Here is a 56,036-nt window from a genome sequence, read left to right as displayed (position 1 = left end):
CGTATTAAAAGAGGAGGGCGCGCCGATCGACTCAGCATGATCATAAGTCATCGAGACGCCACCAAGGCCGTTGGGTGAAGACATGCAGCTACTACTTGCTCAGCGGGAGATCGAATACGTCTTGTAAGGCGACAGGGAGGCCAACAGCTCCGGTACACCACAGCCACTGTCTATCGCCATGCCCAGGCGAATGCCATCGATGACGCGGTCCAGCTTTTTCGGCGTGTGCAGTTGCTCTTTGGTAATCAGACGACGAGCCTTGGTGCCGGTATCGTCCGAAAGGGTCAGCGTGACGCTTCCATCCATGCGCTCAATACGGAAATTGACGCGGTAATCAGCTTCGAAAGCCGCAGCGATAACTTGAAAAGGATTATCCATATGCCTCACCTGATAGCCACACCAACGTTACGGTTTCATTGACATAGGTCAGGTCCGCAAAGTTCTACGTTTTTTTTCTGTCTGCGACAGATGCGCATGGGTATACAGTTTGGCTGTGATCTCTGCCTGCCGTGGAGGCCGCGGCATTAGTCACTGATGGGCTCAGGAATCAGTAACATACAGAAACATCTATTCAGGCTGACTCTAGGGTCAGTATCTGTTCGACGACTGCCGTCAGGTCAGAACCCTGAACTGTAGGTGGCGCCAATGGGCTGGGTACCTGTTGAGCAGTGCGTGAAACCAGTGCGGTCTTGAAGCCTGCACGTTGGGCGCCGGCGATGTCCCAGGCATGCACGGCAATCAGCCACAGCTGTTTCGGGTCTGTATTCAGGGTTTTGGCAGCCTGGAGATACGCAGGCGCATCCGGCTTTAGAGTCTGAGCATCTTCTGCCGAAAGCACTTCATCAAAATAGCCACGCAATCCAGCGGCGGATAATTGGGCATCAACCAGCTCGCGTGCATTATTGGACAGGGCGACTATTAGAGCCCCTGACTTGCGCAACTGCTCAAGCGCTGGCTCGACATCGGGGTGCGCTGGCAGCATACGCATGGCGGTTTTAACGTGGTGGCGATCGGCTTCTGACAGCTGAACCTGTTCACGCTGCGCCAGCATGGTCAGCGCAGCCTGCCCAGCTTCCTCGAATGAAATGCTAGGGCCAGTAATCGTAGCGGTCATGGCGTTCTGCAGCGTCTGGGCAAACCAGGCACTACGCGCTGTGGATGAACCAAAGGTCTGGAAAAAGACCGAATCCAACCCTGCCAGATCCAGCAGTGTTTCATTGATATCGAACAGGCAACAGGTCATGGGCGTTCCTTACGTATGAGTCTAAGGTGGACAGCCTGTTGTTACACCTGGTTGCGCAATCGATCGGTAAAAACGAGCTTTCAGCGAACCTGAACAATCGGGGCGAGTCCTCCTTAGAGCTCTTATTCTCATGGGAGAAACGCCTTGACCCGCTCTACATTGCTATCCCTGGGCAGCATCAATGCAGACTTTCAAATGCGGCTCGATGAGGAGCCAGGTAGTGCCGAAACCTTGCTCGCTCATGACCACGTGCGCCTTTCGGGAGGCAAAGCGGCCAACGTAGCCTACTTGGGTGCGGTATTCGGATGTACGTCTCGGCTGCTGGGCTGCGTGGGAGACGATGATCTGGCAAGACAAGCCCTGTCGCCTCTGCAGGCTGCAGGGGTCGATATAGGTTCGGTTTGCACGGCGCGCGGAGCGACTACCGGGGTTTCCATCATCATGGTCCCACCCAAAGGCAAGAAACAGATCGTTTTGGCAACCAACGCCAACGATCACTGGGATGAGACATCTGCCCAGGCCATGGTTGAGGCGATCAGGCAGACCGCTCCGCCGGCGTTGCTGACAGTGGACTATGAGATACCTGCCTGGGTAGTGCGTAAGGCTGTCGAGGCGGCAGACCAGCGTACCGTTCCTGTCGTAATGGACTTGTCCTTTCCCGACCGCGTTGAAAAGGCATTGCTGAGCAAGGTTCTGGCGGTATCGCCCAATGCCTCCGAAGCCGAGGGAGTCACCGGCATCACGATCGACTCTCCCGAATCGGCCTTGGAAGCGGCTCGAACGCTTCATGAGTGGGGCATCTCGATTGTGTGCATCAAGCTGAAGGATGGCGGTTGTGTGCTGGTAACCGAGGAGGACGCAGCGCTTATTCCGGCAGGAGAGGCTGATGTAGTCGACAGCACGGGGGCCGGTGATGCGTTCACAGGCGTTCTGTCGATTGCCCTGCTGGAAGGCCTCGCACCGCTGGAAGCCGCTTTGCGAGGCGTTGCTGCTGCCAACCTGGCAGTAAGAGGATACGGCTCGCAACCTGCCTATCCTTCGCGCGAGGAGGTGGAGCAGCAGGCGGACCGGCTGAGAGCAGGGGTACGCAATCTCCATGAATGATGCGTTCAACACAACTCGCACCGAGATCATATTCAATGAGTACAAGCCCTCGGACGAACGTCGCCGTGAAGCACTTCTGGCACTGGGCAATGGTGTGCTCAGTATGCGGGCCAGTGTACCGGAACTTAGCGCAAGCCGTCTGAGCCAGGGGGACGACCAGCACTACCCCGGTTTTTATCGTGCGGGTTGGTATGACGATGCGCCACGCAGTGTGAATGGGAAGCGCATCGCCATGTCGGCCTTGGTCAACCTGCCTGATCCGTTCGGACTCACGTTCGCGCTGGATGATGACCTGTGGTTCAACCTAGCCTCTGTCAAGCTTCAGCGTTATCGCCAGGTACTTTCACTGGACTGTGGCACGCTGCGGCGCGACATGACTTTCATGATGGGGCCGACGCGTGAAGTGCGGTTGAGCGAGACGCGTCTGGTCAGCATGGCCGACTCTGATCTGTGCGTACTGCGCTGGGAGGTGTACGTACCCGAGGGAGGCTGCATCCGGGTGCGCTCGACGCTCAACGCCGGGGTCAGAAATGCCGGGGTCAAACGTGATGCAGCCTATGAGGGGCGACGCCTGCAAACCATTGGATTCCATAGCGAAGCTGACGGTGGCGCCGCGGTGTTGGCATCCCTGCATGACCCGTCCCGCGAAGTAGCAGTTGCGGCACATACCCGGCTAAGTATGCCGGCTAGTCCCTGGCAACAGGCCGTGATGGGCGACTGCCTGTGCCTTGAGGCTACCTGTGATCTGTCTGAAGGCAGAACGCTGATCATCGAGAAATATGTAACGGTCAGGGTCGAGGGTGAAATCCCGCGTCATGAGGACAGTGGGGTAACGCTTTCGATTATGCTCGACCAACTCCGTCGGCGCTCCGATTTTGATAGCGTCCTGCAGCGGCACGCCGCCCATTGGCACAGGTTATGGGGCCGCATGGCCATGCAGATGACCGAGCATCATCTCGCCTTGCCCCTGCGCCTGCATCGTTTCCATGTGCTTCAGGCGCTTTCGCCCAACAGTCTTGGTCAGGACATGGGGTGGCCTGCCAGAGGTTGGCAGGAAGGATATTTTGGGCAGATCTTCTGGGATGAGATTTTTGCCATGCCCTTTCTAGCCACTCACTTTCCAGAGCTTGCTCATACGGTAGTGAACTACCGCTATGCCCGCCTCGACATGGCACGGGCGTTGGCGCGCAGGAGCGGGTATCGCGGAGCGATGTTCCCCTGGAGAAGCGGGCGAACCGGAGGGGAGGAAACCCCTCCTTATCAGTGTAATCCATTGTCCCATCACTGGGTGCCCGACCATACCTATCTGCAACGGCACGTAGGTTCAGCCATTGCCTATGATGTCTGGCAGCTGTATCTCGCCACAGGAGATCGCTCCCTGTTGAGCCACAACGGCGGCGAGCTGATTCTGGAAATTGCTCGCTTCTGGGCCAGCATGGTGCGTTTTGATCCAGAGCGGGGGCGCTATGTAATCGAAGGCGTTATTGGTCCCGACGAGTATCACAACGCGTATCCCAATACCGATGTGCCGGGGCTCGATAACAATTCCTATACCAATGTCATGGCGTCCTGGGTGTTGGCCCTGGCTCTGGAATTACTTGATCTACTACCTGACGAGGAAGCCGATGCACTTCAACAGCGGCTTGGTGTTACGCCACAGGAGCAAGTGGATTGGGATCGGATCAGCCGTACGCTGTATGTCCCTGTGCAGGGAGATGGCGTGATCAGCCAGTTTGAAGGCTTTGACCGGCTGGAGTCACCGCCCCCAAAATTTCGTCAAGATGGGCGGCCGCGCCTGGACTGGATGCTGGAGGCTCAAGGTGACAAGACCGATAATTATCAGCTGACCAAGCAAGCCGATGTGCTGATGCTACTTTACCTGTTTCCGCCCCGGGAACTGGAGCGGCTTTTTGCGCGCTTGGGCTATATCGAGCATTTGGCTGAGATTCGGCGAACGGCTGACTATTACCTGGCACGTATCACGCATGAGTCCAGTCTGTCGAAAGTGGTTTGTGCGGGTGCGTTGGCTCGTCTGGATGCGGAGCGCTCCTGGGACTACTTCAGGCAGAGCTTGCGTACCGACCTGGATGCACCTTCTGATAGCGGCATTCAGGAAGGGATTCATCTGGGCGCCATGGCCGGGTCGCTGGATGTCCTGCAGCGGCATTACCTGGGGATAGTGCCCAATGTGGCCTGTTTACAAGTGATGCCTGCGCCTCCTGCTGCGCTGGACAATGTTTCGTTGGATATCGAGTACAAAGGGGTGCGGCTGAGTGTCGCGTTGAAAGACCGGATATTGTCCTTATCTTCTGACCCTCGAAACAGCCACGACGCTTGTATCGAGTACTGGGACAACCGGTTCTCCCTGACACCCGGCCAAGTCATCCATTTGACATGCCGCTAGGTCAAGAATAAGTCGCTACGACTATCAAGAAGTAGTCTTTTAAACCGATACCTAACGACAAGAATTAACGGTTGCAGTCATTTGACTGGTTGATAACCGCTCGTCAGGTATTTTGCCCTATTAGTTAGCTTGCTGCCTTTTGATGTGACCGCTGGATATTAAGCTTGCGTCTTCAGGCCGCTGAATCGATTTTTTAAATATCTTGTGTGGAGGTAATGTGAGAACTAAAGAAGGTGCATCGAAACGTCGTCGAGAGGGCGTATCGATCATGGAATGGCTGGTTATTGGCGTCCTCTCGGCTTATATCGTATTCAGTCTTACCGTTTTCGCACAGAAGCAGTGGAATTCACTGACTGAAGTGCAAAAAGAGCAGATCATCGAAGACATCAGCCGTGCTGCCCAAGAAACGCCGCTGCTGACCTGATCACGCTTCTTTCAAGCCCTGTAGCTTTTACCGCATAAGAATAAAAGCAAAACTACTTCATAGGATCCTGCTTAGCGGATCAGGGGTATTTATTTGCCTTTGAAAAGAGTATTGAACCGTTATTTTAAATGGATTCAATGTTTCTATGCGGTTTGCTCAACAATAAAGTATTTCTGAAACCCTCAAGATAGAGCCTGTCTTGAGGGTTTTATTTATACCAATGTACTTATGTCAATTAAGTTTGATAGTTTGCTCGCGGCTTGCAACATTAATAATAACGCTGGCAAGTTGGCTCAAAGTAAACGGCTTGCTCAATACTGTAAGATTGCCCGCAGAGAGCGCAGCTGAGTCCGCATATCCCGTCATCAGCACAATCCTGAGCTCCGGTTTGATGGCCAGACTCTGCTTGCACAGCTCCATGCCTGTCATGCCGGGCATGGCATAGTCGGTCAGAAGCAGGTCTATCCCGTCTCCATCATGTAACTGCTGTATCGCTTCCTGCCCATTTGCCGCCTCGATGTGTTCATAGCCTAGCTCCGATAGCATGGCGGACGTTGAGTGACGTACCTGCGCGTCGTCATCCACTAGCAGAATTCTTAGCGGGATTGGAGAAGAGAGGTCTACGTTTACCGGCTCGCTCATTGCCTGTACCGGCTCTGAAGTACGGGGCAGGTAAAGAGAAATGCACGTGCCGTGACCTGGCTGGCTTTGTACTTCGACGTCTCCCCCAAACTGACGAACCGTGCCATAGACCTGGGCCAGGCCCAATCCTGTCCCCTTGCCCTGTGCTTTGGTGGTGAAAAAGGGCTCGAACACGTGGCTGAGCACCTCCTGAGACATGCCCTCACCGGTGTCGGTAAGGCTGATACGTATGAACTCGCCTCGTCCCAAGGAGGCCGGGCGACTATCCGAGGCGCCTATGTTCTGTGTCTGAATGGTCAGGCTTCCGCCGCTGGGCATGGCGTCCCGCGCATTCACCGCCAGGTTTACGATAGCCAGCTCAAACTGGTCAGAATCGCTTTGCGCGGGCCAGAGGCCTGCTTGAAGGTTCATCACTAGTTCTACGGTGCCGCCAAGGGTGGCGTGCAACAGGGCCTGCATACCTTGTAGGATCGAGTTGAGGTCAACGGGGCGGGCATTGAGTCGCTGCTTACGCGAGAAGGCAAGCAGCTGCGCGGTCAGCCTGGCGCCTCGATTGGCGGCCTGTTGTGCATTTTTCAGCAAGCGACTCGTACGCTCGTCGTGAGTACGCCGCTCCAGCAAATCCAGCGAGGCGATTACGACGGCAAGCAGGTTGTTGAAGTCGTGAGCCACGCCCGCCGTCAGCTGACCGATCGCATCCATCTTTCGCGACTGGGCCAGCTGCTCCTCGGCTTCCTGGCGCAGGTGCGCCAGCTCAAGGGTAGATTGGACCCTGGCCTTGAGCTCCCGGGCGGAAAAGGGTTTGACAAGGTAGTCATCTGCACCGGCTGCCAACCCATCCACACTGGCCTCTTCACCGGCACGTGCCGAGAGCATAATGATGGGCAGGGTGTTAAGCAGCGGATCTTCCCGTAGCTTGCGTACCAGGCCGAATCCATCCAGTTGGGGCATCATCACGTCGGTCAGTAACAGGTCTGCCCCGTACTGCTGCAGAACCTCAAGCGCGGCGGCTCCGTCTGCGACCGCAACAACGTCATGATCAGGCTCAAGCAGGCGCTGAATGTAGGCGCGCATATCCGCGTTGTCATCGGCTAGCACAATACGGGCACGCCGCTTCATGGGATCCCTTGCTGCGACCATCACCGCTCCAGCCGCCTGGGTTTCCAGCCGCGGAGTCACGGGGTCATCAACCAGCCAGCGCAAGGCCTCCTCTACAAACGGTGCCGCTCCAGGGCTTTCGCTCGCACCGGATGCAGCATCCTGAAGCAATTCGTCCGGGAGATGACGGCTGCCAAAGGGAATTCTCAAGGTGAACGTGGTGCCGTGGTCCAGCTCGCTGTTCACGGATACCGAGCCACCATGCAGTGCAACCAGCTCATTCACCAAGGCCAAGCCAATACCTGAACCTTCATAGGAACGACTCTTGGTGTCTTCGATTCGGTGGAAGCGCTCAAAAAGACGGGGAAGGTGCGCTGCAGCAATGCCGACCCCGGTGTCGGCTACGGTCAGCTGAACATGGGTATCGGTCGAGCTCAGTTCCAGGCGGATCTGGCCGCTGAACGTAAACTTGAACGCATTGGATAATAGATTGAGGATCACCTTTTCCCACATCTCCCGGTCGACAAAGACGGGCTCGGGGAGGGTGGGGCAGAAGACATCGAAACGAAGACCCGCCCGCTCGATAGCCGAGCGAAAACTGCTTGCCAGATCTGCTGTAAAAGATGCCAGATCCGTAGGCACGAACCGGGCTTGCGAGCGGCCTGCTTCGACACGGGAGAAGTCCAGCAATGTATTGACCAGCCGCAGTAGGCGCAGGGCATTGCGGTGCGCTATGGTCAACTCACCCCGAACCTCGGGCGTCAGGGTTTGTGTACCAAGCAGATCCTCGAGAGGACCCAGCATGAGTGTCAGGGGGGTTCTGAACTCATGGGATACGTTGGAGAAGAACTGAGTCTTGGCACGGTCCAGCTCAGCCAGCATCTCGGCTCTCTGCTGTGCCTGTTCATACGCACGGGCATTGCGCAGAGCCGTCGAAACCTGCCCTGCGACGAGTGTGATGAATGTGGCATAGGCATCGTCCAGCGCACGGCTTGGACTGATCCCTACGATCAGGACCCCTAGCGGCTCGGCATCACTTTCGCCAGCGATCGGCATGATATGCGCCGAATCGACAGGGTCCTGCCAGAGGCCACCATGAAGCCCCAGCGCATCTGAAAGCCCGGTAATGGTTTGGGCTTGCCCAGCCAAGACCTGTTTGAAGGGCCACAGCGGCTCAGTTGCGGTATTGCCTAAAGACACGGTAGAGGGCACATGAGCCCCCGGGTCTATGGGCGTCGCGGCAACCAGATTCAGCGTCTCTTCAGGGCCTTTTAGATAAAGCAGTGCAAAAGGCAGATCCAGCGGATCACTGGCCAGTGCGGCTCCAATGTCCCTGCCGGTGGTTTCGACACTTCGAATTTCACCGGCCTGTGTGGAGAGATCGCTCAGCAGCTTCAATCGGCGCTCGCCTACAACCTGCAGAGTGACTTCGCTACACACAGCCAGCATGCCGACAATGCTTCCTTCGTCATTTTCGGCTGGTGCATGGGAGACGCTGAAATAGGCTTCTTCGCGGTAGCCTGCGCGGTCCATCAGCAGAGGAAGGGCTGCGGTCCAGTTCGCCTGTCCACTTTCCATGACCCGTTCGATCATAGGACCAAGCGTATCCCAGTTTTCCGCCATGGTAATGCGGATATCCTCGCCCAGCGCTTGGGGATGTTTATCGCCGATCAGCTTGGCGTAGGCATCATTGTAGATCTGCGTAAATGCAGTACCCCAGGTAAGGATCATGGGGTACTGGGACGAAAGAAGGGTACGGACCGTTGAGCGAAGGCTCTGTGGCCAGGTGGATACGGCGCCTAGTGGTGTTTTCGACCAATCAAGGTCCCTTGCCAGGGCACGTATCTCACCAGGGCCACGAAACAGAGTTAGAGCAGAAGCGTTATGTGAAGTCATGTGACAGGATAACAGGCGGCTCCCGGATTATCCGGGACACAAAGTGTATTAGATCCATGCTTCGCCGATGAACTCAACTGTCCGTTGTTAGGAATCAGTCATTGATCAACAGGCATCCATCCCAGGCGCTGCTCGATGGCGGTGCGATAAGGCGTTCTGATTTCAAGCGGAAGCTGCCTGACATAGTTGCAGGCATGATCTCGAATATCCCCTTTAAGCCCATCGAGATAAGCAATGGCTTCATCAACAGAAGGCATACGGCCCTCTTCGTCCCTCGACTTGGGAGGCAAAGCCGTCCAGACTACAGCATCCAGCTCCCTGTGGTCAGCCCAAGCTCGAATGCGTTCACCATAGGGACCTTCGTATTCGCCTGGAATACTGCCTACGTATTCAGGGCGTTCACGGTTGATCTGCTCGCGATCACGTAGCAATTCACGGGCGATATCAATGTCCTGAACATTCAACAGTGCCCAGAACGTGGGGCTATCCGGTGCGCTTGAAGACAAGGCAACCGCTAACTCTCCACCGTCACAGGTGCGGCAGAGCTCTACCGGCAACTTTGGACCATCGTTCATCCAGGCAGAAGCCAATGGAAGCGGGCCGGGCTTCCAGATCAGGGAGCCCCAGGCAAGACAAGCAATACGCATGCTGAATACTCGCGGTTGGAATCGGAGTGGGATTGGGTTGCGAAGGCAACATACAGGTTTGAAGGTAAGAAACCGTTTCGGTTCAGCACAACCGATCGGGGGCAGTCAGGCGGGCGATCCTATAGAATAGCCGAGCCTGAAACTAGCCGAGTAATCGAATGAACGACTCCAAATCCAAAGTACGCCCATTAACCTGGATCGGCCTAGTGCTGTTCGTAGGCGGAGTAGTGGGGCTGGTAACGGCTCTGGTGCCGCTGATCGGTCCTGAAAGAGCGCCTCGTGACGCGGGTCACCTGACGCCCTTGGTCCTGTCAGCAGTTGTCCAGTTCATCGGTTATGTACTGCTCAATCGCAACCGTTTCCGTGGACGTAAGCAGCCAGGAAAGCGCTGATTTCCCTTGAGGTCATATAGCCATCTCATCTGTTTCTTGGCTCCATCCTGTCTGAGCTTCCAATCGCTGCGAACGAAATCACAGAAAGCGAGTCGGAAGGAATCGTTACGACTGGGTTGAAGTCCTTTAAGGATGACCGGGCCTTGAGCGTAGCGATGTCAATCAGGGTTCGGCATGGCGTGCAGCCGTGAGTGCTGCCGGGCCGGAAAAGGATGAAGATTCATGCGCAAGACAATCGTGATGCTTTCCCTGGCGCTCCTGGCAGCGTGCACCCATGGGAACAAGAATGACCAGACCGCTCAGGATGTGCAGATTGAGCGGTACATGACCGAGCAGCAACTCGTAGGCTCGATGGGTAAACCGGATCATATACAGAAGGAAGGGTCGCTGACCGTCCTTGTTTACAGGGACCGGTTGCTCAGCATGTCAGCCGATCGCTCGGATTATTCCTTTATCTTTGACGGGGGCCACCTCGTCGAATACACCCCTGGAAGGGTCAAGGTGCAGACCCAGAACGGCACGCCAAAGATTACAGTGGAGCCTGCTTGACTGTAGGGAGTAGGGCAGCGGAAAGGGAGGTTTCTTTCCGCTGCCTAACTATCAGGCTTCCTTGGCCTGACAGGCCGCTGCCGTAAAGATCACATCGGTGGAAGAGTTCAGGGCGGTTTCTGCCGAGTCCTGAACCACCCCGATAATGAAGCCTACCGCTACCACTTGCATGGCGATTTCACTGGGAATCCCGAACAGGCTGCAGGCCAGTGGGATCAGCAGCAGCGAACCGCCCGCGACGCCTGACGCACCGCAGGCACAAACCGCGGCCACTATGCTGAGCAGAAGAGCCGTCGGAATATCAACGGAAATACCCAGTGTTTCGACTGCAGCCAGTGTTAGCACAGTAATGGTAATGGCTGCGCCAGCCATATTAATCGTGGCGCCTAGCGGAATCGAAACCGAATAGGTGTCCTCATGCAGGCCCAACCGTTCGCACAAGCCCAGGTTGACCGGTACGTTTGCAGCCGAGCTACGGGTGAAGAACGCTGTGATACCACTCTCACGCAGGCAGGTCAGGACAAGGGGGTAGGGGTTGCGTCGTGTTTTCCAGTACACGATGAGCGGGTTAACCACAAAGGCCACCAGCAGCATGCAACCAATCAATACGACCAAAAGATGCAGGTAACCCGCCAGGGCATCAAACCCGGACGTTGCCAGGGTCGAGGATACAAGACCGAAAATACCGAGCGGCGCAAAGCGAATCACGAAGCGGACAATACTCGAAACGCCATCCGCCAGATCAGTGAACACGGTACGGGTCGTCTCGCTGGCATGACGGAAGGCAATGCCCAGGCCAATGGCCCAGGCCAGAATGCCCATGAAATTGGCATTGATAAGCGCGTTGACCGGGTTATCGACGATGCTCAGCAGCAATGTTTGCAATACGCTGCTGATCCCTTCCGGCGGGCTGATATCGCTGGTATGGGCGACCAGCGTCAAGGTGGATGGGAAGAGAAAGCTGGCTAGTACAGCAATTACCGATGCAGACAGCGTCCCGATTACATATAACCACAGGATGGGTTTGATATGGGTAGGTTGTCCCTGCTTGTGATTGGCAATGGAGGACGCTACCAGAACAAATACCAGGATCGGCGCAACCGCTTTCAGGGCTGTGACGAACACGGAGCCGATGAAACCTGTGGCCTGGGCCGCAGAGGGCGCAACGAGCGCAAGCACGATACCGGCGATGAGTCCGATGAGAATCTGCATCACCAGACTGGAGCGCATCAGCCAGTTCAGAAAGGGGTTTGTAGCTTGGGTCATGGCAAGATCAACTTATAAGGAAGCGGGGCGATGTTGGCAAAGACGGGGTTCGTGCGTTCCCTTCACGCGAGTTGAATACACGCCGTACAGGATCAGTCTGTCCCGCTAAAGGTTCGTTTTTCACGTACGGCCATTGAGCGAAGCGACGGATTTTAAAGGTATTTGCCTGCTTTTGGACACTAAAAGCGCAAAAGCCGATCGCCAGCAAGGCGTAATGGCCTATTGATACAGGGTCGTTGAATGCGTTTGTGGAGCACAACCCTGACAATCTTGCCTTATACGGGCTTATTCAGGCGCCTCGTGATATGAGTCATGCCCTTCGGGAGAGGGGCATGATTCTTAGTCTCTTGACGCGCATCAATCTTGAGCCTTGATCATCTCTTGAATCTTGCTGGCCAAGGCATCCACATTGAACGGCTTGGTAATGATCTCCATGTTTTCGCCCAGGTAGCCTTCGACCTGGGCGCCTTCGGCATAGCCTGTCGCAAAGAGGATCTTCAGCTCCGGTCGCAGGGTTCTGGCTACATCGGCCAGCTGGCGGCCGTTCATTCCCGGCAGCCCCACGTCGGAGATCATCAGATCGATCTGTTGACCATTTTGTAGCAGAGGAATCGCCTGCTGCGCATCGACCGCCTCAAGCGAGCTATAGCCCAGCTCATCGAGCACTTCGACGATCAGCGAGCGGACAATGGTTTCGTCCTCCACCACCAATACAGTCTCTCCGGAGCCTTTAAGCAATTGTCTTTCGGTATTGATCGCGTGCTCATCCAGCGCGCCACGGTATCGAGGTAGATATAGCCTGACGCTTGTACCTTTGCCCTGTGTGGAGAAGATACGGACCTGTCCCTTGGATTGTTTGGCGTAGCCATAAATCATGGACAAGCCAAGGCCGGTACCCTGACCGATGGGTTTGGTGGTGAAAAACGGATCAAAGGCGCGCTCGATAACCTCTGGACTCATGCCCGTCCCGGTATCGTTTACACACAGCACGACATAGTCACCTGGCGCCAATGTCAGGTGTGGATCGTCAGTGTGCTCATCAAAGTGCGCCGAGGAGGTGGCAATAGTGATCGTTCCGCCCTCCGGCATGGCATCACGGGCATTGATCACAAGGTTAAGCAGCGCGCTTTCCAGCTGATTCGTATCGGTAAGCGCCGGCCATAATCCTGCTGTAAGCGTTGTATCGAGGGCTATCTTTTCACCAATGGTGCGTCTGAGCAGCTCCTCCATCGATGCAACCAGGGTGTTCAGGTTGACCGGTTTGAGATCCAAGGCCTGGCGCCGCGAAAAAGCCAGAAGGCGTTGGGTGAGGGCGGCTGCACGCTGCGCCGACGTGACGGCAGCGCTCATATAGCGTTCCAGATCCTGGACGCGCCCCGACTCATAACGGCGCTGCATCAGGTCCAGCGAGCCGATAATGCCCGTCAGCAGATTGTTGAAGTCATGGGCGATACCGCCGGTGAGCTGGCCGACAGCTTCCATTTTCTGGGATTGACGAAGTTGATCCTCAAGCTGGCGCTGCTCGGTAATATCCCGACCAACCGAATAGATCAATCCTTCCTCGGGTACGGCTGTCCAAGAGGTCAACCTATAGTTGCCATTCTGATGGAGCAGGCGTACCTCGTAGGAACGGGCCCGCCGTTCCTGATCGATGATGCTGAGCCCATGCGTGACGCGGTCAACATCATCAGGATGAATGAATTCAAGATAGTTTCTGCCAAGCAGATCGTTTTCCGACCAGCCTAGCGTCTCGTACCAGGCCTCGTTCACCGAAGTGAGTCGGCCATCCAGTTGGCAGACCTTCATCAGATCGTTACTTAAACGCCAGATTCGATCACGCTCGCGCGTGCGTAGCTCAATCTGCTTTTCAAGCTCCTCCCGTGAACGGGAAAGGACCTCGCGAGCATCGATGATGTCCTGAATATCGGTCGATGTACCAAACCAGCCCTCGACCGCACCACGCTCATTACGTACCGGCTGAGCCCGCCCGAGCACCCAGCGGTATTGGCCGGAGCGATGGCGAAGCCGAAACTCTGTACGGTAGGGCTCACCACTTGTGAGGCATTGCTGCCAAGACGCCCAAGTGGTCTCCCGATCATCGGGGTGAACCATCTCAATCCACTTGTCACCATCGGTATGTTCTGGCACCGATCCGGTGAATTCGTACCAGCGCTCGTTGAAGTAGTAATGATGACCATCCGGGCGACTGGCCCAGACCATCTGGTCAATGGAGTTCGTGATGGCCTTGAAGCGTGCTTCGCTTTCCGACAAGGCGGCTTCAGCTTGCTTGCGTGCGGTGACATCCAGAAAGAGCACAACAAAGCGGGTAGGGTCCAGACGCCTTAACCAGGACTCGAACCAACGACCTTCCAACGCCTGCAGCTGCAGTTCAAAATGTACGGGATCGTTATGACGTATGAAGCGTGCATAACTCTCTATCAGCGTGTCATCGATATGAGGTAGTGCTTCGCGGAGGGTCCGGCCTTGCACCTGCTCGGGCGGAAGTCCTGTCAGCTGGCTGAAGGCTGGGTTGACCTCGATAAAACGAAAATCAACCATATGGCCTGTTATGTCTAGGATGGGCTCTGCGACGAAAAAGCCTTCCTGCATCTCCTGGGTAAGGTTGCGCAAGCGAGCATCGCTTTCCAACCGTGCCTGTTCAGCCCGTTCGCGATCGGTGATGTCGTAGCACACGCCAAAATAACGCATGCCTTCACGAGTATTGACCAAGATAGGCTCGCCTCGACGAGCCATCCAGCGTTCCTCTCCATTGTCAGGCCTGCGGATACGATACTCGACGTAATCCAACGCACCCTCTAAAAACTCATGACTGTTGGTGATAACACGTGCGCGATCTTCAGGGTGGATGAGTGCAATCAACTCCTCGATCTGAAAGCTCTCCTGCTCAGGAAGCCCCCAAAGCTGGCACATCTCCCGAGACACGGTTATGCGTCCTTGAGCCGGGTGCAATTCGAACGTTCCGATCTCTCCTACCTGTTGAGCCAGTCGAAGGCGCTCTGCAGCAAGACGCTCGGGTGTACGATCACGCAGGATCTTGGAGTAGCCCATCAGCACGCCATCCCTGCGCAGCGCACTCATCTCGCCGCTGGCCCAGAAGCGTGTGCCGTCGTGCTTGATATGCCACCGCTCGTCCTTGGCGCAGCCACAGCGGGCGGCTTCCGACATCTCGATGTTGGGCCGGTCCTGCGCGCAGTCTTCAGGGGTAAAGAAAATAGATACCGGCTGGCCAATGGCTTCGGCTGCCGTCCAGCCCAGGACCTTTTCCGCGCTGGGGTTCCAGTCCACGATGGTCCCCGATAGGTCGGATACGACCACGGCATAGTCAGAGGTATTGGCCAATACCAGTTGGGCCAGTTCACCAGGGCTCAAGGCGCTGAGGGAGGATCTACCGGATTCCATAAATAATACTTTTTTCTATCGGTTCATGATGTGACAGAAAAAGTAAGGGTTTATCCCATTGATAAGACCAACGCCTCATGAGGCTGAGAACTGCTAGACGGCTTTGTTGTTCGGTAGGACTCAGGAGGAGCTTTAATAGCGAAGCGGTTTACTCTCGAGCCATTCAAGCAGGGCAAGGGCCGGCATGGGGCGAGCCATGAGGTAGCCCTGGCCTTCATCGCATCCCCAGTTTCGCATCAGCTTGTAGATCTCCTCGGTCTCGATGCCTTCAGCCACTACCCGGTAGTCCATCTCCTTGGCCAGTTTGATCATGGCCTTGACGATGCGTTTGTCCTTTTCCTGCCGAAGCGTATTGCGGATGAAGGACTGGTCAAGCTTGACCACAGACGCCGGAATATCCCGCAGATACGACCAGTTGCTGTAGCCCGTACCAAAGTCATCGATAGCGATGACGATCCCAAGATCATGGATGCGCTCCAGTTGGCGCTGCACAACTTCGGTCTGCCGGATCAGGGCGCCCTCGGTAAACTCCACCTCCAGCCGCTGCGCCGGCAGATCATATTCCCTGAGCAGGGCAGTCAGCGTATCGGTAAATACCTCATCGTCCAGATCGGCCGCGGATACGTTGATGGCCACCGTCAGGTTCAACCCCTGTTGTTGCCATGCCTTCGCCTGTTTGACCGCAGCCTTGAGGACCCACAGGCTGACTGAGCGAATCAGGAAGGTCTTTTCAGCCAGCGGTATGAATTCGCCTGGGCTGATATCGCCCAGTGTAGGATGGCGCCAGCGGAGCAAGGCTTCCACAGACGTACACTCACTGGTAGCCAGCTGGATTTTAGGCTGGAAGTAGAGCCTGAGCTGATCGTCCGCTTGAAGCGCTATCGTCAGTGCGCTCAGCAGGCGAAAGGCGCGCTGCTGCGCATGGTCGCGGCGCGGGCTGTACATCTCCCAGCCAGCATTGTTTTCCCGTGCATCGTCTGCTGCGCTGACGAGCGAACGTATCCAGTCCGTTGAGCGTGCCTTTTCCTTGTTAAGGACCAGAATGCCCAGACCTATCTGCGTCTGGATGGGAATGGTGTCGCAAACCAGCGGTGCCTCAAAGGACTCGAGGATATGCCTGTAAAGCGTTTCAGTTGCCTCCGTTTCGATGTTCGCCAACATAAAGGCAATGCGTGTAGGACTGATCCTGTAAAGTGCAAGATCCTTGGGTACAACAGCCTGTAGGCGGTCCCTGATCAGAAGCATGAGCCGTTCTGAAAACGTATAGCCCAACGCTTTGACGATGTCGTTGAGGATACGAGGCGCAATGACATCGACTGCCACCAGCGTGATCGGAAGATCCTGGTCCGAGAAAAAGCTCGAGACATCCCTTTCCAGGCGAGGACGATTGAACAGGCCGGTCGGTAGGTCAATGAAGTTGAGGTTGCGCAGTGTTTCTACACGCGCCATGACCAGCTCGGCGAGCTGGTTCAGCAGCTTTACCTGATGCTTATCCAGAGCGGGCCTTGGCTTCGTGTCAATAATACACAAACTGCCCAGCCCAAGGCCCTGTTGAGTCAGCAGGGGAGCACCTGCGTAAAAGCGGATGTGAGGCTCCCCCGTAACCAGCGGGTTGTCCTTGAAGCGATGGTCCTGAGTAGCATCGCTGACCATGAAAAGCTCATCGCTCAAAATGGCATGGCTACAGAAAGAGTGCTCACGCGGCGTTTCGCTGATGGTAAGCCCGACGCTCGCACTGAACCATTGCCGGTGAGTATCGATAATCGAGATCAGGGCAATCGGGACCTGAAACAACTCAGCAGCCAGCGCAACGATCTTGTCGAAAGCGCGATCCGGCTCCGGATTGATCAGGCATAGCTGCCGAATTTCTGCAATCCGCTCGGACTCATTCGCGGGAGTGGGCACTAAGTTGTTCATGATTATTATCAGACGTGGGCTATTTTTGGATCATATGGTTTTTGTGAGGCATGTCAGATATTAAAAATTCCTACCAGATCTTTAGAAAATCTCTGTTAAAGCAACATCAAGATCGGCCGATAAAGTTGCACACGTTCAATCTGGAATGATCATTCAACGGCACCTGAGGTCCTCAGGAGTGTCATGTGTCTCTATGACTGTATAGGCAATATGACCATGACTTTACCGATTGATTTTGCATCTCCTGCCCATGAAGTGGCGCATCAACTGATTGGCTGGGTTTTTACCGTTAATGGTGTAGGCGGGCGGATCGTCGAGACCGAAGCCTATGATCGCGAAGACCCAGCCTCCCATAGCTTTTCCGGGCTTACGCGGCGTAACGCCACCATGTTTGGTCCGCCAGGCCATCTCTATGTCTATCGCTCCTATGGCATCCACTGGTGCCTGAACATCGTCTGCTGCGACACGGGGCATGGTGCGGGTGTGCTGATCCGCGCATTGGAGCCCCTGGAAGGAATTGACATCATGCGTGAGCGCCGCGGACTCGATACGCTACGCCTGCTATGTGCAGGCCCGGGGCGTGTGTGTCAGGCTCTGGGAATTACCGGAGAGCACGACGGGCTTGTACTGGAGTCGCCAGGCCTCGAATTGGCCGCACCGACAGTGCCTTTTGAGACGATTTCAGGGCCACGGATCGGTATTACCAAGGCGCGCGATGTGCCCTGGCGGTTTGGTTTGAAAGGGTCCCCTTTTCTAAGCCGCAGCTTTCGCTAGTCTGACGGCTGGTCGCTACATACAGCACCTTTGGCGTGTCTGCAGGGTCGATTAAGGCATCACGCGTGCGTTCGCCTGCCCATCGGCAGAGCGTTACGACAATGTGCAAGTCGATCAATTGGAGTGCCGTCGTTTATGTCAGCGATCCCTAAAGACCCCCATCTGGACAGCTCTATCACCTTGCTCAAGGAGGGATACCGCTACATCCCTGAGCGCTGCCGTCGTTACCAGAGCGATGTCTTTCAGGCGCGCCTGCTCATGCAGAACACTATCTGTCTGTCCGGGGAGGAGGGGGCCAGGCTATTTTACGACGAGTCGCTTTTCATGCGGGAAGCGGCCGCCCCCCGTATGTTGAAAAAGACCCTGTTTGGCTTTGGCTCCATTCAAGGGCTAGACGGGCAGGCGCACCGCGTGCGCAAGCAGATGTTCATGTCATTGATGACGCCCGACAATATCCAACGACTGACGGTCCGGTACGCCGAACAATGGCAGCGAGACATTTCCGCCTGGACCGGTAATCACGAAGTCATCCTGCTCTATGCAGCCCAGTTTCAGCTCTGCCGGGTCGTTTGTGAGTGGTCCGGCGTGCCGCTGCCCGAGGGCGACGTAGCCAAGCGCCGTTCGCAGCTCACCGCTCTGATTGATGGCGCGGGTGGGATAGGGCTTCGGCACCTCAATGGCCGAAAGTCTCGCAAAGAAGCTGAAGCCTGGATTGCAGATCTCGTCACGCAGGTGCGTCAGGGTGCGTTGAATCCGGCTCCGCAAACGGCCTTGTACGTCTTCAGCCACCATAAGGACAGTGATGGTAACCGGCTTGACCCTAAAACGGCTGCGGTCGAAATTCTCAATGTGCTGAGGCCTACCGTAGCGGTTGCACGCTTTGTAGTCTTTGCTGCCTGGGCCCTGAACAAGCACCCCGAGTGGCAACAACGGCTGCGCGACGAGCCGAGCATGCTGGAACCCTTTGTACAAGAAGTGCGGCGCGTCTTTTCGTTCTTTCCCTTTACAGTGGCGCGTGTTCGCAAGAACTTCGAGTGGAAAGGCTATCCCTTTACCAAGGGAACTCGCGTTCTGCTGGATCTCTATGGCATCAATCACGATGCGAGAATCTGGAAGAACCCTGAGCGGTTTGATCCTGAGCGTTTTCTGACCTGGGATGAAAACCCGTTCGGTTTTGTCACTCAAGGCGGTGGCGACCATCATCAGAACCATCGCTGCCCCGGTGAGTGGATTACGATCGAGCTGCTAAAGGTGGCAGTCAAGGCGCTTACGCAGTGGATGCGTTATGACGTACCCCCGCAGGATCTTTCGATCGATATCACGCGTATTCCAGCTCTCCCGGAAAGTCGTTTTGTGATCAGCCATGTGCGGTCGGTGGTACGTGAGTCTGCGGAGAGGGCTCAATGAGCGAAGGCTAAGGCTCAGCATTCGTACCTTTAGCGCCTGTGCGCCATTGCAACGGCTGTGGATCAGCAGCGCCTTGGCCTCATAAAAAGAAGCCTCGCATCAAGCGAGGCTTCTTTCAGCTACCAGCGCGGCGGGGGGCCGTAATAGCCAGGTGGCGGGCCATAGTAATAATGTGGCGGCGGAGCAGGAGCTACGCGTACAACCTGGGTCTCGTAATAGACAGGCTGCGCCGGGTAGTAAACCACCTGTGGCGGGGGCGGCGGTGGAGCCGCCTGTACGTAGACAGGCGCTTCAGCTGCGCGTGAGTTAGCCACAATCGCTCCGCCAACGACTGCCCCGACCACGGCCCCGAAAATGGCAGGCCCTGGGCCATGTCCGCCGTGAGCGGAGGCCTGGCCGGCCGCTGCGAGGCAACCTAGCAGAAGCGCAACCTTGGGTATTTGACGAATCATGAACGTCTCCTCCTCAAGAGCCCGGCTATATAAAAGAAACCGGCCATTCAATAAAACAACGAAGCGCTGTAAAGAAAAAGAGGAGGAAGGTAAAGGTTATGTAAGGACCGTTACGAGCAGATGGATGGTGAATTATTAAATGGAAAGCGGCTGCCCCCGATTAGCCAGCCGCCTGGACGTTACGATTACTGGCTAACCGTTGCGGAGTTGCCTGTTCCTGTTTGCTGGATATAGGCCTGGCTCCAGGCGTTGGTCTGGTTGAGCTGAATTTGGTTTACATCGCCGGTTTGGGTGATGGTAGAGAGCAGGAAGTCTCCGCTCTGGGTGGTACTGACGAGGTTGTCATTCCCTATCTGCGTAATATCTACCCCTCCAATCGTACCGTTCTGGGTAATGTTGACTTCGTTGTTGTCTCCCTGGCTGATCAAGGTTGCGCGCTGGTCCATACCGTCCTGGCTGATATTCAATTCGTTGTTGATGCCGGACTGAGTCATGGCCTGCGTATTGTTCCTTCCAGCCTGCTCGCTGGTCATGACGTTATTGTTTTCATCTTGAGCGAGTCGAAGACCGTTACCAAAGCCGGACTGCTCAACCGTTATGGTGTTATTCGCATCATACTGGCCGGTCCAGAGTTCATTATCAAATCCCTGCTGGCTGGCATTCACCACGTTCGAATCACCGCTCTGCCCAAAAAACATCGTTAGATCCGAGCCGTATTGACCGCCCATGAAAGCGCCTTGCTGACTGGCATTCACCGTGTTGTTGCTGCCGTAGGTATAGGCTTCAGCCAGGTTGTTTGAGCCCGCCTGGGTAATGGATGCGGTATGTCCAGTGCCCTCCTGATAGACCGTAACGGTAGAGTCGGTCGTACCGATCTGCTGAACAGCTACCGTGTGGGCATCACCGCCTTGAGTGACAGTAATCGTACTGGTTGAAACGTCATCCTGTCCTGCCAGTACCGTATTGTTGCTGCCGTTCTGGTCAGTGGTGATGCTGCTCTCTTCGGCATAGGCCTGAGTTGCTCGGCTTAGGTTGGCGTTGCCAGCTTGAACCTGCTCTATCGTGCTGTTGTTACTGTTTGTCTGTTCGGCAATAGCCTGATTGTCATCGCCGGTTTGCGTCTGCGTCGCCGTGTTGTAGGTTCCGGCGCTTTGGTTGAGGGTTACTTCGTTGTTATTGCCTTCCTGAGTTAGTGTGGCCGAATCGAATGCTGCCATGGCCGAAAAGCTGGTCAGAGCAGATACCGCCAGTACAAGAGGTTTCAAACTGAACATAGAGACTCTCTCCTTGATCGTTGATAACGTCCATGCACGGATCGCCCGCACTGCCTGCCCCTCGGGACGCCAGCCTGGAGTTTCGCCCTAACGCTCATGGCAATCAGGCAAAACGGGCCAAGTCTCTCTGTCTGGTCGTGAATAGGCTATCGCCCAAAAGATGGTTTATTGGTCGCCAACGTCGTCTATCAGGATTAAATCCTGCTCTATTCTGTTTGATTTATCTGGTTCGATCAGTCTGACTATAGATCTATGATTTACCGTTCGTCAGGCGTACTACTTGAAAAAAGCGAGAAGGTTCCTATATGGAATCCTGCAGGGCGCCGAAGTCGGGCCTTGCGTTGAAACTTGCTGATGACTCAGGAGATTCCCTATATGAACACTGCATTCTCTCTTGCTCCCTTGTTCCGCCATTCCGTTGGTTTCGACCGCTTCAATGACCTGTTCGAATCCGCGCTGCGCAACGAGTCGGGCAGCTCCTACCCACCCTATAACGTAGAAAAGCATGGCGACGATCGCTATCGCATCGTGATTGCGGCTGCCGGCCTTGCCGAAGACGACCTTGAGCTTGAAGTAGAGCGGGGCGTATTAACCGTGAAAAGCGGCCGTCGCGAGAAGAACGCCGACAGCGTGACCTATCTGCACCAGGGCATCGCCCAGCGTGCCTTCAAGCTGTCCTTCCGCCTGGCTGACCACATTGAGGTGAAGGGCGCGAGCTTGAAGAATGGCCTGCTCAACATCGATCTGCTGCGTGAAGTACCGGAAGAGGCTAAGCCCAAGCGCATCGCTATCAACGGCCACTTGAGTGCCAATGAAAAGCCTGCGCTGGAAGGGCAAGCCGCCTAAGCACAGCAGCGATAAGGCACTAGAAAAAGGGGATGTCATGAGCATCCCCTTTTTGTATGAGACGTCTTAAAAAAACCTGTTTCCATTTGGTGCGTCTTTATCGGCATGCTCAGCCGCGATAGACGCAGGCAATAAAAAGCCCCGATTGCTCGGGGCCTAGGGTCGGGCAGAAAGAGAGGGAAACTGCCAGACCCGCCTTATTATCGACCGGAAATATGCAGACTTGAATAGCGGCAGGATGCCAGGGCCTTTAGCTTGCGCTGGCTGCGTTTGCCTTCAAAAATGTAGGTAAAGCCGATAGCCATCAGCAATACACCCTCGATAACGATTTGAAGGTCCTCTGGCGCAAAAAACAGGCAGAAGGATCCAACAACAAAGAGTATCAGGCCGAGACAGTAGAACACTTTTCTATCCTTAGGCAGCGTCTTAGGCTACTCACGAATGAGGCGGCAGGTCACGTCACTGCCTGGTATCTACGGTATCGGCTAACTCCGGTTAGCCTTTAGTCTGAAATGAGCGGTAATTGCATAGTGCGAATAATGCCCAGCTGCCGATGGAAAGGTCAGCCTTCGGTAACATCCAAGAGGCGCTGAAGCCCTTCAAGATCGTCGTCAGACAGCTTGCCTTTAACATCGCAGGCCCTGTATTCCACACGCTGGCCGGACGCAACGTACTCGAGCGCTTCCCGGGTCACGGGCGTCGTGAAGTCTTCGCCGTAGATGTCACGAAAGGTGTTGAGCTTGTATTTGCCTTCCATTTCATAGAAGACCTTGCCGTCAATCGTCCAGCGAGCAAAGCGGCAATCGCCAAAGCGGGCTTCGTTGCCAATGCTGGACAGCTTGGCAATGTATGTTGTGATCTTACCGCCTGAGCTTGTTGTCGCCTGGCTAGCCGATACGGTAAACACCAGATCGTTGGCAGATTTATCACCCGTCCAGATTACGGAGCGCCGCTCTCTGAACTCGTCATTCTCATCCGTCAGCTCACCTGCATGGACGGCCAGGGAAGCCAGGCATCCTGCTATGGCGAGTAACCAAGCCTTGTATTTCATTATCCAACCATGTCGTTAGTAGCGCCTGCCATGGTGCAGACTGTGGAACATTAAAAATATCAAAATGCCATTGTATCGCCTTATTTCTAACAGTAGCTGATTTTAGGCAATAAAAAAGGGCTAGCCGTTTGGCTAGCCCTTGATGCTTGGTGGAGGCGGGGGGATTTGAACCCCCGTCCGCCAGCTCTCCGCTCTTGGCGCTACATGCTTAGCCCAATCTACTAGAGTTAACCCTTAGCGGCCCGATGGGCAGGGCGCTTGGGGCGATCTGTATAAGTTTTAGCCGTTACGTCTACAGCGAACTTGGCGGCGATCCTGTTCTGTCTGACAGTCGTTTCGGGTTTACAGGCATCCCCTAGCGACTGCTAGCCGCGTTAAGCAGCTAGAGCGTAGTTGTCGTCGTTGGCAACTATAAGTTTGCAGCAGCTAATTTACGAGGTCTGCTACCAGCTCGGCATGCTCCTCAAGTTTTGTTACCGGCGTCGAATCCTAATCGCCCCCTTGATGAGTACTGCTCACTGTATAAATGAACAGCCGAGTTGTCAAGTGCCTGATAGTAAAAGGCAGAATCTGAAGAAAGCGGCTTTCCTCTTTCGGCATTTACATAGATGGGGGAGGCGATTCGTTTGTTCAAGGGCAGGTGAAGTTTTATTTTCACCCTATGGTTTAGCGTGGCTACCGACTCGCTGCCAGAACTGTTTTGTAGTGGCGACAGGCTATTTTTATACGGTTGGTTAGGGAGTCGCCCCGGCCTCCAGTAGGTCATAACGCCTATGACCCTTATGGAGTAACCCGCATGACTCAGACGAACAAACCTCTGGCGGTGGTAACAGGTGCCTCGAATGGCATAGGGCTGGAGCTGGCACGGCAATTCGCTCAGAACGGCTTCGACCTGCTTATCGCGTCGCGGGGCAAAGGCCTGGATGAGGCCCAGCAGACATTGCAGGCCCTAGGCGCTCAGGTCGAATGTGCGGCGGTTGACCTCGCAACCTATGAAGGAGTGGAGCAGCTCTATTCGGCGTTTCGTGCATTGAACCGCCCAGTTGATGCGATTGCCATCAATGCGGGTGTAGGCGTTGGCGGCAGTTTCGTACCGGGTACCGAGGCGGAGACGACGCTGGAGAGCGAACTTAACCTCATTCAGATCAATGTGGTGTCTGTAGTACACCTTGCCAAGTTATTCAGTCGGGACATGGTGGCTCAAGGGCGAGGTCGTATGCTTTTAACCTCTTCGATCTCAGGAACCTCACCTGTTCCGTTCGAGGCGGTATACGGAGCGTCCAAGGCCTTTGTGCGGTCGTTTGGGAATGCCATTGGCAATGAGATGAAGGGAACCGGTGTGAGCGTAACGGTATTGATGCCGGGACCGACCGAAACCAACTTTTTCCACCGGGCCGGTGAGGATGATACTCAGGTAGGCTCAGGCAAGAAGAATGATCCTGTATTAGTGGCGCAGCAGGGATTCAATGCCTTGATGGCCGGGCAACCCGAGGTCTACGGGGGCGGGCCGGAAGTTGAGCAGGAAGGCGAAGGCCCCAATCGCACCGAGTCTGAGCAGGAAAAAGCTGAGCGTCATCGCCAGATGTCTGAGCCAGGCTCGGCTTAGCCGTTTAGCTTAGTAGCCGTCCCGCCTTGTCCGAGAACCTCTCCAGGCAGTGCCTGAGCCACACTGCCGTTGCGCAAGGTAATAGCACGAGCGGACGATGAGCAGATAGCATCCTATTAGGTGAGGTCTTTTGGCGCAGATGGCCAAGCCTGAAGACTGCTGGATGATCGATCCGTGTTCTGTCGCCGAGGCTGACCGGATGCGCCCTCTCTTTTGTAAATCCAGAACGACATCAATGTCACAACGATGCAGAGCGGGAGCCATATAGGGTTCTGGGTATAACACCACGTATAGGTACTGCAGGCGTAAAGCCCTTCGTAGGGCAGTGCCAGGGCAACCAAGCCAAGGGAGGTAAGCCAGAGGGCGAGAGTGTTCATAGGATTGCCGCTACTTCCATGTGGGGACGGACACGCTGACAGTGCGTTCTGGTATGACCGTAAACGCAAAATTAGTTCAGGCCGCTAGCGTGAAATGGTTCTGATAGACGTTTTTATGGCTAGAAGCGGCCGAGTGCCGGAAATCAGGCGTTTTTTCAGGCATGGTGCTTGCTATACCAATGTAAGGATGAGCAGGCACTGGCGCTGAAAGAAAAAAGCCTCGACGAGTCGAGGCTTAAAGACCATGGAGACAAGCAGAAGTAGGGGTGAACTGCTTGCTAAAAGGTTATCGGAGCTTTTCCGGCGTGCTTTAAGCCAAGCTGATGGATGGTTTGAAATTCTCGGGAAGTCCTTGAATTTATCAGCTATTACTTGAAAGGTGCAGGCTTTGCCCCGCCCGTTCGCAGTGCTGACAAAGGAGTGTCACTGAGGTTGTGCTGAACGTTCACCTAGATGCTCAAGATGATAGGTAAGTATTCATGACTGACAGGATATTGGTTGTGTATAGCCAGGCCCTGGCCTCTGTGTTTGGAGCAGCCCTGAAGCTAGGTGTTGATACCGACACCATTGCAGAGCAGGCCAAGCTCGATGTCATCAGCTCAGACAAGTGGGTTTCGGCTGATCTTGTCGGGGATGTGCAGATGGCCATCGAGGATGCGTTAGTCGTTGCGAAGGTTGTAGGTCGCAAGCGCTAAACGCTTCTGGTGTGCCTCAGGTGATAGCTGGCTATTTATTAAGGAGTGAACGTTCAAAGCTGCACGGGCAGTTCAAGAGAGTTCTCATGCGCAAAGAGTTTGCAGTTCTATTGCTGGCATCGTCGTTATCCTGGTCTGTTCATGCCGAGCTTACACGCGCGGATCAGTCGCTTTACAACACCCAGCCTCAAAAGGCCAATACGAGCCAGAATCTGAGCAAGGCCGATCTTGCCTGGCATGCTAGCAAGACATTTGGCTTTGATTGCCCTGAAGTCGTCAAACATAAGCCAATGCTGGGCAGCCACCATTCAATCATCACCTGTAGCACCGGCGCTCGGCTCAAGGTCCATCCATTATCGGATAGTCGGCCTGTCATGACTCTGGTAGTCAGCTCGTTCTGATCGGGACTTTTCGGCACTCTTGCCTGGAGCGTGACTCCAACCTTCAGAACGTACTGTTGTTCATACAGGGCGACAGATGTTGGATAGAGGTTGTCCATTGGACAATCCTAATGCTTGGAGGAAACGAGATGGCTGCCGATTACAGTCAAGGGCGCTACCTGGTATTTGGATACGGCGACAAAGCCGTTCAGATTGGTCTGATTGATAATGACGGCTTTGTACGCGCTTCGGATGATCAGGGTAGGTTGATCTACCGCATCGAGGGCGAACAGGTGTATGACATGGACGACAATTACCTGGCAGACATTGACGAAGGCACAGCGGTAACAGCTAAAGGTGAGCGCCTGTTTACCATCCAGGCAGAATGAGGCGGGGCTTTTGTAAACGCCCCGGCAGTGGGTAATCAACCTTTCTTGAAGTGCAGCTCGTAGTCAGGATCGACAAGGGGTTGCAATCCACTGGCTTTGATCAGCTCGAATGAAGCATTGGAGCTGATGTACTTGATGAACTGGCGGGCCTCTTCAGGATGGGGTGTGTCAGGTGCCATGCAGGCGGTGTATAGCGTCATCTTCTGCGCCTGATCGGGTATGAGTCCTACGATATCGACGCCCTGCAAAGGACTCAACTCGCTGACCTGTTCCAGACCGATTTCCGCCTCACCCCGGGCAATGGCGTCGCCCACTGACTCGTTCGTGATTCTTTTCAACTTGGGCGCAATTCGCTCCTTGATACCCATGAGGTTGAACAGAACATTTTCCAGATACAAACCGCTAGCACTCTCGGAGTAGGCAATTGATTTGGCATCCAGCAGAATCTGTTTGAATTCTTCCATGCTTGTCATGGCCGGATGGCTTTGGCCGTGGGGGACAGCAAGCGCAATATAGGATTTTCCGAAATCAGCGCAGCTGTCTGGATCGATATGACCCTGCTGCTGCAGTTTGGAAATGGCCATGCGGTCCAGCAAAAAGACATCGGCCCGCTCACCTTCGGCCAGTCGACTAGGAATGGTGGTGGCATCGTTGCCACGTGCCGGCGCTACATGGCTGACAAGCTTTCTGCCAAAGGTTTCTTCATAAACAGGGCCGATTTTTTCGACAACGTCCAGAGCACCCTTAGCGCAAAACAACTGAAGTGCAGGGGGAGGTTGCGGCACAGGGCGAGCGGCCGCATGCACAGAAAGGCTCGCCGCGGTTAGGGCGAGCAGGAAAGCGGAAAAGATATTTTTCATAAGCCGAGCTGATCCCGCCGAGCACAGGGCAGAATCGCTTCCTTTTACAGGTAAACACAACCGGAGGCGGGATATTACGTGAACAGGGCGCTTATGTGGGAGGCAAAGGACGAGGTGTACGGCAGAATGCTGACAAAAACATTAAGGCCATAAACAACAAAACCCGCACAAGGCGGGCTTTGCTGGTCTAAACAGAGTTAGACCGGGATACTGGTCGGAGCGACTGGATTCGAACCAGCGACCTTCTCGTCCCGAACGAGACGCGCTACCAAGCTGCGCTACGCTCCGAAAGATGGCGCGCATTTTACCTAAAAACATTTTAGAGACAAGGTTTTAGGTGAAATTTTTTGCGTACCCTCTGCAAACCTTTACAGTTCCTTGATGGTGCGGACCTGATCTTTATTGATGCGGGCAGGCTTGCCGTCCAGTTGTTCGAACTCATAGAAGCCCGAGTCATCGTCGTACTTGGGTGTATCTACCGCCTGGATCTCACGCCCGTCGTTCAACGTGATCACTGAAGGCGTAGAGCAACCGGCCAGGACGGTAAAACCAAAAGCCAGTAAGCAGGCAGGTAGAATCCGGGTTCTCATGTGCAGTCTCCTTTTAAACGCACGTTTAACAACATTCTGACCTATCACTTCCCGCCAGGTTCCGATGAAAGGACAAGCAGGCTGTGTTCATCATTTACATTGGCGAGACGCTGATCATGCTCTGCAATCATTAGCGCCCGGGCACCCAATGGAATGAATACACCCCGGGGGCTGCGCTCGCCTGCCTGCCAGGCTTCTTCCACTCGATCTTTCAAGCGGGTAGGAATAAGTGAAAACAAGGGCTCCCAGAAATTTCCCTGACGCACCATGACCGGAGCATCAGGTGCCTCCTGTGCGCAGCGGTGTAGCTGGGCAAGCAGATCACGATCAATGCGCGGAGCATCGCACGGCAGAAGGATCAGCCAGCGATGACGAGCTGCCCTGAGCCCTGCACGGATACCGGCCAGCGGGCCGGGAAAGTCGGGCTCGGCATCATTGACGATCTGATCGGCGTACCGGGCGTAGCGCTCGGCATTACGGTTACAGGAAATAATGAGGTCATCTGTCAGGGGGCGGACCACCTTGTGCATATGCTCGATCAGCGGAAGGCCATGCCATTCCACCAGGCCTTTATCCCTTCCACCCATACGCTGACCACGGCCACCGGCAAGCAGAAGAATGGAGCAGTCGGAAAGGCGTGTGGTCATGGGAACGTCCAGGCTCGAATACGGGCCGTCAGTGTAGCGCGGCTTGGCTCTATGTGGCGGGGCGACGGTTTGTCTCTGTCTGGATCGCTACGTGGTAGTCCTGCCTGTGATATAAAAATGTCTCTTACCTGCCGTTTTGGATGATTGTTATGAGCTCTAAGGCCGATGCGGTCTTTATACCGCTGAATATTGCCGTTCTGACTGTCAGTGATACCCGTACCTTCGAAACCGATACATCGGGACAGTTGCTGGTTGACCGTCTGACCGAGGCGGGACATTTTCTGGCTGCACGCGTACTGCTCAAGGATGATCTCTACAAAATCCGCGCTCAGGTAGCCAACTGGATTGCCGATGATACCGTCCAGGTCGTTGTCATCACCGGGGGCACCGGTTTTACCGGCCGCGACAGCACACCGGAAGCGGTAGCCTGCCTGCTGGACAAGCAGGTCGATGGTTTTGGTGAATATTTCCGTCAGATCTCTGCGACAGACATCGGTACGTCCACGGTTCAGTCCCGTGCGCTGGCAGGTTTGGCCAACGGTACGCTGGTCTGTTGCCTGCCGGGTTCGACGGGTGCCTGCCGTACAGGTTGGGACGGCATTCTGGCTGAGCAGCTGGACAACCGTCATCGTCCCTGCAATTTTGTGCCGCATCTGAAGAAGGCCGAACCCTGCGGACCGCGCGGATGAGTCTGTTACCTATTGAGGAGGCATTGGCCCGTCTCCTGTCGATGGCTGATGCCGACGCGATCACCGAAACGCAACGTGTGACTCTGGCGGAGGCCGAGGGGCGCGTTCTGGCCCGGTCCGTGATAGCGGGGCTCGATCTGCCGCCATGGTCCAACAGTGCCATGGACGGATACGCGCTGCGCTTTGAGGATCTTCAGGGCGAACCGCTGCCTGTCAGTCAGCGTATCTTTGCAGGGCAAAGCCCGCAGCCGCTCACGCCGGGCACCTGTGCACGCATCTTTACCGGGGCGCCCATGCCCGAAGGTGCCGATACGGTGGAGATGCAGGAGAACACCGAGGTCTTGGATGACGGGCGCATTCGCTTTGTAGAGACGCTCAAGGCAGGCAAAAACGTTCGCCTGAAGGGTAACGAGACGCGCCAGGGCGATACGGTACTGGACGCTGGCAAGCGACTGGGACCGATCGAGCTGGGTATTGCGGCGTCGTTGGGTTGCGCGGCTCTTGATGTGTTCAGGCGCCCCCGGGTAGCGATCCTGTCGACCGGCGATGAGCTGGTCGAGCCAGGTAAGCCGTTGGGGCCGGGACAGATTTACAACAGTAACCGTACGGTGCTGGCGTCCTGGCTCAAGCGTCTGGGCTGTGAGGTGATCGATGCGGGCATTCTTCCGGATGATCTGGAGCGTACCCGTGAGCAATTAGCGCAGCTGCACTCGGCGGACCTGATCCTGTCGACCGGCGGCGTGTCGGTAGGCGAGGCGGACTTCCTGGGCCAGGCCTTGCGTGAGGCGGGTGAGCTGACCCTCTGGAAGCTGGCGCTCAAGCCAGGCAAGCCGCTCACTTGTGGTCGTTATAACGGCGTGCCGGTTATCGGGCTGCCAGGCAACCCAGCGTCTACATTGGTGACGTTCGGGCTGCTGGCGCGTCCTTATCTGCTGCGTCGGATGGGCGTTCAGGATGTTGAGCCCCTCAAGCTAGAAGTGGCAGCAGGGTTTAATTGGACGCGCGTGGGCGAGCGACGCGAGTACCAGCGGGCGCGGCTTGAAAATGGCCGGGTCGTGCCTCATCGCGACCAGGGGTCCAATGTCCTGCGTACGGCGGCATGGGCTGACGGGTTGGTAGAGGTACGTGAAGGAAGAACCATCGCCGAAGGTGATCTTGTGGGCTTCATTCCCATGAGTGAGCTGATTGGCTGAAGTCTTGCCGACCTGGGAACGCATCGGCTTTCCCAGGTCGGTTTCAGAGCGGTTGCTTCATCACAAATCAAGTCGCTCCCAAGGAACGTGGACCCGTTGACGTAGTCCTACTGACACTCGACTTTGCTGGGTGCTCTGTTCATGAATGTTCCTGTCACCGTCTCCGATTCCAATGAAAAAACACTGCTGATTCTCAATGGTAATCAGGCCACCAATGACGATGTCCGCGCAGCGGTTGAGGCGCGACGTGCGACCGGCAAAACGGTCGATGTCCGAGTCACCTGGGAAAATGGCGATGCGGCCCGTTTTGTTGAGGAAGCAGTCGCTGCAGGTTATACGCATCTGGTAGCAGGCGGAGGCGACGGTACGCTCAAGCTGGTGGCCGAAGCCTTGGCTCGTACGCGCTCCGATGCGTCGTTGGCCCTGATGCCCCTGGGAACTGCCAATGACTTTGCCCGGGCGGCGGGTATTCCAGCTGATCCTGCCGAGGCACTGGCGCTACTGGATACGCCAGCGCAACCCATCGATCTGATCGAAGCAGACGGCGAGATGTTTCTCAATATGGCCACCGGCGGGTTTGGTTCACAAGTGACGGCGAATACGTCCTCGGAACTCAAGCGCGTACTGGGTGGCACGGCTTATCTGTTGACAGGCCTTACGCGCTTTGCGGAAGTGCGCTCCGCCTATGGTCGTTTCGAAGGGCCGGATTTTGAATGGGAAGGCGAGTTTCTGGCCATGGGGATTGGCAATGGTCGGCAGGCCGGCGGCGGCCATGTGCTGTGCCCGAATGCAGTCGTCAACGATGGCATGCTTGATCTGACTATTCTGCCCACGCCACAGGATCTGATGGGAACGTTGGGCTCCTGGTTTTCAGGCGGGTTCGCCAGCGAGGATCTGTTCATTCGTACCCGGTTACCCTGGGTTGAGATTTCCGCCAGCGAAGGGGTCGATATGAATCTGGACGGCGAACCCATGCACAGTACAAAGGTACGTTTTGTGGTGCGCTCTGCCGCACTGAATGTCCACCTGCCAACGGATTCCGTTCTACTCGGGAATCCGTCGACCCTGCTGGTGACGTCCGACCCGGTTTCCTGATCCAGATCGTGCGCAAATGGGTTTCAGGCAGTAAGGTGGAAGGACGATCCTGGAGCCGAACATGGATATCTTAATCAATACCTCAATCGTGCTGGGCACCGTGGCCTTTATGGAGTGGTTTGCCTGGTACGCACACAAGTACATCATGCACGGCTGGGGATGGGGCTGGCACAAGTCCCATCATGAGCCGCGCACCGGTTGGTTCGAGAAAAACGACCTTTATGCCGTTGTATTCGCCGGCCTTGCTATCGCCCTGATTTATTTCGGCACGTCCGGTTATGGCCGGATCGAGTGGATGGGTGTCGGTATGACGGCGTACGGGCTGTTGTATTTCATCGCTCACGACGGCCTTGTCCATCAGCGCTGGCCTTTCAAATATGTCCCGCGTCGCGGATACCTGAAGCGGCTCTATCAGGCACATCGCATGCATCATGCCGTGGATGGAAAGGAGGGATGTGTCTCGTTTGGCTTCCTGTATGCGCCATCAGTGACCGCGCTCAAGAAGCAGCTGCGTGATCTGCATGACGGCCCGCTCAAGAAGCGGCGGTTCGATCAGGAGTAAAGCACCACGCAAAAGCGCGCCAGAAGGCGCGCTTTTTTTATTCGGTTCAGAGGGTTCAGGCAGACAGGGGTTCGTATGCCGGAAACAACGAGTGGGCGAAGCGACTGTGATCGATTTCAGTGCGAAGCAGGGAAATGAATTCCTGGGCTTGCGTGCCCAGAAGACCGGCTTCGGCATTGCTCAAAACATGCTGCTGCTCTTCGGCTGACAGTGCCGTAAAAAGCTGCTGATGCGTTTGTTGACTGTAGTGATTCAGATCCGCAAGCCCGGCACGTACCAGATCACGTAGCGGCTGACGACCCTGAGGAAGTTTGGCAGGTGCATCGGTGAAAGGGTCTTGCAGACAATCCAGGTCGCCGTGCGCATAAGGCGACAACATATGCTGATCAATGAAAATAGGCAGATCGACCAGGGATTCATTGGTACCTTGATTGGTCGTGGCAGTCAGGCGTTCGCAAGCTGCCTTGAGCAGCGCCCATTCGCTCTCGTTGAAAAATTCCGGTTTGTAGGTATGCGATCTGTCCGGACTGGCCGTAGTGTGTGCACTCGGCACAAGCGGGATGATCGAGAAGAGCGAGGTCGGTGCGTTTTGTAGATCTCTTGGAACAGCCGATTCCGTCTTGTGCATAAATATATCCCGTACTTGACTACTGTAGAGCGACTTAAAGTAGTCGCTTATGTCTGACCTGCTATACCACTGAAAAGTTTAGGTTTAGTGTCGCCGTGCGACGCCTTGTTTGTGACCAATTTCAGCAAAAGACGCAAGTCTTCATTTCGTAACGAGACACTACCGCCCGGTGCGTTCACTTACCGCGGGCGGGTCCATAGATCGGCGGGGCGCGGACTAGAGCGGCCCGCCCGTGAAGCCAGTGCACGTAGGGCGCCTCTTATCACCAGGCGAAGCTTATCAACGGTGCTGGTTGATACCCGACTGTCCCAGGCGCTAGGGCCTCGTGCGTTAACTTTCAGACCAATTTCCCGATAAACGGCACGAGCGGTCGCAATCGACCAGGCTGAGCGCAGAGGCAGGTCGGCAATACCGGTAGCGGCTGAGTCATAGTAGGGTTCAGCCAGCGCGACCAGACGCTGCGCCAGGGTGGCCAGGCGGACACGATGCGCGGGATCAGCCAGTTCGGCGACGGGAATGCCTGCCTCATCGAGCCATTCCCTAGGAAGGTAGATTCGGCCTATGCGGGCGTCTTCCACAATGTCCCGTGCGATATTGGTCAGCTGAAACGCCATGCCTAAATCACAGGCGCGGTCGAGCGTGTCTTCGTCGCGTGCACCCATGAGCATTGCCATCATGACGCCTACCACGCCGGCGACGTGGTAGCAGTATTGGAGGGTATCGTCGAGGCGGTAGTAGACCCGTTCTTCAACATCCATGCGGAAACCCGCCAGATGCTCAAGAGGATAGCGCTCGGGAATGGCATGGCGCTGGATGACCTGCTGGAAGGCGGCAAAAGCCGGCTCGCTCATAGGCTCACCTGCATAGGCACGGCGCGTCAGATCTTCAAGTTCCTGAAGACGGGCTTCGCTTGCCGTCCGGTCGCCTTCAACCTGTCCATGACCGTGGTCCTGGCCGTCCACCACATCGTCACAATGGCGGCACCAGGCGTAAAGCATCACGGCGCTTTGACGGGTTTGTTCGTCGAACAGTTTGGCCGCAGCGGCAAAGCTCTTGGAGCCGACATTGATGGACTGCGTTGCGTGTTCGACGACTGCCGTATTCATATGGCTGCTCCAAGGTCCCCCAGAATCACACTTGCGGTCGCTTTGGCCGAGCCGACTACACCAGGAATGCCTGCTCCCGGGTGGGTGCCGGCACCGACCAGATAAAGGTTGGGAATAGCGGCGTCTCGGTTATGCGGCCGGAACCAGGCGCTCTGGGTCAGGATTGGCTCCAGGGAGAAGGCTGAACCGACATACGCATTGAGTTCAGTGCGGAAATCCTCGGGTGTAAAAATCCGGCTGGTGACCAGGTCGCGATTCAGGTTTGGAATGTAATGCTTTTCCAGGTAGGCCAGAATGCGGTCCCGGTACTTCGGACCCTCTACCGACCAGTCTACCGGTGCATTGCCCAGGTGCGGGACAGGCGACAGCACATAGTGAGCACTGCAGCCCTCTGGTGCCAGGGAGGGGTCGGTCACGCACGGGGAGTGCAGGTAGAGCGAGAAATCCTCAGGAACGCCAGGACCGGAAAATAGCTCCTCGATCAGGCCCTGGTAACGGTTACCAAAACAGATCGTATGATGTTGAAGCTTCTGTTCTTCAGGGCGCTGGCGCAGGCCAAAGTACACCACGAACAGCGACATGCTGTGACGCTTCTTCTTGAGACGGTTCGCCTCGACGATACCGTGCACATGGTGACCCAGCATCTTCTTGTAGGTGTGGATTACGTCGGCATTGGATGCAACCAGGTCAGTATTGATCTGCTTGCCTTGGGCGGTAATGACACCTGTTACACGACAATTGTCGACCAGGATGCGCTCGACAGGCGTGTTAAGTTCCAATGTGCCGCCAATGTCCTGAAACAGCTTGGCCAGACCCTGGACCAGAGCGCCTGTACCGCCACGGGGAAACCACACGCCACCCTGGCGCTCCAGAGCATGAATCAGCGCATAGATGGACGAGGTAGCGAACGGGTTACCACCGACCAGCAGCGTATGAAAGGAGAGTGCCTGACGAAGCTTGTCGTTGCGAACGAATTTGGAGACCTGATCGTACACACTGCGCCAGGCTTGAAGCTTCAGTAGCTGCGGCCCGGCACGAACCATGTCGCGAAAGCTCAGGAACGGCACGCTACCTAGTTTTACATAACCCTCTTCATAGACTGCGCGGGAGTAGGCCAAAAAGCGCTGGTAGCCCTCGACGTCGGCGGGGTCGAGTGACTTGATCTGGGCATCGAGCGTGGCTTGATCGTTGACATAGTCGAAGCGGGTGCCGTCTTCCCAGCACAACTGGTAGAACGGATCGACGGGCAGCAGTTCGACATAGTCCGACAGCTTGCGCCCTGCCACAGTAAAGAGCTCTTCCAGGGCCGAGGGATCGGTAATGACCGTGGGGCCGGCATCGAAGGTAAAGCCTTTGTCCTCATAGACATAGGCGCGCCCGCCGGGTTTGTCCCGCTTTTCGAGTAGCGTGGTACGAATCCCGGAGGCCTGCAGGCGTATAGCCAGGGCCAGCCCGCCGAAACCGGCACCAACGACAACAGCCTGCCTGGAATTGGAAACGACGTCTGTATTCATAAGATGTCCTTAATCGGTCCGCCTGTTTGACCGGTGCGGCTGGCCAGTGCCGCCGTCAGTGCCTCGCGTAATGGAACCGGTGGCTTGCCTGTCAGAATGCGCAGCTTATCGCTGGGCTTCAACTGTCCGGCATAGAAACGCTGAATCAAGGGTTCCGGAAGACCGTAAAAACGACGCATCACTCGATAGCGATGCTCAGGCTTGCCGGCCAGAAATAGCATGCGGTTGAGCAGGCGGAAAAATCCATAGGTTTGCCAGCGTTGCAGCGCATGCCGGCGAACCGTATCAACAAGGGTAGAGGTATCCAGACGGGAGCAGCTAGCGATAAGTTCCGCCAGTCGTACCGCCTCAGGCAACGAGTATCCTGTAGTAGCATGAAAGAGTCCGGCGGCGAGACCAGTAGGTGGGATGTCTCCCGCTTCGGCCCAGAACGCCTCAATGTCACCGCTCAGCGTAATGGGGAGCACGCCATGCTCTTCCCTGATCAGGGACTGGATTGTCCAGCCGTGATCGGCGGCGTAGCGGGCGATGTGGTCACGCAGCCGATCAGGGTCAAGGTTTTGTCCATCGGCATAGTAGGTGTCTTCGATCAGAACCCGGTCCTGAGTAAGCGGCAGGACGTAGATGAAACGGTAACCCTCCGTTTGTGGAACGGTGGCATCCATGATGATCGGACCGGAAAGCCCGTGGGGCTGCGCGAGCTGTAACTCCTGGCCCAGAAACTTTTGAAAACCCAACCCCATGTGCGGGCTGGGGCGATGACCTCGGCCATCCAGAACTGCAGCCGCCTGAAACGCTTCGCCGTTAAGCCTGACCTCTGCAGGGCCGAGTGCGCTGACCGTAGCGTTCAGACGTACCGAATCACCCAGGCGCTCCATCAGAACGTCATGAAAGCGCTCGGCGCTGATAGAGGCGTAGCCACTGCTCAGTGTCCGCTCAAACCCAGGAAAAAATACCTGATACTCCGCCCAGCGATGGGCTACCAGCGGCTCGATCCAGGCGTGCTGCTCCGTTGTCAGGTCCGGCTCATGAAAGGACCAGGTGTGATTACCACCCAGTCGGTCGCCTTGCTCGATGAGCAGAATGCGGAGCTCTGGACGTGTCTGGCGCAGTTTCAGGGCAATCAGCCCGTTGGCCAGTCCACCTCCCGCCAGGATCAGGTCATAGGTATTCATGCGGGTCTCTCCAGGGCAACCTTGCTGAGTACGTCCTCAATAAGGTCAGCGGCTTTTTGTACGCCGCCAGCTGCCTGAACCCGAGGCTGAAAGGCCTGGGCTTTCCAACGAAAATGCGGTTCGGTCAGAAGGCGTTGCAGAGCAAGGGCCAATTTGCCGGAGGTCAGTCGCTTAGGGCTCAGGCGAAGGCCGACGCCGGCATGCTCGATGCGTGCTGCCACGCCGGGTTGATCAAAGGCAATTGGCAACGCCAGCATGGGCGTTCCTGCTTCCAGCGCGTCGAGCACAGTGTTGAGACCGGCATGGGTAATGACCGCATCGGCCCGCGCCAACGTGGCTCGCTGCGGTGCAAAGTCTGTAACCCAGTGAGCGCCAGCCTGCCTCAAGGCATCGCATTGCTGCAGGTTGAGGCCACCGCAGTGGGCGATGAGTAATTGCACATCAAGCGTTTTGCAGGCGCGTGCGATCCGTTCGAACAAGGTGAAACGTCCGCCTTGCAATGTCCCTAGCGATGCGAACACAAACGGTTTGTCGGTGCGGATCGGATAGCTCAGAGTGGGCTCCTGAGCTGCGGGCAGGCGCAGCGGACCGACTTCGTGAAAGTTGGCTGGTAGCTCGGTACGGGGAAAATCGAATCCCGGTACGCACTGGCTGATTTGAGCGTAAGGCGACAGGCAGTCGGCCAATGTTGACCGAGGCTCAAGACCAAAGGTTTTTGCGTATCGCTGGATGACACGGGCATGCTCATGCATCAGGAGGTCATAGACCTGGGCACTGCCCTGATTGAGATGGCGGCCTCGTGGCGATGTGTCGTATCCCCATGGCATGACGGGAAGAGGCACAAGCGGGTCCCGGTTGACCGGCAAGGCACAGGCTACCGAGACGTAGGGCAGGCGCAAATGCTCGGCTATAAGCCCCCCAGCGGCTTCCATCTGATCGGAAATTACGGCATCAACGGCCAGGTCACGCAATACCTTCGGTGCCTCGCGGCAAAACAACTCGGTGCTGCGAGCCATATCATGAATAACGCGCATCAGCCCAAGCGGGCCGCCTGGATTACCGGCCCGGCGAATCATGGCGTCCAGCGAGCCAGGCGGATGAGACTCAAGGCCTATCGGGTAAAAGCGGATGGCGTTGCTACGAAGCCGCTCGCCGACATCCGCCTGATGGAGCAGGCTGACCGTGTGCCCTCGCGCCACCAGGGTTTCGGCAATCGCTTCCATTGCGCGAAGATGGCTAGAAAATGCAGGGGCGATGAGGGCGAAATGAGGCATTCAGGTCTCCGCGAGCGAAACGGGTCTTAACAGGCGGGCCTTGCGCAGCTCGGCCAGATTTGCCGAGCCGGTGCAGAAGCAGGCTACCTTCAGTTGCCGGATCATGACTTCGAAATGGTTCAGAACGGCTTCTGGAGACAGGGTTGCGCTATGCAGCACGGCGGCAGCCTGACCGACCACATCGGCGCCCAGGCGAATGGCTTTGGCCGCATCGACGCCGTTGCGGATACCGCCCGAGGCAATGAGTGGAATGTCCGGGCATTGCTCACGGACCTGAGCAATCGCCTGGGCGGTTGGAATGCCCCAGTTGATAAAGGCCTGAGCAACCTGACGATCAAGGTCGTTATGGGCACGCTCGGCTTCGACCGCTGCCCAGCTGGTTCCTCCTGCGCCGGCTATGTCGATCACGGCGACACCCACCTCTGTCAGTTGCTGGGCGACATCAGCAGAAATGCCTGCGCCTACTTCCTTGATGACGATCGGAACGCCCAAATGTGTTACCAGATGTTCGATGGCAGCCAGGACGCCTTGCCAGTTGCGATCGCCGCCGGACTGTACCGCCTCCTGGAGTGGGTTGAGGTGAATGATCAAGGCGTCGGCCTGGATCATGTCGACTGCCCGACGGGCCTCGGTCACGCTATAACCCGCCACTAATTGAGCTGCGCCAATATTGGCGAGAAGGGGAATGGACGGAGCCAGTTGCCGCAATTGACCGGTCAGCCCCTTGTCTCCACCGTTCTGCAGGGCAATGCGCTGTGAGCCCACTGCCAGCGCCAGGCCTAGCGTTTCCGCCGCTTCGGCAAGGTGTCGGTTGATGGTCTGTGCACGTTCCGGCCCGCCTGTCATGGAACTGATGAGAACAGGTGCCTTGAGCGGCTTGCCCAGCAGCGTGGTGGCAAGATCGATCTGGTTCAGGTGCAGCTCTGGCAGGGCACAGTGCTGGAATTGAATCTGCTCAAACCCGGTCGTGATACTGCTCAAGGCACGTGCAGGATCAAGGACGATATCCAAGTGATCGTTCTTGCGACTTGCCAATTCCCAATCAACCATGAGTTACCTTTTTCCTGTTGCCATCGACCTTTCGTCGGCTATTGTGGTCATGAGTACGTCAAGCGGCTCTGATCTGCAAGATCGGATCAGGGAAATTGTTGAGTCGCTGGTGTCGACCATTCGTCGGCTCGCTTACATGTGCTGGAGTATCTCGACTCATGGCAACGGTATTAGTGCCAAAACTTCCGAAGGAATGCGCTTTCGAGCTTGTAACAGAGCGTGCCCGTATCGATACCCGACTAGAGGAGCTGCTTCCGCCTGTCGAGAATGATGATCTGATCGCAGCCGCCATGCGTGAGGGTGCCCTGGCGCCCGGCAAGCGTATACGGCCATTGCTCATGCTGCTGGCTTCCCGGGATCTGGATGCCTTTTCGCCGGCTATTCTGGATCTGGGCTGCGCGGTCGAGATGGTGCATGCCGCCTCGCTGTTTCTGGACGATATGCCGTGCATGGATAACGCCACGCTCAGGCGCGGTCGGCCTACCATTCATGTGCAGTTTGGTGAGGATGTCGCCGTTCTGGGAGCAGTAGCGCTGCTCAGCCATGCCTTTTGCGTCGTCGCCAGTACATCAGGTGTTGCGCCTGTGCTGCGTAATCAGATGGTATGCATGCTGACATCCGCTGTAGGCTCGCAAGGGCTGGTGCGGGGGCAGTACCGTGACCTGCGCGATGGAGCCAAAAGCCGCAGCGCGGAGGCTATTAACAGTACCAATCACCTCAAGACCGGACTCCTGTTCACGACAGCGCTGGACATGACGACTCTGGCCGTCAGTGCCAAGCCGTCGGTCCGGGAGGGAATGCATCGTTTTGCTACCGAATTGGGGCTGGCTTTCCAACTGCTTGATGACCTGCAGGACGGCCATGGCCTGGGAAAAGATGCCCATCAGGATGACGGCAAGTCCACGCTGGTTGCGCTGCTGGGCCGCGAGTCGGTACAGGCGCAGCTCGAGAACCATCTGGACACAGCGCGTAAGTCGCTGGCAGGCATGGGGCTGACGGGGGGTGGGCTGGATCATATGCTGGACGCGCTGTTCGGGCAACCCATCAGGTAAAGGCGCTTTGTAGAGAACTGCGGCGCAATCCGGCGTCTAAAGATACAGTTCAGTAAGCTACTGGAGTTTGCGCGATGCCAAAGTGGAAAATTACCTATACCAACAATGATGGCAACACGTCCGTCGTGGAAACTGAAGCCGAACAGAAACCGGATATGGAGCAAGCCGCTCAACTGGTACGGGACCAGGCGCTCGACAGTTATGACAGTTCCGATTTGCCCCAGGACTATGAGGCTCCCACGGTAGCGCTGCTGGAACGTTACGGCATTATGATTTCTGGCATTGCCCAAATGGATTGAAGAACCTCTGTTGAACGCTGCAGTAGCAGCGTTCCCAGGATCAGCCCAATGGCCAGATCCTACCATCGCCTACCACAAAGATCCTTCGGCCCGGCAGGGCCTTGATCTCCCATCCGCCGGTAAAGTCACCAAAGGCCGGCAGCAACAGCACATCATTATCCAGACAGAAGCAGGGCAGGCGCAGACGCTGGCGCCCCCGGCCGCTCAGACTGAACGCCGGATGGATATGGCCCGCCAGCACAACGTGGCTGGGGTGCGATTCCGGCTCATGCTGTAACGCCAATGGACCGATCAAAAGCGGCTCGGGCACTACGTTGATCTCGAGCGAGGCAGGCGGGTCTCCGGCGCGCAGATCATGATTGCCTCTTATCAGTGTGATGAGCAGTGATGAGTTTGCGTTACGCCATTGCTCCAACGCATTGAGCGTGGTCGGGGCATGGGATTCCGGTGCATGCAGGAAGTCGCCGAGAAAGTACACATGCTCGGTCGGGTAAGTATTCAGCAGCGCATCCAGGCGAGCCAAGTTGGCAGCGGTGGTTCCATGGGGCACTGGCTGCCCAAGCGCACGAAAGGCAGCTGCCTTGCCAAAATGAATATCGGCAATCAGTAGCGCCTTTTGCTCGGGCCAGTAGACGGCTTTGTCAGCCAGCAACCACACCTCGGTGCCGGCAAGGGATATAGGAATATGGGTACGCATGCACACAGGAACAGCGGAAAGCCTGTCACTTTAACAGCCTCGTCCCAGGGAGCGTAGCCTGAGCAGACAACAGGCTGCCCGGCGTCTACAGGATGCCCAGCGATCTGAGGCAATCCCTACCCAGATCAATGCGCAAGTGCCGTTCCTGAGGGTTGGGCATGTCGATATTGAGCGCAAAGGTATAGACCAGCCCCTGTTTTTCAATCCAGCCGACCCACCAGCCAAGGTCAAGGTCTTGGTTCTGAACCCAACCGGTTTTACCGTACAGCGTCCAGTCTTTTCCCTGGTCCAGACAAATCAGGTCGCGTACCGTCGCCTGTACGGTTTCGGGCAGAGGCAAGCGTTCCTGTGCCAGGCGTGCCAAAAAGCGTACCTGCTCCAGGGCGCTGATCTTGAGCGGTCCGGCCAGCCAGAAATCGTCCACACTGTCGCCTACCTGCGTATTGCCGTATTCGAGCCTGCGCACAAAGTCCTGCATGCGTTCAAGGCCGATACGTCGTGCCAGCTCTTGATAAACCGGTACGCTGGAGACCTTGATTGCATCACGTAGCCCCAGGTCACGCTGCCATTCAGGAAAGGGCTGCGGCTGCCCTCCATAGGGCAGTACCTCACTCACGTTACGAATGGTTGCGGTGGAAAGACCGATCAGGCTGTTGACGATCTTGAAGGTGGAATCGGGAACAAAACGGGTGTCTGCACGTGTCCGGTCATACCCGGTAAACGTATCTGCCGAGACATCGTAAAGCACGAATGTACCCTTGAGGTTGGCTCGCTTGAATAACTGGGCCAACGTGGGACTTTCCTGCCATTCGGGCGCACGCGCCTTGGCCGACAACAATAGCAGTAAGGCACTAAAAAGATTTTTCATATCAACTACTTATGAAGCAGTTGTCAATTTTACCGCGTCAATTAATTGTGTGATATTGCACTCATCCTCTATGCTGATAAAGCGTGAATTGCTACACAGTCTTTTGCTGTTTTGTACGAGGAAGCCCGGTTTTGGTCTGACGTGGAGCACGTCCCTTGCGGCGAGCGGGCAGGTCTGACTCTCCTGCACCTAATCCCATCAGGTCATTCCCTTCGCCGGGCAGTTCGTAATCACCGGGTCCGGCGGCGTTTTCCAGGTCTTGAACCATACGTGCAATCCGGTCCGCCAGTTTCTCCGAACTCATGCTTTCGCGATAACGCTCGACCAGAAGCGGAAAGCTGAAGGGAGTAGGGCGCTCAATGGCGTGCAGGTTGAGTTCAAGTGCCTGCATGCGATTCAGGGCTTTTTCCAGCCTTCGTACATCCAACTCCTGGCGCAGTACCTCTTGCTCAGCCTGGGTAAGCAGCAAGTTCTCGGGGTCGTATTGCTGGAACACCTGGAAAAAAAGGCTGCTGCTGGCCTGTAGCTGCCGGGTACTTTTTTGCGCGCCCGGGTAGCCGGTAAAGATAAGCCCTGAGATGCGGGCGATTTCGCGGAACCGTCGCTGCGCCAGTTCACTGGCGTTCAGGCTGGCAATGACATCGGCAAGAAGCGTCCCGGTGGAAAACAGCTCGGCATTCAGCTCTTCTTCCCAGTTCACCTTGCTAGGCGACAGCAGCTCAAAGCCGTAATCATTGATGGCAATGGAAAAGCTGATCGGTCGTTTCTGGGCGATGCGCCAGGCCAGAAGGCTCGCCAGGCCCAGGTGTGCATGTCGTCCTGCAAACGGATAGAGAAACAGGTGCCAGCCCTCTCGGGATTTCATCGTTTCCCCCAGCAAATGATTGCGGGTCGGCAGGGCAGACCACTGCTTCTGGACCTCCAGCAGCGGTTTGACCAGTTGCATTTCGGGAGAAGCGAACCGCGCCTGATCCGCCTCGGTAAGCTCATCAATGACGGCTTCGGCCATCTCGTCCGACAGCGGCATACGCATTCCGCTCCATCGTGGAATGGCCGCTTTCTTGCTACTTGCCCGCCGCACATACACTGTCATGTTTTCCACACGCACCAGCTCCAGCACGCGGCCAGCGAACAGGAAGTGATCACCGGGTTTCAGGCGGGCAATAAAACCTTCCTCGATACTGCCCAACTTGCCGCCACCGCCGCCCTTGGTCCAGAACTGCACCCGTAGGGCCGACTCGCTGACAATAGTGCCAATACCCATGCGATGCCGGCGGGCCAGTTGGCGGTCCGGTACGCGCCAGATACCGTGTTCATCCGGTTCTACACGGCGGTAGTCGGGATAGGCCGTGAGCGAGTGACCGCCGTGACGAACAAAGGCCAGGGACCATGCCCATTCCTCGTCCGTCAGTTCGCGATAAGCCCAGGCTGTACGGACCTCCTTGAGCAAGGCCTGCGGATCGAAACCGCCGCCCAACGCAATGGTGACGAGGTGTTGTACCAGTACATCCAATGGCTTGGGCGGCGCGCTGCGGGATTCGATTCGCCGGGCGGCCACGGCTTTCTGGGCCGCTGCCGCCTCGACCAGTTCCAGGCTATGTGTAGGCACCAGCGTGACGCGGGAGGGACGTCCCGGGGCATGGCCGCTTCGCCCGGCGCGCTGCAGCAGACGTGCAACGCCTTTGGGCGAGCCCACCTGTAGTACGCGCTCCACTGGCAGAAAATCCACACCCAGGTCCAGGCTGGAGGTGCAGATTACGGCCCGGAGCTTGCCTTCCTTGAGTCCCAGTTCAACCCAGTCACGCACTTCGCGGTCCAGAGAACCATGGTGCAAGGCAATCAGTCCCGCCCACTCGGGACGGGCCTCAAGCAGTGCCTGATACCAGATTTCGGCCTGCGCTCGGGTGTTCGTAAATATAAGCGTGGTTGCGCTGTGCTCGATCTCGTCTGCAACGTGGGGCACCATTCGTACTCCCAGGTGCCCAGCCCAGGGAAAGCGCTCCACACCTCGCTTGGGCAACAGCGTGTCTACCAGAAGGTCTTTGGCTAGCTTGCCCTGAACCAGCCGGCCTGGATGACCGGCCAACAGCACTTCCTGCGCATGGGGAAGATTACCCAGCGTGGCCGACAACCCCCAGATCACCAGTGCAGGGTTCCACTGGCGCAGCCGTGCAAGGGCCAGCTGGACTTGTGTGCCACGTTTGTTGCCCAGCAGCTCATGCCACTCATCAACCACGATCATACGCAGGCTGGAAAAGATCTCGCGGCTGTCTTCACGGCTGAGCATCAACGAGAGACTTTCCGGCGTGGTGACCAGCGCGGTAGGCTGACGGCGGCTCTGCCGGGCCCGCTCAGCACTGCTGGTATCGCCTGTGCGCAGGCCGACCGTCCAGTTGAGTTCCAGATCATTGACCGGGGCTTCCAATGCACGCTTTGTGTCTGCGGCCAGGGCTCGCATGGGGGTCAGCCACAGTACGCTCAGTGGCTCTACCGCCTGCTTGCGTTTGCTGGGTTCGCCCTTGGCCGTTAGCGGTTTGTCCTTGGCAAAGCTGTTGAGTGCCGCGAGCCATACGGCGTAGGTTTTGCCGGATCCGGTGGTCGCATGGAGCAGGCCCGATTCGCCATGCTCGACCGCGCGCCAGACTTCATCCTGAAAGGGGAAGGGCGACCAGCCACGTTGAGCGAACCAGGCGGCACCCAGGCGGGGGGAAGAAATCGTATCGTCAGGCAACTGATGGACTCCGTCATGCTTATGCTTCGGAGTATCAAGCGGTAGGCAGGTTCCCTTTTTGACGTCCTTGAACGGCAGAGAGAAAGCCGCCACTCAAGGACATAGGGTCTATTTCAGATTGCCGCTCAAGAACTGCTTCAGGCGTTCGCTTTGTGGCTTGACCAGTACCTCAGCGGGTGCCCCCGCTTCTTCGACGCGGCCCTGATGCAGGAAAACGACCTGTGAGGACACCTGTCGCGCAAAGCCCATCTCGTGCGTCACCATCAGCATGGTACGGCCTTCCTCGGCCAGCGCCTGGATGACCTTGAGCACTTCGCCTACCAATTCTGGATCGAGTGCAGACGTGGGTTCGTCGAACAGCATGACTTCCGGTTCCATGGCCAGGGCTCGCGCAATGGCTACACGCTGCTGCTGGCCGCCTGAGAGAAACGACGGATACTGATCGGCGGCGCGTTGAGGAAGGCCTACCTTGTCGAGGTAAGCGCGAGCGCGCGCTTCGGCTTCCTGCTTGCCCAGGCCAAGTACGCGGCGAGGTGCCAGGGTAATGTTCTCCAGCACGGTCATATGGCTCCACAGGTTGAAGTGTTGGAACACCATGGCCAGCCGGGTGCGCAAGCGTTGCAGTTGAGCCTGATCCGCTACGCGCAGCCCATTCCCGTGCCGCTCCAGGCGAATGGGATTCCCATCCAGCGTCATGACACCGGCATCCGGCATTTCGAGAAAGTTGAGACACCGCAGAAAGGTACTCTTACCCGAGCCACTGGCACCGATCAGGCTGATCACATCGCCCGTCCGGGCCTGTAGCGAGACACCTTTGAGCACTTCGATATCGCCGTAACGCTTATGCAGCCCTTCGACGGTCAGCTTGTACATATGAAGTCCTTGTTCCAATCAAACGGCCGTGCTCCAGACATCGGAGCACGGCCACAAGGCGGCCCGTCTGCGCGGGCTCGCCGTGCATCAGAAACGAGCCTTACGGCGAAAGCAGATAGCCGCTGCGATAGGCTTCGGTGCCTGCCACGCGTGCGACCGCCATGCCGGCTGTGGCCATACGGCGGTTGGCGCAGGCATACAGGACACCTGACACCGAGCTGCGGATAGGCTCTACACGGTCGGCAATCGGGTCGATCACTTCAGCGATGACCTGTCCGGCTTCGATTACATCGCCTGGCTTTGCCATCAGGACCAGAACACCCCCTATGGGGCTATCAATGGGCTCTACTGCCGCCAGTGGCGTGGCAGGGAACGGCAGCTCCGGCAGTGCCGGCGCTTCGCCGGAGATGACGCCGTAGTGGGTCAGGTAGTCGAGAATGGCTTGGGCATCCTGTTCAGCCAGATCATGGGACACATCCATTTGGCCCCGCAGCTCGATCGTGACGGAAAAGCTGCCCATGGGAATGCGTTCACCGAACTGCTGATTCAGCTTCCACCACAGAAGCGTAAAGCACTCATCAAATGACTGACCGCCAGAGTCGGTGGCCAGCAGGCTGGCCTTGGAGCCCAGGTAACGGGCCAGGGGCTCTACCTGATCCCAGGCTTCCGGCGTGGTATAGAGATGTTCTACCGCATCGAAATCGCAATGCAGGTCGAGCACCATCTCGGCGTCACAGGCCAGCCGCTGCTGAACCAGTCGCTGAGACGTCAGTTGATTGTTCGCGGTCTCACGCTCAAGTGTTGCCTTGAAGGCCTTGCGCACCAACGCCTGATTTTGTGCAGGGTCGTCGGTCAGGGCGCCTTCGATTTCAGCAATGACCTTGCTGGTCATGTCTAAGAAGCGACGGTTGAAGTTCTGCCCGGATTCCAGCTCATAGCGGCCCAGGTGAATATCCATGACCTGCTGATCCTGCCCGATAGGGTTGGCAACCGGAACCAGCACAATCTCGGCCTTCAGACGGCCTGCGTCTTCAAGTGTGCGGAGTTGATTCTTGAGTTTCCAGGCGACCAGCATGCCGGGCAGTTCGTCAGCATGCAGCGAGGACTGGATGTAGATCTTGCGGCCGCTGTCCTGCGGTCCGAAATGAAAGCTGTGGATCTTGCGATCGGTGCCGGGCACCGGAGAGATCAGGTCGTGTGTGGCGTGACGCATGAGGTAACTCCTAATGAATCAGCCCGCATCCCTGCGGGTCGTGGCATCCTGCATGAAGGGTCAGCGGGCCGGGCCGAGAAAGGCCAACCAGCGGCGCTCGGCCAGGCGAAACAGGCCAATGAGCGTGAAGGACAGAATGAGGTACAGAATCGCCGCAATACCAAAGGATTGGAAGGTCAGGAATGTCGCAGTGTTGGCATCACGAGCAACCTTGAGAATATCCGGCACAGTAGCCGTGAACGCCAGCGTCGTGGAATGCAGCATCAGAATGACTTCGTTGCTGTAGTAGGGAAGGGCGCGGCGTAGCGCAGACGGCATGATGACGTGAATGTACATCCGCCAACCTGTCAGGCCGTAGGCCTTGGCTGCCTCGATCTCACCATGGGGAATATTGCGGATCGCACCTGCAAAGATCTCGGTGGTATAGGCGCAGGTGTTGAGAGCAAAAGCCAGAATGGTGCAATTCAGTGCATCCCTGAAGAACTCGTTCATCAGTGGCTGGTTGCGTACAGCTTCGATGCTGTAGATCCCGGTATAGCAGATCAGCAGCTGGAGATAGAGCGGAGTGCCTCGGAACACATACGTATAGAACTGTATCGGCCAGCGAATGAGACGGTGGCGCGATAGTCGCGCAACGGAAAGCGGAAGCGATGCCACGAAGCCGATGGCGATCGAGGCCGTCAGCAACCACAGGGTCATCGCAAGACCCGACAAACCATAACCATCCGTCCAGAGGAAGGCGCGCCAGTACTCCTGCAGGATTTCGATCATCGTACAGCCTCCCGAACACCCGCAGAATAACGACGTTCCAGCCAGTTCAGAACCTGGTTGGTCAGTGCGGTAATCAGCAGATAGATCACGCCGCCCAGGATCAGGAAGTAGAACATCTTGTAGGTGGTCTTGCCGGCTTCCTGAGTCGCGGTGACGATATCGCTTAGGCCGATGATGGAGACCAGAGCCGTGGCCTTGAGCAGCACCTGCCAGTTATTACCGATGCCAGGCAGGGCAAAGCGCATCATTTGCGGAAAGGTAATCCGAAAAAAGGTTTGCGTACGTGTCATGCCATATGCGGTAGCGGCCTCGATTTGCCCCCGCGGCACCGCCAGGATCGCCCCACGAAATGTTTCGGTGAAGTACGCGCCGTAAATGAAACCCAGGGTGAGTACCCCGGCGGAAAGCGGATCGATTTCGATATAGTCCCAATCCATGTAATCGGTGAACTCACCCAGCCAGCTCTGCAGGCTGTAAAAGATCAGAAGCATGAGTACGAGATCAGGGACGCCCCGGATCAGCGTGGTATACAGGGCGGCCGGCAGGCGAAAGGCCTTGATGGGGGATAGTTTGGCCGTGGCGCCGAGCAGGCCCAAGATGACTGACACCACCAGCGACAGGACAGCCAGCTTCATGGTCATCCAGGTGCCTTCCAGCAGTAGAGGACCGTAACCGTGGAGTGCGAAGGCGCCCAACCCCAGGTTTTCAAGAAAGGTGTCGAACGAAGTCTGCGGCATGTTTGATCGCGCTGTTCTTATAGGTCTTGAAATGCCAACGCCTCCACAAGCGGGAGGCGCTGACGTTAAGGCGGATCTTACTTGTTGTTATAGATATCCAGATCGCCAAAGTACTTTTTCTGAATCTTCTCGTAGGTGCCGTCGGCATGGATGGCCGCGATTCCCTTGTTCAGCAGGGCCTTCATTTCGTCGTTGCCCTTGCGTACGCCAATGGCGGTATCGGCAGGCAGCAGCTCGTCACGAATCGACTGGTTGACATAATCCTTGCCTTGAGGAGATTTCATGAAATCTCCTTCGGCCTGCAACATGTCCTGCATGGATACATCGATGCGGCCCGAGGTCAGGTCAGCATAAACCTGATCCTGGTCCTGGTAGCTCTGTACCTTCACGCCGGCAGTGGCTAGCTTGGTCTTGGCAAAGTTTTCCTGAATGGTGCCCTGCTGAACACCAACGACCTTACCCTTGAGTGACTCGGCCGTAGGCTCTAGATTGGCACCTTTCTTCATAATCATGGACGAGTTGCCTGACCACATGCGGTCTGTGAAGTCGATCTGCTCGGCTCGCTGAGGCGTTACGGTCAGCGAGGACAGGATGCCGTCAAACTTGCGTGCCCGCAGGCCTGGGATCAGTCCGTCGAAGTCGCTGACGATCCAACGGCATTTCACCGCCAGCTTTTCACAAATGGCATTGCCCAGTTCTACATCGAATCCTGCAAAGCTTCCATCCGGTGCCTTGTATTCGAAAGGAGGATAGGTGGTGTCTACACCGAAGCGAATCTCCTTGATGTCCTTCGCCAGCGCAGAGCCCGCGGAAAGGCACAGCGCAATTGCGGAGAGGGTCAGCCATTTCTTTTTCATGGATCGTCCTAATACGGATAATTGCAATAGAGTGCGTACCAGAGGTCGCGCTGCAGATGACGGGCTGTTCGCAGCAATAACCGAACCAACTGCCACTATATTGAGGTCATGTCCATAAACACAGAGTAGGCCAGGCGTCTCGTCCAGGAAGAATAAGGCAGCCTTTATTCACTATCCTGCACCTAAAATGTGCTTAATTTCCTAAGAGAGCAGGAGATTGCACAGCTTTGGTGCGAAAGGGTGATGGCATCTTGAAACTGATTGATGTGCATACGGCCTCGTATGCCATTTGGGAAGTGTCACCCAAGAGAGGTGCGCTTTGTAGCAACGCAGCGAAACGGTGGGTGGATTCGAAACGATTGGATGACATGATCTTTCTGGATTGATCAAGGCGTATACGGGAGCGGGCAATGCTTGACGAATGGGAGCTGACAGGCAGGGCGCGAACGCATCTGTTGCAGATCGATAACCCACGCTATGCGATCCATCGTGAGGTCTATGCGCCGTTCAAGGCAATGCAGGAAGCTGCACGGCGGGATGGATTTACCTTGCATCCATTCAGTGCCTTTCGTGACTACAAGACGCAGCTCAGAATCTGGAACCGTAAGTTTGCCGGTGAAAAGCCGTTGTATGACCGCAACGGCCAGGTGCGTGATCAGTCTGCTCTTGCCGTGGATGAGCGCATCGACTGCATTCTAAATTGGTCAGCTCTGCCAGGCGCAAGCCGCCATCATTGGGGCACCGAAATCGATGTGGTTGACCTGACCCAGGCTCCGCCAGGGTATGTCGTTCAGCTGCTGCCTGAGGAGACGCAGCCCGGCGGTGTGTTTCATAAGCTGCATCTCTGGCTCGATGCGCACATCGAACAGTTCGGCTTTTTTCGACCTTATCGGGAATACCGGGGCGGTATGTATGAAGAGCCCTGGCACCTCAGTTATGAGCCGCTGGCAACCCTTGCGCTCGAATGGCTGACGTTGGATCTGCTGGAGCAGGTTGTTGCCGAGTCATCCATGTTGGGGCGGGAGGCCGTTCTAGAACGCTTGCCGGACCTGTACGAGCGACACGTCCGTATGATCTGTGAGCGCTAGCTTCTGGATGTGCTACCCCTGATACCCTGTTCAGGCTAAGCTATTCGAAGGTTTATTGTTTTCTGGAGTTGACGGTGAAAGAGCCTCGGGCAAATGCCTCTCATGTGGGTGATCTTCCTGCACATGATGGTAAGTCGGTCGCGCTGTTCGTGCTTGCGCTCATTCTGGCACTCTTCGGTACCATCGCCATGTGTGTTGAGTTCGCTCGCGGTACTCAGCAGTACGGATTGCCGCTCATCGTCTGGATTCTGGCCTTTTTCATAAAAATGGCGGAAAGCTTTCGGCTGCGCAGTCTGCTCAAGGCCGCATACGAGCCTGCGGGCAAGCGCTGAGCCCTTAGCTGATCCCTGTTGAGCCGATGGAAGCGCAAGAGTCCATCGGCTTGCCTGTACTATCACTCATCCTGAACACCGCATCGTTATAGGCTGCCGGCGTATAACGCATCTGTTTTTATCCGCCTTTCCTGCTGTTGGTCATCTCATGGTTCATCTGTTGTCAGCGCATCCCTGGCTTTATGTCGGGCTTGGCGTCGTTGTTTTTCTTTGTATCGTCATCGCGCTGCGTTCGCGTGATACCCAGCGAGCGTTTCCCTATGTGCTTAACGAAGCGCTGTTTACACCTGCTGAACGCGCCTTTTTAACCGTACTCGATGAGGCGATTGGTGAGGACTACCGCATCTTTGGCAAGGTCCGCATTGCAGATGTGGCTAGCGTGAAAGCCATTCGGGACCAAAAGAGCTGGTACAGAGCCTTCAACAAGATCAGCGCCAAACATTTCGACTACGTCCTCTGCAACCGCGATGACCTGTCGTTCGTGGCGGTTATCGAGCTGGATGACAGCTCCCACCAGCGGCCTGATCGGCAGGCACGGGACCTCTTTGTGGCGGGCGTCTGTCGGGCGATTGCCTTGCCGCTTATCCAGATTCCGGTACAAGGGGCTTATTCGACTGCGCAGGTGCGGGAAGAGATCATGGCTGTCTTACAGAAGGACGGGGCCTTGACCTCGCGCAAACGCACAGCAGCCCGACGCTCCAGCAAAGGGGAGGCGGCGAGCGAGGCAGCGTCTCCGATATGCTCGAAATGCGGCTCGCCCATGGTCATGCGCAAGGCCAGGCAAGGAAGCAATGCTGGCGCCTATTTCTGGGGCTGCAGCGCCTTTCCAGATTGCCGCAACATCGTACGCATTGAGGAATAGTGTCCGCTGACGCTAACGTTTTATTTAATACCAGCCCATTTATATAGTGGCAAACTGAGCTTAACCCTTGTTGTAATCATCCAGACTTGCCTATAATGAGAACAATTATCATTAAGTGAATGCCTAGGATTCTAGCGCAAGGATATCGGTGTGCACGCCAGCAGTACTTCACCACAGGGGGATCTTGGCCAGCTCTATCATGAGCATCGCTCCTGGGTATTTGGATGGTTGCGCCGGCGTCTGAGGTGCTCCGATAGTGCAGATGACTTGACCCACGATACGTTCATTCGCCTCCTGGGAAGTCAGGAGCTGGGCCGGCTTGCTGAACCTCGGGCTTTTCTCATTACTGTTGCCAAGCGTGTCCTATTCAATCATTACCGACGTCAGGATATCGAGCGGGCCTACCTAGATGCGTTGGCGGCCTTGCCTGAGCAGGAGGTTCCCAGCGAGGAAGTTCGTGCTATCGCTCTGGAAACACTTCTGGAGTTGGCTCGCGTATTGGATGGATTGGCTGAACCGATCAAACAGGCTTTTCTGTTGGCACAGCTGGACGGAATGCCATACGCCGATATCGCCGCACACCTCGGTATTTCGCTGGCAACCGTCAAGCGGTACATCGCCAAGGCCGCTCAGCAATGTTATTTCGCAGAGTGCATGGCGTGACAGCGCCCATCTCTCCCCAGATCGCCGAGCAGGCCGTGCAGTGGCTGGTAGAGCTGCAGGCGGGGGCAGGCGAGGAAGAGCATCGTGCCTGGCAACAATGGCGGGCCGCTGACCCTGAGCACGAGCGTGCCTGGCAGCGGATCGAGACCATCAACCAGCGGCTGCAGGGGTTGCCCTCAAAGGCTGCGCGTCAGGCTGTATTGAGCAAGCCCGCATACGGTCGCCGCGAGGCGCTGAAGCTCATGGGGGTGTTTGTCCTCCTGGGCCCGGCCGCCTGGCTCTTAAAGGAGCGTGCCGAGCCCTGGTTGGCGGACTACCACACCCGGATTGGGGAGCAGCGAACGGTTACCCTGACCGATGGCAGCCGCCTTGATCTGAATACCGACAGTGCTGTGAATGCCAGCATCACGGCTATGCAGCGTCAGCTCATGCTGATTCGTGGCGAGATACTGTTACACGCTGCCCATTCAGCCCTGCCATTTTCGGTACAGAGCCAGGCAGGCATGGTCTCAACAACCCAGGGGCGTTTCAATCTTCGCAAGTTCGACGATGGCTGCCAGTTGAGTGTTTTTGCTGGCAGCGTTCAGGTGCGTTGTGCCGAGCGGCCGGATCTATCCACGACCCTGACGGCAGGACAACAGGTACGCTTTAGCGCGCACCACCTGGATAAGGTAGTACCGCTCGACGGTGGTCTGGATGCCTGGCGTGACGGTCTGCTGGTGGCAGCCCATATGCCGCTTGGGCAGTTCATCCAGGAGCTATCTCGCTATCAGCCCGGTTGGCTGAAGTGCGACGAGCACGTCGCGGGTCTGTTGGTTTCAGGAACGTATCCACTCAAGGACATAGAAGCCATCCTGGCCATGCTGGAAGTTACCCAGCCGGTGCGCATCCAGCGGCGGACGCGCTACTGGATCAGCATTCAGCCTCGCACAGCGTGAGTTGAATATTTTCAATCAGCGGTGAGCCTTTTCCACTTCTCGCGTGACAAGTAAGGCAGATACCCTTACTGCAGGCTGATCTCATGTCTTCCTCTACATTTACATTGACCCCTTTAAGCCGGGCGCTTCGCCATGTCGTGTTCGGTACAGCTGTGCTGCTTGGCAGTGTGCCGCTGATGGCAACGGCGCAAACGGTTACTCAGGCTGAGGTGAGCCGAACATTTCATATTGCCCCCGGTCCGCTGGAGGCCGCCCTCAACCAGTTCGGCCAGACGGCGAATATCATGGTGGCGTTCAGTCCCGATCTGACGACGAACCGCACCACTCAAGGGCTGGAGGGTGAATTCGGTATTTTCGAAGGGTTGAGCCATCTGTTGGAGGGGAGTGGGCTTGAGGCCGTCGCGCAGAAGGGTGGCTATAGCCTGCAACCCGCTGCTGTTTCGGCATCCGCCACTAACGACGAGGGGGCAGCAGCCAACCTGGAAACCCTGACCGTGGTAGGTGACTGGCTGGGTGATGCGCAGCAGCAGGATGTATTCGAGCATCCAGGGGCACGGGATGTGATCCGCCGCGATGAGTTCGAGCGGGTCGGCGCCTCCACGGCGCGTGAAGTGCTCAACCGGATTCCCGGTGTGAATGCGCCGGAAAACAACGGAACCGGCAGCCATGACATGGCTCTCAACTTTGGTATCCGAGGCCTCAATCCGCGTCTCGCATCACGTTCGACAGTGTTGATGGATGGCATCCCGGTCCCGTTTGCACCCTATGGCCAGCCACAGTTGTCCTTTGCACCCATTTCCATGGGCAACATGGATGCAGTCGATGTGGTGCGCGGTGGTGGTGCAGTCCGCTATGGCCCGCAGAACGTGGGCGGTATCGTCAACTTCGTGACCCGTGCCATTCCTGACGACTTTACCGTCAAGGGCGGCATCCAGAACGAACTCAGTCCGTCTTCAAGTCATGACGGTATCAAGACCAGTAGCAACCTGCTCATTGGTGGTACGGGGGAAAACGGTCTGGGTGGCGCCTTGCTGTATTCAGGCGTACGGGGCGGTGACTACCGTGAGCACAGTGATACGCAGATTGATGATCTGATCCTCAAGGGTAAATACCAGCTCGATGACGCCAACAGCTTTACGGCGATCGGCCAGTACTACGAGGGCAAGGCAGAGATGCCGGGTGGCCTGTCGGTTGCCGATTTCGACAGCAACCCGTACAAGTCCACACGTCCCCTGGATAAATTCTGGGGCCGTCGTACCCTGGTCGGCCTGGGGTATCAGTATGAAGAAGACGCGCGGAAGTTCACGGTGAATACGTTCTTCACCAAGACCCTACGCAGCGGTTATCTGGATCAAGGTACATTCCAGTCGCTATCGCCCCGCGAGTACTGGGTGCGTGGGGTGGAAACCCGGTTCTCCCAGGGCTTTTCCCTAGGCGAAAGCTGGCATGAGGTGGGCATCGGCTACCGCTATGTCAACGAGGCCAGTCACGAGCTGCGATATCGGGTACCGATAACCTCCACGGAGCGGCCATCCACGTCCAGCCGGAACGATCGTGACACCCGCGGCAGTACCGAGGCCAATGCGTTCTATATCGATGACCGTATCGACATCGGCAAATGGACGTTCACCCCAGGTATTCGCTACGAGCTGATCGATTCCGAGCAGGTCAACAAGCTCAACAATACGCCTTATAAAGGTGACTACCACGCCTCGCTGCCCGCGTTGAACGTGATGTATCACGTAACCGACACCTGGAACCTGTATGCCAACACAGAGGGCTCGTTTGGTTCGGTCCAGTACAGCCAGATGCCGAACCGGGTTGCTGCCGGTGAAGTAAAGCCGGAAAAGGCACGCACCTGGGAAGTGGGTACTCGTTACGATAACGGGACCTTGAAGGCGGAGTTGGGAGCCTTTCTTATCAATTTTGATAACCAGTACGACAGCAGTCAGACGCTGGATACGGTTATCGCCCGTGGCAAGACACGCCACCGCGGTCTTGAGGCCAGCGTGGCTTATCAACTGGAAGACCTGAGCCCAAGCCTGGCCGGATTCGATGTCTACGCAACCTATGCCTACGTAGATGCCACCATTCGTGAAGAGGGGCCAAACAAGGGTAACCGTGTACCGTTCTCGTCCAAACACAAGGGTACGCTGGGCGTAGGTTACACCCACAATGCCTGGCGCCTGGATCTGGACAGCGCCTTCCAATCCAGCCAGTACGCCGATAATGCCAATACGGTGGAGGAGAGCGCCGATGGCAGCAACGGCCGTATCCCTGGCTACATGACTTGGAACAGTCGTGCGGCTTATGACTTTGGTCCGCAACTGTCCAACCTGAAAGTAGCGGTCGGGGTGAAGAATATCTTCAATACCGAGTATTACACCCGCTCCTTTGACGACAACAACAAGGGCAAATACCTGGGGCAGCCGCGTACCGTCTATCTACAGACATCGGTCGCATTCTGAGACGTCTGTAACAGAGGCCTGTCAGGTTAAACCAGCAGGCCTTGCAGGATGTCCAGCGTATCTGCTTCCTCAACAGGCTTGTCGTGACGCCAGCGCAGCATGCGCGGGAAGCGCACGGCAACGCCGCTCTTGTGCCGCGTGGACAGGGCTATGCCTTCAAAACCCAGTTCGAACACCAGCGTTGGCTGGACGCTGCGTACAGGGCCGAATTTCTCGACAGTGGTCTTGCGCACAATGGCGTCCACCTTGCGCATTTCTTCGTCGGTCAGACCCGAATAAGCCTTGGCGAAAGGTACCAGGGTACGCTCGGTGCCCGGCGGGCCATCCCAGACGGCAAAGGTGTAGTCGGTGTATAGGCTGGCGCGTCTGCCATGGCCGCGCTGGGCATAAATCAGTACCGCATCCACCGAGAACGGGTCGACCTTCCATTTCCACCAGACGCCCATGTCCTTGGTGCGTCCCACCCCATAAAGCGAGTCCCGGGCCTTGAGCATCATGCCTTCCACCCCGAGCGTGCGGGAGGCCTCCCGCTGGTGGGCAAGGTCCTGCCAGCTTTCACCGGCAAGAAGGGGGGAGGGGCGTAAAAGAGGACTGTTGCACTGTGCGGTGACCGCTTCAAGTTGCGCCCGACGCTCATGCTGCGGGCGGCTGCGCCAGTCATGCCCTTGCCATTCCAGCAGGTCATAGGCCAGGATGACTACAGGTACATCGTCGAGCAGCTTCTTGCTCAGGGTTTTACGACCGATGCGCTGCTGCAAGAGCGCAAAGGGTTTGACACCAAACGGAATAGGCTCGCCGGGCGCGTGTTCGGCCTGCTGGTGGGTGACCTCTTTGCTGCTCATCAGCAGGTCGGGGCTTTCCTCGTCTTTCCAGACGACAATTTCACCGTCAATGACAGTGCCGTCCGGCAGGCAGGTGGCGAGCGCGTGCAATTCGGGAAAACGATCGGTG

The 56,036-nt window shown here is 56.5% G+C and carries 54 protein-coding genes, 1 tRNA gene and 1 other RNA gene (2 of these 56 cut by a window edge); 24 read left to right on the top strand and 32 right to left on the bottom strand.

The features are described from left to right. The 3 genes from GM154_RS12550 to GM154_RS12540 all read right to left on the bottom strand — a co-directional run. Positions 1-84 carry the start of a hypothetical protein gene (locus GM154_RS12550; protein WP_219652423.1) on the bottom strand. The gene continues 411 nt to the left of window position 1, outside the view, so 84 of the gene's 495 nt are visible here — the first part of the coding sequence; its start codon is at positions 82-84; its stop codon lies off the left edge, out of view. Positions 85-99: 15 nt separating this feature from the next. Further along, the gene (locus tag GM154_RS12545; protein ID WP_010795059.1) at positions 100-378 is read right to left on the bottom strand and encodes a DUF3509 domain-containing protein; all 279 of its coding nucleotides are present in this window, start codon (positions 376-378) and stop codon (positions 100-102) included. Between the two features lie 193 nt (positions 379-571). Beyond that, positions 572-1,243 (bottom strand): haloacid dehalogenase type II, encoded by a 672-nt coding sequence (locus tag GM154_RS12540; protein ID WP_219652422.1) that lies wholly within the window; start codon positions 1,241-1,243, stop codon positions 572-574. A gap of 144 nt (positions 1,244-1,387) precedes the next feature. On the opposite strand from GM154_RS12540, the gene GM154_RS12535 reads away from it, so the two are divergent. The 3 genes from GM154_RS12535 (at position 1,388) to GM154_RS12525 (ending at position 5,175) form a co-directional block, all read left to right on the top strand. After that, positions 1,388-2,347, top strand: a complete 960-nt coding sequence (locus GM154_RS12535; RefSeq protein ID WP_219652421.1) for a PfkB family carbohydrate kinase — start codon at positions 1,388-1,390, stop codon at positions 2,345-2,347. Next, a complete protein-coding gene (locus GM154_RS12530; RefSeq protein ID WP_219652420.1) occupies positions 2,340-4,751 on the top strand; it encodes a glycoside hydrolase family 65 protein in 2,412 nt (803 codons plus the stop codon). Before GM154_RS12535 ends, GM154_RS12530 begins: the two co-directional genes overlap by 8 nt. Positions 4,752-4,968: 217 nt before the next feature. Next, positions 4,969-5,175: a hypothetical protein gene (locus GM154_RS12525; protein WP_026003743.1), complete on the top strand. Its 207-nt coding sequence runs from the start codon at positions 4,969-4,971 to the stop codon at positions 5,173-5,175. Between the two features lie 231 nt (positions 5,176-5,406). On the opposite strand, the gene GM154_RS12520 is transcribed toward GM154_RS12525, so the two are convergent. Further along, the gene (locus tag GM154_RS12520; protein WP_219652419.1) at positions 5,407-8,811 is read right to left on the bottom strand and encodes an ATP-binding protein; all 3,405 of its coding nucleotides are present in this window, start codon (positions 8,809-8,811) and stop codon (positions 5,407-5,409) included. Positions 8,812-8,909: 98 nt separating this feature from the next. Continuing rightward, positions 8,910-9,458 (bottom strand): hypothetical protein, encoded by a 549-nt coding sequence (locus GM154_RS12515; protein ID WP_219652418.1) that lies wholly within the window; start codon positions 9,456-9,458, stop codon positions 8,910-8,912. Between the two features lie 158 nt (positions 9,459-9,616). On the opposite strand from GM154_RS12515, the gene GM154_RS12510 reads away from it, so the two are divergent. Together GM154_RS12510 and GM154_RS12505 are read left to right on the top strand one after the other, a co-directional pair. Next, positions 9,617-9,850 (top strand): hypothetical protein, encoded by a 234-nt coding sequence (locus GM154_RS12510; protein ID WP_010795051.1) that lies wholly within the window; start codon positions 9,617-9,619, stop codon positions 9,848-9,850. 222 nt (positions 9,851-10,072) lie between these two features. Further along, the gene (locus GM154_RS12505) at positions 10,073-10,399 is read left to right on the top strand and encodes a hypothetical protein (protein WP_122042110.1); all 327 of its coding nucleotides are present in this window, start codon (positions 10,073-10,075) and stop codon (positions 10,397-10,399) included. Positions 10,400-10,450: 51 nt separating this feature from the next. On the opposite strand, the gene sstT is transcribed toward GM154_RS12505, so the two are convergent. The 3 genes from sstT to GM154_RS12490 all read right to left on the bottom strand — a co-directional run bounded on the left by sstT (position 10,451) and on the right by GM154_RS12490 (position 17,002). Continuing rightward, a complete protein-coding gene (gene sstT, locus GM154_RS12500) occupies positions 10,451-11,665 on the bottom strand; it encodes a serine/threonine transporter SstT (RefSeq protein WP_010795049.1) in 1,215 nt (404 codons plus the stop codon). A 357-nt stretch (positions 11,666-12,022) separates the two neighbouring features. Beyond that, positions 12,023-15,085 (bottom strand): PAS domain S-box protein, encoded by a 3,063-nt coding sequence (locus tag GM154_RS12495; RefSeq protein ID WP_219652417.1) that lies wholly within the window; start codon positions 15,083-15,085, stop codon positions 12,023-12,025. A 132-nt stretch (positions 15,086-15,217) separates the two neighbouring features. Beyond that, a complete protein-coding gene (locus GM154_RS12490) occupies positions 15,218-17,002 on the bottom strand; it encodes a bifunctional diguanylate cyclase/phosphodiesterase (protein WP_258019826.1) in 1,785 nt (594 codons plus the stop codon). A 216-nt stretch (positions 17,003-17,218) separates the two neighbouring features. Between GM154_RS12490 and GM154_RS12485 the strand changes: the two genes are divergently transcribed. Together GM154_RS12485 and GM154_RS12480 are read left to right on the top strand one after the other, a co-directional pair. Next, positions 17,219-17,776, top strand: a complete 558-nt coding sequence (locus GM154_RS12485; protein WP_230382093.1) for a DNA-3-methyladenine glycosylase — start codon at positions 17,219-17,221, stop codon at positions 17,774-17,776. A gap of 135 nt (positions 17,777-17,911) precedes the next feature. Beyond that, on the top strand, positions 17,912-19,183 hold the full coding sequence (locus GM154_RS12480; protein ID WP_219652416.1) for a cytochrome P450: 1,272 nt from the start codon (positions 17,912-17,914) through the stop codon (positions 19,181-19,183). 119 nt (positions 19,184-19,302) lie between these two features. Here GM154_RS12480 and GM154_RS12475 read toward each other — a convergent pair whose 3' ends face one another. Together GM154_RS12475 and GM154_RS12470 are read right to left on the bottom strand one after the other, a co-directional pair. Next, positions 19,303-19,635 carry a hypothetical protein gene (locus GM154_RS12475; protein ID WP_219652415.1) on the bottom strand — a complete coding sequence of 111 codons (333 nt, stop codon included), beginning with the start codon at positions 19,633-19,635 and terminating at the stop codon, positions 19,303-19,305. Between the two features lie 185 nt (positions 19,636-19,820). Beyond that, positions 19,821-20,909 (bottom strand): hypothetical protein, encoded by a 1,089-nt coding sequence (locus GM154_RS12470; RefSeq protein ID WP_219652414.1) that lies wholly within the window; start codon positions 20,907-20,909, stop codon positions 19,821-19,823. Between the two features lie 375 nt (positions 20,910-21,284). Between GM154_RS12470 and GM154_RS12465 the strand changes: the two genes are divergently transcribed. Beyond that, the gene (locus GM154_RS12465) at positions 21,285-21,755 is read left to right on the top strand and encodes an Hsp20 family protein (protein WP_219652413.1); all 471 of its coding nucleotides are present in this window, start codon (positions 21,285-21,287) and stop codon (positions 21,753-21,755) included. Positions 21,756-21,955: 200 nt separating this feature from the next. On the opposite strand, the gene GM154_RS12460 is transcribed toward GM154_RS12465, so the two are convergent. From GM154_RS12460 to ssrA, 3 genes are all read right to left on the bottom strand, one after another. Then, a complete protein-coding gene (locus tag GM154_RS12460; RefSeq protein WP_219652412.1) occupies positions 21,956-22,159 on the bottom strand; it encodes a hypothetical protein in 204 nt (67 codons plus the stop codon). A gap of 158 nt (positions 22,160-22,317) precedes the next feature. Beyond that, positions 22,318-22,806 (bottom strand): hypothetical protein, encoded by a 489-nt coding sequence (locus GM154_RS12455; protein WP_010795039.1) that lies wholly within the window; start codon positions 22,804-22,806, stop codon positions 22,318-22,320. Positions 22,807-22,953: 147 nt separating this feature from the next. Beyond that, positions 22,954-23,307: a transfer-messenger RNA gene (ssrA, locus tag GM154_RS12450) on the bottom strand. A 295-nt stretch (positions 23,308-23,602) separates the two neighbouring features. On the opposite strand from ssrA, the gene GM154_RS12445 reads away from it, so the two are divergent. The 4 genes from GM154_RS12445 to GM154_RS12430 all read left to right on the top strand — a co-directional run bounded on the left by GM154_RS12445 (position 23,603) and on the right by GM154_RS12430 (position 26,253). Further along, on the top strand, positions 23,603-24,412 hold the full coding sequence (locus GM154_RS12445) for an SDR family oxidoreductase (protein ID WP_219652411.1): 810 nt from the start codon (positions 23,603-23,605) through the stop codon (positions 24,410-24,412). A gap of 856 nt (positions 24,413-25,268) precedes the next feature. Continuing rightward, entirely contained in the window at positions 25,269-25,484 is a 216-nt protein-coding gene (locus GM154_RS12440; RefSeq protein WP_010795032.1) for a hypothetical protein, read from the top strand. 86 nt (positions 25,485-25,570) lie between these two features. Then, positions 25,571-25,885: a hypothetical protein gene (locus tag GM154_RS12435; RefSeq protein ID WP_010795031.1), complete on the top strand. Its 315-nt coding sequence runs from the start codon at positions 25,571-25,573 to the stop codon at positions 25,883-25,885. 128 nt (positions 25,886-26,013) lie between these two features. Then, positions 26,014-26,253 (top strand): hypothetical protein, encoded by a 240-nt coding sequence (locus GM154_RS12430; RefSeq protein WP_010795030.1) that lies wholly within the window; start codon positions 26,014-26,016, stop codon positions 26,251-26,253. A gap of 35 nt (positions 26,254-26,288) precedes the next feature. Here GM154_RS12430 and GM154_RS12425 read toward each other — a convergent pair whose 3' ends face one another. From GM154_RS12425 to mobA, 4 genes are all read right to left on the bottom strand, one after another. After that, complete coding sequence (locus GM154_RS12425; protein ID WP_219652410.1) at positions 26,289-27,113, bottom strand: substrate-binding domain-containing protein; 825 nt, start codon at positions 27,111-27,113, stop codon at positions 26,289-26,291. Between the two features lie 211 nt (positions 27,114-27,324). Then, positions 27,325-27,401 (bottom strand) — tRNA-Pro (locus GM154_RS12420). An 80-nt stretch (positions 27,402-27,481) separates the two neighbouring features. Further along, on the bottom strand, positions 27,482-27,703 hold the full coding sequence (locus GM154_RS12415; protein ID WP_010795028.1) for a YgdI/YgdR family lipoprotein: 222 nt from the start codon (positions 27,701-27,703) through the stop codon (positions 27,482-27,484). 44 nt (positions 27,704-27,747) lie between these two features. Beyond that, entirely contained in the window at positions 27,748-28,350 is a 603-nt protein-coding gene (mobA, locus tag GM154_RS12410) for a molybdenum cofactor guanylyltransferase MobA (protein WP_219652409.1), read from the bottom strand. 149 nt (positions 28,351-28,499) lie between these two features. On the opposite strand from mobA, the gene moaB reads away from it, so the two are divergent. From moaB to GM154_RS12390, 4 genes are all read left to right on the top strand, one after another. Beyond that, a complete protein-coding gene (moaB, locus tag GM154_RS12405) occupies positions 28,500-29,039 on the top strand; it encodes a molybdenum cofactor biosynthesis protein B (RefSeq protein ID WP_219652408.1) in 540 nt (179 codons plus the stop codon). Further along, positions 29,036-30,232 carry a gephyrin-like molybdotransferase Glp gene (glp, locus tag GM154_RS12400; protein ID WP_219652407.1) on the top strand — a complete coding sequence of 399 codons (1,197 nt, stop codon included), beginning with the start codon at positions 29,036-29,038 and terminating at the stop codon, positions 30,230-30,232. The genes moaB and glp overlap by 4 nt, the downstream gene beginning before the upstream one ends. 141 nt (positions 30,233-30,373) lie before the next feature. After that, positions 30,374-31,327 carry a lipid kinase YegS gene (gene yegS / locus GM154_RS12395; RefSeq protein ID WP_219652406.1) on the top strand — a complete coding sequence of 318 codons (954 nt, stop codon included), beginning with the start codon at positions 30,374-30,376 and terminating at the stop codon, positions 31,325-31,327. A gap of 61 nt (positions 31,328-31,388) precedes the next feature. Continuing rightward, positions 31,389-31,889, top strand: coding sequence for a sterol desaturase family protein (locus GM154_RS12390; protein WP_219652405.1), 501 nt, complete (start codon positions 31,389-31,391; stop codon positions 31,887-31,889). 55 nt (positions 31,890-31,944) lie between these two features. Here the strand turns inward: GM154_RS12390 and GM154_RS12385 are convergent, their stop codons facing one another. From GM154_RS12385 to fni, 6 genes are all read right to left on the bottom strand, one after another. Continuing rightward, entirely contained in the window at positions 31,945-32,517 is a 573-nt protein-coding gene (locus GM154_RS12385; RefSeq protein ID WP_219652404.1) for a gluconate 2-dehydrogenase subunit 3 family protein, read from the bottom strand. 179 nt (positions 32,518-32,696) lie between these two features. After that, the gene (gene crtB / locus GM154_RS12380; RefSeq protein WP_073449348.1) at positions 32,697-33,623 is read right to left on the bottom strand and encodes a 15-cis-phytoene synthase CrtB; all 927 of its coding nucleotides are present in this window, start codon (positions 33,621-33,623) and stop codon (positions 32,697-32,699) included. Beyond that, positions 33,620-35,137, bottom strand: a complete 1,518-nt coding sequence (locus tag GM154_RS12375) for a phytoene desaturase (protein WP_219652403.1) — start codon at positions 35,135-35,137, stop codon at positions 33,620-33,622. Before GM154_RS12375 ends, crtB begins: the two co-directional genes overlap by 4 nt. After that, entirely contained in the window at positions 35,134-36,312 is a 1,179-nt protein-coding gene (gene crtY / locus GM154_RS12370) for a lycopene beta-cyclase CrtY (protein ID WP_219652402.1), read from the bottom strand. The genes GM154_RS12375 and crtY overlap by 4 nt, the downstream gene beginning before the upstream one ends. Further along, the gene (locus tag GM154_RS12365; RefSeq protein ID WP_219652401.1) at positions 36,309-37,586 is read right to left on the bottom strand and encodes a glycosyltransferase; all 1,278 of its coding nucleotides are present in this window, start codon (positions 37,584-37,586) and stop codon (positions 36,309-36,311) included. Before GM154_RS12365 ends, crtY begins: the two co-directional genes overlap by 4 nt. Continuing rightward, positions 37,587-38,636 (bottom strand): type 2 isopentenyl-diphosphate Delta-isomerase, encoded by a 1,050-nt coding sequence (gene fni / locus GM154_RS12360; protein WP_219652400.1) that lies wholly within the window; start codon positions 38,634-38,636, stop codon positions 37,587-37,589. A 158-nt stretch (positions 38,637-38,794) separates the two neighbouring features. On the opposite strand from fni, the gene GM154_RS12355 reads away from it, so the two are divergent. Together GM154_RS12355 and GM154_RS12350 are read left to right on the top strand one after the other, a co-directional pair. Next, on the top strand, positions 38,795-39,688 hold the full coding sequence (locus GM154_RS12355) for a polyprenyl synthetase family protein (protein ID WP_219652399.1): 894 nt from the start codon (positions 38,795-38,797) through the stop codon (positions 39,686-39,688). Positions 39,689-39,762: 74 nt separating this feature from the next. Next, complete coding sequence (locus tag GM154_RS12350; protein ID WP_010795015.1) at positions 39,763-39,987, top strand: hypothetical protein; 225 nt, start codon at positions 39,763-39,765, stop codon at positions 39,985-39,987. Positions 39,988-40,027: 40 nt separating this feature from the next. Here GM154_RS12350 and pdeM read toward each other — a convergent pair whose 3' ends face one another. The 8 genes from pdeM to GM154_RS12310 form a co-directional block, all read right to left on the bottom strand. Further along, positions 40,028-40,684: a ligase-associated DNA damage response endonuclease PdeM gene (gene pdeM, locus GM154_RS12345; protein WP_219652398.1), complete on the bottom strand. Its 657-nt coding sequence runs from the start codon at positions 40,682-40,684 to the stop codon at positions 40,028-40,030. Between the two features lie 85 nt (positions 40,685-40,769). Further along, complete coding sequence (gene blaOXA / locus GM154_RS12340; RefSeq protein ID WP_219652397.1) at positions 40,770-41,552, bottom strand: class D beta-lactamase; 783 nt, start codon at positions 41,550-41,552, stop codon at positions 40,770-40,772. Positions 41,553-41,643: 91 nt separating this feature from the next. After that, entirely contained in the window at positions 41,644-44,283 is a 2,640-nt protein-coding gene (locus tag GM154_RS12335; protein ID WP_258019825.1) for a ligase-associated DNA damage response DEXH box helicase, read from the bottom strand. A 108-nt stretch (positions 44,284-44,391) separates the two neighbouring features. Next, positions 44,392-45,156: an ABC transporter ATP-binding protein gene (locus GM154_RS12330; RefSeq protein ID WP_010795011.1), complete on the bottom strand. Its 765-nt coding sequence runs from the start codon at positions 45,154-45,156 to the stop codon at positions 44,392-44,394. A gap of 100 nt (positions 45,157-45,256) precedes the next feature. After that, on the bottom strand, positions 45,257-46,369 hold the full coding sequence (locus GM154_RS12325) for a succinylglutamate desuccinylase/aspartoacylase family protein (protein ID WP_219652396.1): 1,113 nt from the start codon (positions 46,367-46,369) through the stop codon (positions 45,257-45,259). Positions 46,370-46,429: 60 nt separating this feature from the next. Next, entirely contained in the window at positions 46,430-47,140 is a 711-nt protein-coding gene (locus GM154_RS12320; protein WP_010795009.1) for an ABC transporter permease, read from the bottom strand. Continuing rightward, positions 47,137-47,877 carry an ABC transporter permease gene (locus tag GM154_RS12315; protein WP_010795008.1) on the bottom strand — a complete coding sequence of 247 codons (741 nt, stop codon included), beginning with the start codon at positions 47,875-47,877 and terminating at the stop codon, positions 47,137-47,139. The genes GM154_RS12320 and GM154_RS12315 overlap by 4 nt, the downstream gene beginning before the upstream one ends. A 77-nt stretch (positions 47,878-47,954) precedes the next feature. Next, positions 47,955-48,734 (bottom strand): transporter substrate-binding domain-containing protein, encoded by a 780-nt coding sequence (locus GM154_RS12310; protein WP_010795007.1) that lies wholly within the window; start codon positions 48,732-48,734, stop codon positions 47,955-47,957. A gap of 410 nt (positions 48,735-49,144) precedes the next feature. Between GM154_RS12310 and GM154_RS12305 the strand changes: the two genes are divergently transcribed. The 6 genes from GM154_RS12305 (at position 49,145) to fecA (ending at position 55,085) form a co-directional block, all read left to right on the top strand. Next, positions 49,145-49,822 carry a M15 family metallopeptidase gene (locus tag GM154_RS12305; protein ID WP_219652395.1) on the top strand — a complete coding sequence of 226 codons (678 nt, stop codon included), beginning with the start codon at positions 49,145-49,147 and terminating at the stop codon, positions 49,820-49,822. Between the two features lie 74 nt (positions 49,823-49,896). Beyond that, positions 49,897-50,154 (top strand): hypothetical protein, encoded by a 258-nt coding sequence (locus tag GM154_RS12300; protein WP_219652394.1) that lies wholly within the window; start codon positions 49,897-49,899, stop codon positions 50,152-50,154. Between the two features lie 148 nt (positions 50,155-50,302). Beyond that, positions 50,303-51,016: a DUF2726 domain-containing protein gene (locus GM154_RS12295; protein ID WP_219652393.1), complete on the top strand. Its 714-nt coding sequence runs from the start codon at positions 50,303-50,305 to the stop codon at positions 51,014-51,016. A 150-nt stretch (positions 51,017-51,166) separates the two neighbouring features. Further along, the gene (locus GM154_RS12290) at positions 51,167-51,679 is read left to right on the top strand and encodes a sigma-70 family RNA polymerase sigma factor (RefSeq protein WP_219652392.1); all 513 of its coding nucleotides are present in this window, start codon (positions 51,167-51,169) and stop codon (positions 51,677-51,679) included. Beyond that, entirely contained in the window at positions 51,652-52,617 is a 966-nt protein-coding gene (locus GM154_RS12285) for a FecR domain-containing protein (protein ID WP_258019824.1), read from the top strand. Before GM154_RS12290 ends, GM154_RS12285 begins: the two co-directional genes overlap by 28 nt. Before the next feature lie 83 nt (positions 52,618-52,700). Next, on the top strand, positions 52,701-55,085 hold the full coding sequence (fecA, locus tag GM154_RS12280; RefSeq protein WP_219652391.1) for a TonB-dependent Fe(3+) dicitrate receptor FecA: 2,385 nt from the start codon (positions 52,701-52,703) through the stop codon (positions 55,083-55,085). Positions 55,086-55,111: 26 nt separating this feature from the next. Here fecA and GM154_RS12275 read toward each other — a convergent pair whose 3' ends face one another. Next, positions 55,112-56,036, bottom strand: partial view of an ATP-dependent DNA ligase gene (locus GM154_RS12275; protein WP_219652448.1) — the 3' portion only. It continues 794 nt past the right edge of the window; only the last 925 of its 1,719 coding nucleotides appear in the window; the start codon falls outside the window, past its right edge; the stop codon is at positions 55,112-55,114.

It is taken from the genome of Pseudomonas sp. MAG002Y (assembly GCF_019400845.1).
Classification (GTDB): Bacteria; Pseudomonadota; Gammaproteobacteria; order Pseudomonadales; family Pseudomonadaceae; genus Chryseomonas; species Chryseomonas luteola.
Note: the sequence above shows the minus strand (reverse complement) of the source record. Positions and strands in the feature narration are given on the sequence as shown.

Bases quoted from the DNA above. Each gene is read 5' to 3' on its own strand.
- GM154_RS12545 (WP_010795059.1), bottom strand. From the start codon at position 378: ATGGATAATCCTTTTCAAGTTATCGCTGCGGCTTTCGAAGCTGATTAC.
- GM154_RS12540 (WP_219652422.1), bottom strand. From the start codon at position 1,243: ATGACCTGTTGCCTGTTCGATATCAATGAAACACTGCTGGATCTGGCA.
- GM154_RS12530 (WP_219652420.1), top strand. From the start codon at position 2,340: ATGAATGATGCGTTCAACACAACTCGCACCGAGATCATATTCAATGAG.
- GM154_RS12520 (WP_219652419.1), bottom strand. From the start codon at position 8,811: ATGACTTCACATAACGCTTCTGCTCTAACTCTGTTTCGTGGCCCTGGT.
- GM154_RS12515 (WP_219652418.1), bottom strand. From the start codon at position 9,458: ATGCGTATTGCTTGTCTTGCCTGGGGCTCCCTGATCTGGAAGCCCGGC.
- GM154_RS12510 (WP_010795051.1), top strand. From the start codon at position 9,617: ATGAACGACTCCAAATCCAAAGTACGCCCATTAACCTGGATCGGCCTA.
- GM154_RS12505 (WP_122042110.1), top strand. From the start codon at position 10,073: ATGCGCAAGACAATCGTGATGCTTTCCCTGGCGCTCCTGGCAGCGTGC.
- sstT (WP_010795049.1), bottom strand. From the start codon at position 11,665: ATGACCCAAGCTACAAACCCCTTTCTGAACTGGCTGATGCGCTCCAGT.
- GM154_RS12495 (WP_219652417.1), bottom strand. From the start codon at position 15,085: ATGGAATCCGGTAGATCCTCCCTCAGCGCCTTGAGCCCTGGTGAACTG.
- GM154_RS12490 (WP_258019826.1), bottom strand. From the start codon at position 17,002: ATGAACAACTTAGTGCCCACTCCCGCGAATGAGTCCGAGCGGATTGCA.
- GM154_RS12485 (WP_230382093.1), top strand. From the start codon at position 17,219: ATGACTTTACCGATTGATTTTGCATCTCCTGCCCATGAAGTGGCGCAT.
- GM154_RS12480 (WP_219652416.1), top strand. From the start codon at position 17,912: ATGTCAGCGATCCCTAAAGACCCCCATCTGGACAGCTCTATCACCTTG.
- GM154_RS12475 (WP_219652415.1), bottom strand. From the start codon at position 19,635: ATGATTCGTCAAATACCCAAGGTTGCGCTTCTGCTAGGTTGCCTCGCA.
- GM154_RS12470 (WP_219652414.1), bottom strand. From the start codon at position 20,909: ATGTTCAGTTTGAAACCTCTTGTACTGGCGGTATCTGCTCTGACCAGC.
- GM154_RS12465 (WP_219652413.1), top strand. From the start codon at position 21,285: ATGAACACTGCATTCTCTCTTGCTCCCTTGTTCCGCCATTCCGTTGGT.
- GM154_RS12455 (WP_010795039.1), bottom strand. From the start codon at position 22,806: ATGAAATACAAGGCTTGGTTACTCGCCATAGCAGGATGCCTGGCTTCC.
- GM154_RS12445 (WP_219652411.1), top strand. From the start codon at position 23,603: ATGACTCAGACGAACAAACCTCTGGCGGTGGTAACAGGTGCCTCGAAT.
- GM154_RS12440 (WP_010795032.1), top strand. From the start codon at position 25,269: ATGACTGACAGGATATTGGTTGTGTATAGCCAGGCCCTGGCCTCTGTG.
- GM154_RS12435 (WP_010795031.1), top strand. From the start codon at position 25,571: ATGCGCAAAGAGTTTGCAGTTCTATTGCTGGCATCGTCGTTATCCTGG.
- GM154_RS12430 (WP_010795030.1), top strand. From the start codon at position 26,014: ATGGCTGCCGATTACAGTCAAGGGCGCTACCTGGTATTTGGATACGGC.
- GM154_RS12425 (WP_219652410.1), bottom strand. From the start codon at position 27,113: ATGAAAAATATCTTTTCCGCTTTCCTGCTCGCCCTAACCGCGGCGAGC.
- GM154_RS12415 (WP_010795028.1), bottom strand. From the start codon at position 27,703: ATGAGAACCCGGATTCTACCTGCCTGCTTACTGGCTTTTGGTTTTACC.
- mobA (WP_219652409.1), bottom strand. From the start codon at position 28,350: ATGACCACACGCCTTTCCGACTGCTCCATTCTTCTGCTTGCCGGTGGC.
- moaB (WP_219652408.1), top strand. From the start codon at position 28,500: ATGAGCTCTAAGGCCGATGCGGTCTTTATACCGCTGAATATTGCCGTT.
- glp (WP_219652407.1), top strand. From the start codon at position 29,036: ATGAGTCTGTTACCTATTGAGGAGGCATTGGCCCGTCTCCTGTCGATG.
- yegS (WP_219652406.1), top strand. From the start codon at position 30,374: ATGAATGTTCCTGTCACCGTCTCCGATTCCAATGAAAAAACACTGCTG.
- GM154_RS12390 (WP_219652405.1), top strand. From the start codon at position 31,389: ATGGATATCTTAATCAATACCTCAATCGTGCTGGGCACCGTGGCCTTT.
- GM154_RS12385 (WP_219652404.1), bottom strand. From the start codon at position 32,517: ATGCACAAGACGGAATCGGCTGTTCCAAGAGATCTACAAAACGCACCG.
- crtB (WP_073449348.1), bottom strand. From the start codon at position 33,623: ATGAATACGGCAGTCGTCGAACACGCAACGCAGTCCATCAATGTCGGC.
- GM154_RS12375 (WP_219652403.1), bottom strand. From the start codon at position 35,137: ATGAATACAGACGTCGTTTCCAATTCCAGGCAGGCTGTTGTCGTTGGT.
- crtY (WP_219652402.1), bottom strand. From the start codon at position 36,312: ATGAATACCTATGACCTGATCCTGGCGGGAGGTGGACTGGCCAACGGG.
- GM154_RS12365 (WP_219652401.1), bottom strand. From the start codon at position 37,586: ATGCCTCATTTCGCCCTCATCGCCCCTGCATTTTCTAGCCATCTTCGC.
- fni (WP_219652400.1), bottom strand. From the start codon at position 38,636: ATGGTTGATTGGGAATTGGCAAGTCGCAAGAACGATCACTTGGATATC.
- GM154_RS12355 (WP_219652399.1), top strand. From the start codon at position 38,795: ATGGCAACGGTATTAGTGCCAAAACTTCCGAAGGAATGCGCTTTCGAG.
- GM154_RS12350 (WP_010795015.1), top strand. From the start codon at position 39,763: ATGCCAAAGTGGAAAATTACCTATACCAACAATGATGGCAACACGTCC.
- pdeM (WP_219652398.1), bottom strand. From the start codon at position 40,684: ATGCGTACCCATATTCCTATATCCCTTGCCGGCACCGAGGTGTGGTTG.
- blaOXA (WP_219652397.1), bottom strand. From the start codon at position 41,552: ATGAAAAATCTTTTTAGTGCCTTACTGCTATTGTTGTCGGCCAAGGCG.
- GM154_RS12330 (WP_010795011.1), bottom strand. From the start codon at position 45,156: ATGTACAAGCTGACCGTCGAAGGGCTGCATAAGCGTTACGGCGATATC.
- GM154_RS12325 (WP_219652396.1), bottom strand. From the start codon at position 46,369: ATGCGTCACGCCACACACGACCTGATCTCTCCGGTGCCCGGCACCGAT.
- GM154_RS12320 (WP_010795009.1), bottom strand. From the start codon at position 47,140: ATGATCGAAATCCTGCAGGAGTACTGGCGCGCCTTCCTCTGGACGGAT.
- GM154_RS12315 (WP_010795008.1), bottom strand. From the start codon at position 47,877: ATGCCGCAGACTTCGTTCGACACCTTTCTTGAAAACCTGGGGTTGGGC.
- GM154_RS12310 (WP_010795007.1), bottom strand. From the start codon at position 48,734: ATGAAAAAGAAATGGCTGACCCTCTCCGCAATTGCGCTGTGCCTTTCC.
- GM154_RS12305 (WP_219652395.1), top strand. From the start codon at position 49,145: ATGCTTGACGAATGGGAGCTGACAGGCAGGGCGCGAACGCATCTGTTG.
- GM154_RS12295 (WP_219652393.1), top strand. From the start codon at position 50,303: ATGGTTCATCTGTTGTCAGCGCATCCCTGGCTTTATGTCGGGCTTGGC.
- GM154_RS12285 (WP_258019824.1), top strand. From the start codon at position 51,652: ATGTTATTTCGCAGAGTGCATGGCGTGACAGCGCCCATCTCTCCCCAG.
- fecA (WP_219652391.1), top strand. From the start codon at position 52,701: ATGTCTTCCTCTACATTTACATTGACCCCTTTAAGCCGGGCGCTTCGC.